Raw genomic sequence first — 56396 nt, 5'->3', positions numbered from 1 at the left:
CTTGACCGCCACCTCGGGGCGCGATCGGAACGCTCCACGCAGCCGGTCGCCGGTCGCGCGCGCCGCGGTCTCGGCGATCCGCGCCAGCTCCGCCGACTCGGGCACACCGATGCCCTTGCTGTTCATTCGTCTCCTTCGGCAGCGTTGGTGAGCAGGTCCAGCAGCCCGTGGCCGTCGTCCACGACGGCGTCGGGCCGGTAGCGGACCTCGTACGGGACGTCGTAGGTGCCCTTGGCGACCATCAGCACGTTGCCGCCGACGCCGGCGCGGTGCCCGCACACCACGTCCCGGTCGAAGTTGTCGCCGACGTACCAGGCGTCCTCGGCCTCGACGCCGAGCGCGCGCGTGGCGATCCAGATCATCTCCGGGTTGGGCTTACGGACGCCGGCCTCGTCGCTGTAGACCTCGATCGCCAGCTTCCCCGCCAGGCCCGTCGCCTCGGTGTAGTCGCGGTGCACCGCCCCGGACAGGGCGTTGCTGACGATCCCGCAGGGGATGCCGAGCGCGGCGGCGCCGTCCAGCAGCTCGGGGATGCCGGGACGGGTGCGCCGGTCCTGCCGCAGCTCCCCCATCCGCTTGCACAGCGGGGCGGCGTGCGCGACGACGAGCTGCCGCGCGGACGCGGGCCAGTCCGCGGCGACGTAGTCGCCCCAGAACCCGGTGTGCGTCATCTCCGGCGGCGCGAAGGGCCGCGACATCGCGTCCTTCCAGCACTTGTCGGCGGCGGCGCCCGCCTTGATGTCGGTCTCGACGGCGGCGGCGTCGAGCTCGTGGCAGCCGGCGCGGGACAGCAGCGCGTGCACCTCCTTGGCGAGCGCCGCCGACCAGCCCGGCCGCCGGGACGTCTCGACCAGCACGCCGCCGAAGTCCAGCAGCAGCGCCCGCGGCCTGCGCATCGCCCGTCCCGAGAGGCGGTGGTCCTCGCTCACGAGGCGGCCCCGCGGACCGGCGCGGCGGCCTCGTCCCAGGCGGCCATCCGGGTGCCGTCCTCGCCGAACAGGTGCAGGGACTCCGGGCGCGCCCAGCAGCGCACCGCGTCGCCCGGCCCCGCGCCCGGGTCCTCGTGCGTGATCGCGAACAGCCGGGCGTCGTGCGCGCGCAGCCCGACCGTCCAGCTCGGTCCCGTCGGCAGGACGGTCTCGATGACGGCGTCCTCCGACCAGGCGGTGTCGGGGACGGCGTCGCCCGGCGCGGCCAGCCGCAGCACCTCGGGACGGACGCCGAAGCAGCCGACCGCGCCGAAGTCGCCGCGCTTCTCGGCGAACCGCTGCAGTGACGAGGCGAGCCCCGCCTGCTCGCCGGGCACCATGTTCATCGGCGGGCTGCCGACGAACTCGGCGACGAACCGGTTCGCGGGCCGCTCGTACATCTCCATCGGCGGCGCGACCTGCTGCAGCTCGCCGTCGCACATCACCGCGATGTGGGTGGCCATCGTCATGGCCTCCATCTGGTCGTGGGTGACGAACACGACGGTCGCGCCGGTCTCGTCGTGGATGCGCTTCAGCTCGGTGCGCATCTCCAGCCGCAGCCGCGCGTCGAGGTTCGACAGCGGCTCGTCCAGCAGCAGGACGTCGGGGTCGACGGCGAGCATGCGGGCGAGCGCGACGCGCTGCTGCTGCCCGCCGGACAGCTGCGAGGGGTAGCGGTCCGCGCATTCGGCCACCTGGACCTTCTCCAGGGCCTCCATCGCGCGGGCCTTGCGCCGCTCCGCCGGGACCTTGCGCATCCGCAGCCCGAACTCGGTGTTCCCGCGCACGGTCAGGTGCGGCCAGAGCGCGTAGTTCTGGAAGACGAGCCCCATGTCGCGCTTCTCCGGCGGGACGTAGACGCCCTTCTCCACCGAGTCGAGCACCCGCTTCCCCACGGTGATCTCACCGAGCGTCGGCTGCTCCAGCCCGGCGATCATCCGCAGCGTGGTCGTCTTCCCGCACCCGGACGGCCCGAGCAGGCAGGTGAACGAGCCGTCGGGGATGGTGAGGTCGAGGTCCTTCACCGCCGCGTGCCCGCCGGCGTAGTTCTTGACCACTCCGCTGAGCGTGATGGTCGGCATTGATCAACCTCCGATGCCCGAGGCCAGGCTGCTCTTGGTGAGCCGCTGGGCCAGGTAGGTCATGGTGAACGAGACCAGCGCGATGACGAGCACGACGCCGTTCGCGAGCTGGGTGTAGCCGTAGTCGACCAGCCCGATCGAGAGCGTGGTCAGCAGCTGGGTGCCCGAGGTGGTCAGCATGATCACGATGCTGAGCTCCTTCAGGCCGGAGATGAACGGCAGCACCACGCCGGTGACGAGCGCGCCGCGCTGGATCGGGATGATGATCCGCAGCATCCGGGTCGGCCACCGCGCGCCGCTGATCTGCGCGGCCTCCTCCGGTTCCCGGCCGAGCTGCATCATCGCCGCGATCCCCGACCGGGACGAGTACGGCAGGTGCGTGATGACGAGGACGAGGACGAGCAGCGTGATCGTCCCGTAGAGGGCGGGGACGGGGCCGCGCCGCACCGCGAACAGCGACAGGCAGGCGGCGGCGAACGCGATGCCGGGCACGAGGTAGGGCAGGAACGACACCTGCCGCAGGAACATCGAGACGCGGCTGCCGTCCGAGCGCACCACCACGTATCCGATGAGCAGGCCGAGCAGCCCGCAGACCAGGGACGCCAGGCCGACGATGCGCAGGCTGTTCCAGGCGGCCTCCCACAGTTCACTGCCGCGCAGCACCCCGTGCGGGAATCCGACCGCGCCCGGGATGTCGCTGCCGAACCAGTACTTGAGCGTGAAGTTGTCCGCGCTGAACACGCCGGGCGTCTTGGTGATCGTGGACAGCAGCAGCGTCAGCACCGGGACGATGACGCTCGCCGCGAACACCGCCATGCCGACCGCGAAGGCCGGCCAGCGCCAGCCGCGCAGGTCGCCGCGCCGGTCCATCGCGCCCTTGCCGCCGACGGTGACGAACCGGCGCTGCTCCCGGACGAGCCGGGTGTCGATGAGCACCACCATCACGCCGACCAGCACGATCACGCCCGCGAGCGTGGACGCGACGCCCGTGCTGCGGTCCCGGATCGCGTGGTAGAGGCTGGTCGACAGCACGTTGTAGTCGCTGGGCAGCCCGAGGATGTACGGGGTGCCGAACGTGCCGAGGACGCGCCCGAGGACGAGCAGCACCGCCGACGACAGCGCCGGCATCATCAGCGGCAGCGTGATGCGGCGCATGACCGTCTTGCCGCCGGCGCCGAGGATGCGCGCCGAGTCCTCCAGCTGCGAGTCGATGCGGCGCAGCGCGTTACCGAACAGCAGAAGCACGAACGGGTAGTAGTGCAGCCCCAGCGTCACGATGATCGGCAGCGGACCGTACGCCAGCCAGTCGGGGGTGTGGATGCCGGCGCCCTGCAGGTAGCCGACCTGCCCGCCGGACCCCTCGTTCTTGAACAGCGCCAGCCACGCCAGCGCGAACGTCCAGGACGGCAGCATGTACGGCACGACGAGCGCGGCGGCCAGGAACTTGCGGCCGGGCACGTTCGTGCGCGTCACCAGCCACGCCATGGAACCGCCGACCACCAGCGCGAACGCGATGACGCCGACCGCGACGAACAGCGTGTGCCACAGCGGCTCCCAGAACAGCAGCTTGCTGACGGGCGAGCGGAACACCCGCCACAGGTAGTAGCTCGTCCACGAGCCGGGGGCCTGGCCCGAGCGCGCCTCGTCCCCGTACTGGACGCGGCCCGCGTCGGAGATCACCGACACCAGCGGCGCGATGACCAGATACAGCAGGACGAGGCTCATCAGGATGCCGAGCAGCACGGTGGGATCGCGCAGCAGCACGCGGGCCCGGTAGAGCGCGCGCCGGCCGCGTGACGCCGGCCGTGCGGGGGCGGCGACCGCCATGGAAGGTTCCTCCGGGGTGAGGGGCCCGGCGGGCCGCCGCTCGCGGCCCGCCGGACAGGGGGAATTAGTGGTGGTTCAGACGCCAGAAGTCCTTGATGTCCTGGCGCCCGCGGAAGTCGGCGATCAGCCGGCTCGCCGAGAACTGGTACAGCTGGGTGTTCCAGTCGCCCAGCCCGGGCGGGTTGTTCTTGCTGACGCCGACCTCGTCGTTACCGGACACCCCGCCGGCGTGGGCCTCCAGGTCGAAGCCCTCCTTCTCCATCGCGAAGTGCACGAAGAGCTTGGCGGCGTTCGGGTGCTTGGAGCCGGTCGCGATCGTGGCGAACTTGGGGTAGGCGAACCCGACCCACGGATTCAGGCCCTCGCAGACCTTCATCTGGTAGCCCTTCTCCTCCACGTCGCGGAACTTGGCGATGGAGAGCAGGCCGACGCGCTGCTGGGTCTGGTTGGGCGCGGCGACCCCGGCCGCGACGTCCTCGTCCTCGGTGGTCAGCACCGGCGAGTTCTGCGCGAACCGCTTCACCCACTCGTGCGCCGGGTCGTCCTCCGACAGCTTGAGCTTGCCCTTGCCGAGCTGCTCGTAGGCGGCGGTGAGCTTGTCGCCGCCCTGCTCGGACAGCTGCGTGAACCACTGGGTGAAGACCTCCTTGCCCAGCGGGTCCTGGAGCATCACCTTGCCCTTCCACTTGGGGTCGGTGAGATCCCAGATGTTCTTCACCGGGCAGCCCTGCGGGCTCAGCTTCGGGCTGTAGGCGAACACGTACGCCTTCGAGATCATCATCAGCGGGTTGCGGTTCGCCTCGCCGATGTGGGACGCGAGGTCCGGCGGGATCCACGTCTTGACGATCTGCTGCGGGAGGAGCTGGCCGACCAGCATCGGGCCGTCCTCGAACAGGCTGACGTCGATCGTGACGTTCTTGGCCTGCGCCTCGCGGGTCATCTTCTCGGCGGTGTCGGCGGCCTTGGACTTCATGCCCTCGGCCTTGATGCCGTACTTCTTGGTGAACGCCTCCGCCATGTCCTTGACGTCGCCGCTGCCGTCGTAGGCGAGCACGCTGCCCTCCTTCTTCGCGGCGGCGACGAGCGCGTCCAGGTCGAACGACGCGGCGTCCTCCACGGTCACCGACGGCAGCGGCGTCCCCTTGGCGCCGGCCTCCCCGCTGGTGGACGGCGCGCAGGCGCTGAGCAGCGCGGTGGCCACGGCGGCGGCCGCCGCGGCACCGGCCCGGGCGCGGCGCCCGGTGGGAATGGTGCGGATCATGTGAGCTCTCTCCTCGGTGTGCATCCGCGGGCCCCCGAGCCTGCGGCTCTCTCATGCGGTGACGCGGGGTCGTTCGTGAAGCGGGGTCAGTGACTGCGTTTCAACATCGCGTCCGACAGGGCGTCCGCCGCCTCGCCGAGGCGCCGGCCGACCGCGTCCAGCCGGGCGAGCAGCTCCCGCCCGCGCAGGACGTCGATGCCGAGCGGGCCGGCGAACAGGCGGGCCAGCTCGGCCTGCCTGGTCTCCCGGACCCGGTTGCGGGCCTTGCGCGCGCCCAGCGCCGCGATGGTGACGGCGGCGGGCTCGGCGAGGACCTTCCGGACGGCGCCGTCGAGGGCGGTCAGCCCGTCGAGCACCGCGTCCAGCGGAGCGAGGGTGAAGTCGAGTTCCGGCGGGCCGAACAGGTCGGCCTCCCGGACGAAGTCGCGCAGGTTGTCGAGGATGTCGTCGACGGACCGGGAGAGCCGGAACAGGTCCTCCCGGTCGATGGGGGTGGCCAGCACGTCGCCGAGCATCGCGGCGAGCGCGGCGCGCTCGGCGTCGCCCGCGTGCTCGATCTCGGCCATCCGGGCGCGGGCGCCGGCCGGTGCGATGCGTCCGGCGGCCATCTCCCGGGCCAGCTCGGCGCCGTCGCGGACGGCGCCGATCTGCCGCCCGACCTGGTCGATCACCCGGTTCCCGGACCGGCCGCGCAGGTCGTCCCAGACGAGCCGGAAGCGGCGCGCGGGCCGCACGGCGGCGCTCACAGCGCCCTCACCGCTAGGCCGCCGAGCCCGCCGGCGGCGAACGCCAGCGGCAGCGTGAACACCCACGCCGCGCCGATGCCGAGGACGTTCTGCCAGCGCACCCGGGACGCGCCCTCGCTGGCCGCGACGCCGACCACCCCGGCGGTCACCGACTGGGTCATGCTGACCGGCGCGCCGGCGAACGAGCTGGCCGTCACCGAAGCGGCCGCCGCCGCCTCCGTGGACACCACGTGCAGCGGCCGGGCCAGGACCAGGCCGCGGCCGAGCCGCTCGCCGACGCGGTGCACCGCGCTGAGCGCGCCGGCGCAGAACACCACGGCGATCAGCAGCAGCATCAGCGGCGCGGGTTGGACGGGCCCGACCGCGCCGAGCCGCCGCGTCGTCACGACCTGGCGGGCGACGCTGACGACGGCGAGCATCTTCTGCCCGTCGTTGGCGGCGTAGGCGGCGCATTGGGCGCCGTAGGCGAGGACGTGGGCGGTGCGCACGGCGCGCGGCATGCCGGTGAAGGACGGGACGCGCCGCGAGACGAGCCCGAGCCCGTAGCCGACGGCCGTCCCGACGAGCGGCGCCGCCGCGCCGATGAGCAGGACGGTCGCGAGGCCGCCCCAGGACACGTGCAGGCCCATGCCGAAGCAGGCGCCGCCGATGCCGCCGAGGATCGCCAGCGTCAGGCTGGTCGGCAGCCCCTTGCGGGACAGCAGCCCGACGACGGTGAGCGCGACGGTGATCCCGAGCAGGAACGCCACCGCGCCGCGGGGGTCGCCGAGGTCGGCGAGCCGCTCGGTGAAGGTGCGCGCGACGGCCGTCCCGACGAGCTGCGGGACCACGACGAGCGGCACCAGCACGAGCAGCATCAGCAGCGGCGCGGACGAGCGCGGGTAGCGGCCGCTCAGCCCGAGCAGCGCGGCGCCGTCGTTGACGCCGGTCACCCACACGAAGGCGAGGGCGACGGCGCCGAACGCGATGGCCCAGATCATCGCAGCTCCGCCGGCCGGACGCGGCGCTCCTCGTGCAGCGACAGCGTGGCGGCCTCGGCGATGAGCAGCGCCTCCAGGGCCTCGTCGACGGTGCACGGGCTGTCCGCGTGCCCCCGCGCCACGTCTAGGAACGTTCCAATCTCGGCCGCGTAGGCGGGCTCGAACCGGTCCCAGAAGTTGCCCCACGCGTCCCCGGACGGCCAGTCGACGCCCGGCTCGGCCGACCGCAGCGCGGCCCGCTCGTCCAGCCCGACCACCCACGTCCCGGCGGTGCCGGACAGCTCCATCCGGACGTCGTAGCCCGCGCCGTTGTAGCGCGAGCCCTGCATCGTCGCGACGGTGCCGTCGTCCATCACCATGACGGCCGCGCTGGTGTCGACGTCCCGCGCCGCCGCGAAGTAGTCGTCGCCCCGGTTGGCGCCGACCGCCGTGACCGACTCGACCTCGCGACCGGTGACCCAGCGCAGGATGTCGAAGTCGTGGATGTGGCAGTCCCGGAAGATCCCGCCGGACGAGCGGACGTACTCGGCGGGCGGCGGCGCCGGGTCGGCGGTGACCAGGTGCACGCGGTGCAGGTCGCCGAGCCGCCCGTCCAGCACCGCCTGGCGGGCGGCGGCGTACCCGGCGTCGAAGCGGCGCTGGAAGCCGATGTGCACCGGCACGCCGGTCTTGGCGACGCGGTCCCGGACCTCCAGCGTCGTGCGCAGGTCGGGCGCGACGGGCTTCTCGCAGAACGCCGGCACGCCCGCCTCGCAGGCCCGGACGAGCAGGTCGGCGTGGGTCGAGGTGGGCGTCGCGATGAGCACCGCGTCCGGACCGGCGGCGAGCACCGCGTCCGGGTCGGCGGCGCGGGCGCCGAGCGGGCCGGCGAGGGCCTCGGCCCGGCGCGCGTCGGCGTCGCCGATGACCAGCTCCTCCACCAGCGGGTGCCCGCTCAGGAACCGGGCGTGCCAGGCCCCGATCCGTCCCGCGCCCAGCAGTCCGACCCGCATGGTGTGCCTCCAATGGCCCGGTCGACGAAGGACGACGACGTCACGGTTCGTTCGGAGGGTGTTCACCCTCTGTTCACCTGTTCGTCATCCACGTGTGGCTTGGGGCACATTTGTATCCGCAGCGCGGGAGCCAGTCAATACTTTGTTCTTACATATGGACGTACTGACTTGAGGTCATGACCGCCGCCGGGGGCCGCTCCGGACGGTGCCGGGACGTCGCGCCCGGACCACGACCGGGATCTTGACTGCGGTTGCGGAGAGGGTTACCGTCCGCGACGGGTTCACACGCCGACCCAGGCGGTGCGGAGGCCACGCGATGAGGCATGCGATCCGGCCGACCGGCGGAAACGTGGTGGGCATCGTCCCACCGGCACGTCCTCCGGCAACAGACGGGCAGGGGCCCCGCCACGTCCGCGGCGGCGCGGCGCCGAGCCGCGCGGGCGTGCTGGGCGAGGTGCGCGGCCACCTCGCCGGGGGCGGCGGCGCGCTCCTGGTCGGCCCCACCGGGATCGGCAAGTCCACCCTGGTCTCCGCCCTCGCCGACGAGTACGCGGCGGCCGGGCACCGGGTGTTCGCCTGCTGCCCCGCCGAGACCGAGCGCCACCTGCCGTTCCTCGGGCTCATCGACCTGGTCGCGCAGGGCGCCGACGAGGTCGTCGAGCGGCTGCCCGAGCCGGAGCGCCGCGCCCTGCGGTCCGCGCTGCTGCTGCACGACGTCCCGATCGGCGAGCGCGACCTGCTGTGCCTGCGGCTGGCCGTGCTGCACGCGCTGCGGCTGCTGTGCGCCGACCGGCCCGGCCTCGTCCTGGTCGACGACGCGCAGTGGCTGGACAAGCCGACCGGTGAGCTGCTCGCCTTCGTCGCCCGGCGGGCCGGACGGCTCTCCCCGCCGCTGCGGATGGTCGCCTCCGTGCGGGCGTCGTTCGGCGACCCGCGCGGCACCGGCGGGCAGTGGCGGGAGGCGGCCGGGCTGTGCCCGGCTCCCGTGCTGACGGTGAAGGTGCCGCCGATGTCGGCGGCGGAACTCGCGGCCCTGCTCGCCGACCGGTTCGGCCGGTCCTGGCCACGCGCGCAGCTCGCGCGCATCCACCGGGTCAGCGACGGGAACCCGTTCTTCGCCGTGGAGCTCGCGCGCAGCGTCGTGGAGAGCGGCGCGTGGGAGGAGGGCGGCCCCCGGAGCGGCGGGTGGGAGGAGCGCGGGCGTCGGAGCGGCGGGTGGGAGGAGCACGGGCCCCGAGGCGGCGCGCTGCCGATCCCGCAGAGCCTGTCAGTGCTGATCCAGAAGCGGGTGGGCGCGCTGCCCCGCGGCACCCGCGAGACGCTGCTGATGGCGAGCGCGGCGAGCCGCCCGTCGGTCGAGCTGCTGCGCCGGGCGGGCGGCGCCGACCTCGCGGAGGCCGAGCGCCACGGCATCGTGGACGTGACCGCCGGCGGCCAGATCCGGTTCACCCACCCGCTGCTGTCGGCCGTCATCTACGCCGAGGCGGAGGCCGTCGAGCGGAAGGCCGCGCACGCGGCGCTGTCGCAGGCCGTCCGCGATCCGGTCGAGCGGGCCCTGCACCTGGCGAAGCTGACGTCCGGGCGGGACCGGCGGATCGCCGGGACGCTGGAGGACGCCGCCGCCGTGGCGCGCCGCCGCGGCGGGCTGTCCACCGCGGCCCACCTCGGCGAGCTGGCCGCCGAGCACACCCCCGAGTCCGAGCGGGACGCCGAGGTCGGCCGGCGGCTGCGCGCCGCCGAGGACGCCGTCGCGGCGGGCGACTACGCGCTGGCCAGGCGGCTGGCCCACCTCGTCCTGGAGACCACCGCGCGGCCGGCGGACCGGGTGCGCGCGTGGATGGTCGTGATGGACTCCTCCGGCCAGGCGCTCGCCGAGGTGGAGGAGGTCTTCCCCCGCGCGATGGAGGACGCGCAGGGCGAGCCGGCGCTGCTCGCGCCGCTGCACTACCGGCTGAGCTGGCGGGCCTGGATGGTGCTGGGCTCGGCGGAGGCCGCGCTGGAGCACGCCCGCCGCTCCGCCGAGCTGGCCGCCGTCGCCGGGGACCGGGTGACGGAGCTGCTCGCGCTGACCAAGCAGGCGAACATCGAGTTCTTCCTCGGCCGGCCGGACGCCGAGCAGACGCTGCGCCGCGCGCTCGCCGACCCGCAGGAGCCGCAGGTGATGTGGCACCACAACGGGCCCATCTACCTCAAGCACCGGCACCACCTGCTGCACGACCGGCTGGACGAGGCCCGCGCCGAGCTGCGCACGCTGATCTACGGCGTCCGCCAGCGCGGCGTCGTCGAGAGCCTGTGCCTCAGCCAGTTCTGCATGAGCCAGGTGGAGATCCACCGGGGCCGCTGCCGGCAGGCGCTCAGCCTGGCCCGGCAGAGCCTGGACCTGGCCGAGGACAGCGGGCTGAGCCAGGGCCCGTCCTGGTACGCGCTGGCGCTGGCGGAGGCCGCCGGCGGCGACCTCGACCGGGCGCTCGCCGCGGCCGAGCAGGCGCTCCAGCACAGCGAGAGCGACGGCGACCTGCTGTTCCTGCCGCGCGCGCTGCACGCCGAGGCGCAGGTGCGGCTCCAGTTCGGCGACGCCGCCGGCGCGGTGCGGATCCTGGACCGGGTCCGGCGGATGGAGAACGGGCAGGGGCTGGGCGATCCGGCCGTGCGGCGCTGGCACGCCGACCTCGCCGACGCCCTCGCCGGCGTCGGCCGCACGCGGGAGGCGGTGGACGTGCTGGCCGAGGCGCGCGCGCAGGCCTCCCGGCTGGGGCGGCGCGGTGTGCTGGCCGTGCTGGAACGGTCGTCCGCGCTGGTGCGCGCGGCCGAGGGCGACCTCGACGTGGCGCTGGACGGGCTCGTCCGCGCGGCCGAGCAGTTGCAGGCGCTCCCGTACCGGCTGGAAGAGGGGCGCGCCTGGCTGGAGCTGGGGACGCTGCGCGCCCGCATGGGCGAGGCGGGCGAGGCGCGCGCCGACCTGCTGCGCGCCCGCACGGTCTTCGCCCGGGCGCAGGCGCGACCCTGGCTGAACCGGGTCCAGGCCGACCTGCGGGCCCTGGACGACGGCGGGCCGGGCCGCGGCGAGCCCGGTGGACGGCTCGCCGGCGCCGACCCGCTCGCCGTCCTCACCGACATCGAGCGCAAGGTCGCCGTCCTGGTCGCCGAGGGCGCGACCAACCGGGAGATCGCGTCCCGGCTCTTCCTCAGCGTCAAGACCGTCGAGGCCGCCCTCACCCGGACGTTCCGCAAGCTGGGCGTCCGCTCCCGGGTGGACGTCGCGCGGGTCGCGGTCTCCGGCCGCTGACCTGCGGGTTCCGCTGCTCTTCCGGGTCCGCTCCGGCGCCGTGCCGGGGGCATAGGGATATCCCTACGCGTGCGCCGTGAGGCTTCTGCAAACCCCCATGTGTCCACAGACTCGCGCTTGTCCGTGATGCCCGGCTTATCGGAAATCGCACGGAAGGGAGCGCGCGGCCGACGGCGTCCGGACGTCCACCCCCGTCACCACGGGTTACCCGCTTCAGTGGTGAAAGGACAACGACCCCCATGTCCCAACGGACCATCGCGATCGTCTCATCGGCGGCCGCGCTGATCGCCCTCACCGGCGTCGCGGCCGCACCCGAGGCCGCCGCCGCCCCGCAGGCCAAGCCCGACCCCAAGGCCCAGCCCACCGGACCCGACGCCTTCTCCAAGGCCGGCTTCACGCTGAACCCCGCACCGCCCACGCGCGACAAGGCCGTCAAGAACGCGACGAAGGCCCTCGACGCCCACGGCAAGCGCGCGCACCGCGCGAGCGGGCAGAAGTTCAAGGTCAGGACCGTCGCCGTCAGCCGCGACGGCGCCGCCGACGTCCGCTTCGACCGGACCTACAAGGGACTCCCCGTCTACGGCGGGGACCTCATCGTCCACCTCAAACCGAACGGCTCCTACGAGGCGCTGGAGACCGCGTCCGCGACCTCCGGCGCGATCCGCACCACGCCCGCCGTCAGCTCCCGCAACGCCGCCGACCTCGCCCGCAGGCAGCTCAAGGGCACGGTGTCGGCGGTCTCCGCGCCCACGCTCGCGATCAGGATGGAAGGCCGCTCCGCCACGCTGGTCTGGGAGACCGTCGTGTCCGGCGTGAAGGCCGACCAGACGCCCAGCAGGCTGCACATCATGGTCGACGCGCGCAAGGGCAAGGTCGTCCAGAGCAGCGACGAGATCGACACCATCGCCCCCGCCGGCACCCGGGCCGCCGCTCCCGCCGCCCCGGCCACCGCGCTCACGACCGGCACCGGCCACGGCATCTACGTCGGAACGGTCAACATCGACCTGACGCAGTCCGGCAGCACGTGGCAGATGAAGGACCCGTCGCACGGCAACGGGTACACCACCAACCTGAACCACGCCACGTCCGGCACCGGCACCATCTTCAGCAACTCCACCGGCACGTTCGGCACCGGCTCCAACAGCGACCCCGCCTCCGCCGGCGTCGACGCCCACTACGGCGCCGCGATGACCTACGACTACTACAAGAACGTCCAGGGCCGCAGCGGCATCTTCGGCGACGGACGCGGCGTCCCGTCCCGCACCCACTACGGCAACGCCTACGTCAACGCGTTCTGGGACGGCACCCAGATGACCTACGGCGACGGCCAGGGCAACGCCCGGCCGCTCGTCGAGCTCGACGTCGCCGGCCACGAGATGAGCCACGGCGTCAGCGGCGCCCTCACCGGCTGGGAGGAGAACGGCGAGACCGGCGGGATGAACGAGGGCACCAGCGACATCTTCGGGACGATGGTGGAGTTCTACGCCAACAACCCGAACGACAAGCCCGACTACACCATGGGCGAGCTGATCAACATCAACGGCGACAACCAGCCGCTGCGCTGGATGTACCACCCGTCGCTGGACGGCAACTCGCCCGACTGCTACTCCAGCAGCAACGGCAGTCTGGACCCGCACTACTCGCTCGGCCCGCTCGCCCACTGGTTCTTCCTCGCCGCCGTCGGCAGCGGGGACCACGGCTACGGCAACAGCCCGACCTGCAACAACTCCACGGTCACCGGCATCGGCAACGACAAGGCCGGCAAGATCTGGTACAAGGCGCTGGCCTCGTACGCCAACAGCAACGAGAACTACGCGCGGGCCCGCACCGACTCGCTGAAGGCCGCGGCCGACCTGTACGGCACGCACTGCACCGAGTACAACACCGTCAATGCCGCGTGGGCGGCGGTCAGCGTCACCGGCACCGACCCCGTCCCGGGCACCTGCCCCGGCCAGGGCGGCGGCCCCGCGGTCACCAGCCCCGGCGACCAGACCAGCACCGTCGGCCAGCCGGTCAGCCTGCAGGTCAAGGCCAGCGACCCGGGCGGGCAGACGCTGTCCTACAGCGCGACCGGGCTGCCGGCCGGGCTGTCGATCAACGCGACCAGCGGCGTGATCTCCGGGACCCCGACCACGGCGGGCACCAGCACCGCCACGGTCACCGCCAAGAACACCTCCGGCCAGACCGGCACCGCCACCTTCAACTGGACGGTCAACCCGCCCGGTGGCGGAAGCTGCTCCGCTCCCGGTGACAAGGTGTCCAACGGCGGATTCGAGAGCGGCACCTCGCCCTGGACCACCACGTCCGGCGTCGTGTCCGCGAACGGCAACGGCGAGAGCGCCCACTCCGGAACGCACTTCGCCTGGCTCAACGGATACGGCCAGCCGCACACCGACTCGGCCACCCAGTCGGTGACGATCCCGGCCAACTGCAAGGCGACCCTCACCTTCTACCTGCACATCGACACCGACGAGTCGCCCGGCACCGCCTACGACACGCTCACCGTCAAGGCCGGCGGCACCACCGTCGCGACCTACTCCAACCTCGACGCCAACTCGGGCTACGCGCAGAAGAGCATCGACCTGTCCGCCTACGCGGGCAAGACCGTCACGCTCTCCTTCTCCGGCACGGAGGACGACTACCTCCAGACCAGCTTCGTCATCGACGACGTGGCCCTGAACGCCGGCTGACGTCGTAGTCCCCCTGCCTGTCGCCGGTCCCCACCGCTGGGGGGCCGGCGACAGCCATGAGCAAGGAGCACCATGAACACCAGACTCCTGGCCGCCGCCACCGCCGTGGCGACCGCGGCGGCCGGCCTCGTCGCGGCGGTCGCGCCCGCACAGGCCATCACGACCGACTGCTCCGCAGCGCAGGTCGTCTCGAACGGCGGGTTCGAGAGCGGCACCTCGCCGTGGACGACCTCGTCCGGCGTCGTGACCGCCAACGGCAACGGCGAAAGCGCCCACTCCGGGACGCACTTCGCCTGGCTGAACGGCTACGGCTCGTCCCACACCGACACCGCGTCCCAGTCGGTGACATTGCCCGCCGGCTGCAAGGCGACCCTGTCGTTCTACCTGCATGTCGACACCGACGAATCCCCGGGCACCGCCTACGACAAGCTCACCGCGAAGATGGGCGGCGACACCGTCGCCACCTACTCCAACCTCGACGCGAACTCCGGCTACGTGAAGAAGAGCTTCGACGCGTCCGCCTACGCGGGCAAGACCGTCACGCTCTCCTTCACCGGCGTCGAGGACTCCGGCGCCCAGACCAGCTTCGTGCTGGACGACGTCGCCCTCGACATCGCCGGCGGCGGCACGACCCCGCCGCCCACCGGCGACGGCACCCGCACACCCGACGCGCAGTCCTACACCGTCAACCTCACCAGCGACTCGTCCGGCGCGAACTGGCAGGGCCACGAGTCGGTCGCCTTCACCAACACCGACTCGGCCCCGCTCTCCGAGGTCTACCTGCGGCTGTGGGACAACGCCCACGGCACCTGCCCGTCCACCCCGATCACCGTCACCAACGTGACCGGCGGCACCGCCTCGTCCCTCACGGTCGCCTGCACCGCCATGAAGATCACCCTGCCGAACCCGCTGCCGCAGGGACAGAGCGCCACCGTCGCGTTCGACCTGGGCATCGCCGTCCCGTCCGGCGCCGACCGGTTCGGCCACGACGGGGCGTACAACTTCCTCGGCAACGCGCTGCCGGTCCTGGCCGTCCACGACGCCGACGGCTGGCACCTCGACCCGTACACCAACAACGGCGAGTCGTTCTACGGCCTGGCGAGCGACTACAAGGTGACGCTCGACCACCCCACCTCCCTCGCCGTCCCCGCCACCGGCACCTCCGTCGACACGCCCGGCTCGTCCGGCCGGACGGTCACCACCGCGACCGCGACCCACGTCCGCGAGTTCGCCTGGGGCGCCGGCCCGTTCTCCAAGATCTCCGCCACCTCGCCGAACGGCGTCAAGGTGAACATGTACTGGGTGAGCGGCATCAGCCAGTCCAGCGCCCAGCAGATGCTGTCGCTCGCCACCGACGCCATCGACGCCCACTCCGGCCGCTTCGGCGCCTACCCGTACGGCGAGGTCGACGCCGTCCTCGACAACAACTTCTGGTTCGGCGGCATGGAGTACCCGGGCTTCGTCCTCGACCTCGTCAGCGACGTCGCCCTCCCCCACGAACTCGCCCACCAATGGTGGTACGGCATCGTCGGCGACGACGAGTACGACCACCCCTGGCTGGACGAGGCGTTCGCCGACTACTCCACCGACCTCTACCGGGGCATCAGCGGCTCGGGCTGCTGGAACAGCGTCTCCTGGGCCTCCTCCGCAGAGAAGATCACCAACTCGATGGCCTACTGGGACGCGCACTCGTCCCGCTACTCCACCGTCGTCTACAACTACGGCAAGTGCGCCCTGCACGACCTGCGACGCCTGATCGGTGACTCCGCCATGGCGAACCTCCTCAAGACCTACGCCTCGAGCCACTGGTACGGCATCTCCACCACCGCCGAATTCAAGAAGGCCGCCCAGGCAGCCACCACCACCGACCTCACGTCCTTCTGGACCCAACACCGAATCGAAGGCTGACCCGGCGCGAGGCGCACGGGCGGCCAAGCCCCCCGTGCGCCTCCGCACCATCAGCCATACCGCCCAGTCCCGGACACCCGCCATCGCCGGCTTCATCGGCCCGGCTCGATAGCATGCGGCACATGGCCATCAAACTTGAGAACGTCGGCATCACCGTTGACGACCTCGAAGCAGCGATCTCCTTTTTCACGGACCTCGGTCTCACAGTCGTCGGCCGTGACACGGTCAGTGGTGAGTGGACCGACACTGCCGTCGGCCTTGATGGCAACCACGCCAACATTGCGATGCTCCGGACGCCGGACGGTCACGGGCACCTCGAACTCTTCGAGTACATCCACCCCCAAGCGATCGAGTCGGAGCCCACTCGTCCCAACGACATCGGCATGCACCGCGTCGCCTTCTCAGTCGACGACATCGACAAGGCCCTCGAGATAGCCGCGAAACACGGATGCCGTCCGCTTCGCGGCGTGGCCACCTATGAGGACATCTACAAGCTCACGTACGTCCGCGGTCCCAGCGGCATCATCGTGATGCTCGCCGAGGAACTGAAGAAGAACTGACGTCCAATCGGCACGATCAGGAGTGTTCTCAACCTCCTCGGGCCGTTAATCCGTCCAGCAGGGCAGAAGGCTCGCCGCGACCTCGGAGGCTCCGCCCACCTCTCCCGGACGCGCCAACCCAGCCAACAAGTGTCCGCAAAACAATTAACAAACCCGGCTGCGCCAACCCTGGACGCCGGAGGTATATCTAGCCACACCTATCCCCGGAGCCACAGAATACGACCCCTTCCAAGCCGCGAATGCCCCGCCCGCCTCACCGACGGCACCCCGATCCCCGCACCGCAGGCCCGCCGCATCGCCCTATCGGCAGGAGTCTCACCGCTGATCCTCGGGCGAGGGCACACACCGCTGTACCTCGGCTACCGGGAGCGGTTCGCCAGCGCCGCCAAACGACAGGTACTGGAGACCCTGTATCCGAGCTGCGCAGTCCGGGAATGCGAGATCCCGGGGACGTTGTGCGAGGTCGACCACGTCAACGGCTGGGCCCTCGGACACTCACCCACCGACATCGACCAGCTCGCCCTCACCTGCGGATGGCACAACCGCTTCAAACACGCCAGCCCGAACCAGATCGGGATCAGCAAAGACCCCGACGGGCGCTATGTGTACCGGCTGCTCCCACCACCGGGCGCCCGAACAAGATCCCGAACGGGTAGCGGGCCACCCGACACGATCGGCCCACCCGACACCGCCAACAACCGGGCCGCACAACCGCAGCCCTCCACCACCACGCCCCGCCTGATTCGAGCGACGAGCTTGGTGAACGGCGCTGACGCGAGGCCGATGAGGCCACCGTCGGGATCCTTGGAGTCCCGGATCCCGATGCCGGCCCCGGGCGCAAGTCGTCCCAGCTCAACGCGGTGCTCGTCGTTAACGGGCTCATCACGAACGAGGGTGTGGTTGCGGCCTGAAGCCTCCGGTCTCGAGCAGCGATCTGGCGATGTAGTTGGTCAGGTTCCTGAAGCCGAGTGCGGACCCGCGCAGGTGCTCGAGCCTCCCGTTGATGGCCTCGGTGGACCGTTGGATGTGCCGGGCCGGTCGAAGTAGGCCAGCACGTCGACGGCGCGCTTCTTCAGCGTCCGACCCAGGGTGATGACCTCGACGGGAGCATCGGTCGCGAACAAGTCGGCAAGCCGGTCCTTCTGCTTCTCGGTCAGCAGCCCGGCACCGGTGTGCAGTGTGCGCCGTGCCGAGTAGAGCGGGTCACCTTTTCATGCCGCGATGCCCGTGGATCGCGAGCTGGACTCGGCGCCTGCACTTGTCGAGCGCGTCGCCGGCCAGGCGGACGACGTGGAAGGGATCCATCACCGCGGTCGCCTCCGGCCCTCGACCATGTCGAGCAACCGGGCCGGCCCGGTGCCGGCACGAACCGCGGTGAGGTCGACCCGCTTGCCCTCGGCCAGGACGGCGTCGTTGGCGGTGTTCCACGCGACGCCGAGGCCCTCGGCGACACGGGCGACGGTCAGGTGTCGGCACACGATCGCTTCCAGAGCCCACCGCAGCCCGCGGCGCGACAGCTTGGCCCGCGGGTCACGGTGTCGCGTGGCGCGCCTTCGCAGCCGCAGCGACGGCACCACTGGTCCGGCTCGACCACCCGGCACGCGGGAACAGCGCGGTCGGGCTCGAGGCGCTGGCCGGTGACGACGAGCCCAAGCTCGTCGAGGCGGCAGAAGGTTGTCAGATCGGGGTGGGCGAACGCATCTATGCGCTCACCGACGGTGGCGTCGGGCACGTGGCGGTTCTTTCAGGATGAGCGTGTAGGAGCCTTTCCCTCTGGAGACCTCGACATCCATCTGTGACCGCCGCGCCGGCTACACCCTCATCAGGCGAAGAGCCGGTCTAGCCGCGACTACCCCCAGTCCCTGGGAGTAGGTCATCTGTCGAGGGATCCGCGATCACGGCCGATGGCGGAAAGCTGATGCGCATCAGCCGGCTGTCGGCCCAGTCTTCGAGCCGAGTCGGCCGGATGGTGCCGGGGTCGTGGGGCTGATTGAGATCCGCGACGATCTCCGCCAGCACGGCCTGACGTTCAGCCGGGTCGGTGACAGGCGTGGCCCGTGCAGGCAGATCTGCGCGGATCCCGTTCTTGAGGTGGAAGGTGAAGTGGGGATTGGCGAGAAGGTTCGCATGCCAGTCGGTCGCGGCACCGCCGGCGCCGCTACACAGGTAGGTGGTGCCCGCAGCTCGGTAGAAGAAGATCTCGATGCGGCGTGGCCGGCCGGTGCGGCGCCCCAGCGTCGTGATGTCGATGATCCGTTCTCTGGTGCCTGCGGCGGGTGTGATCTCGATGGCTCGCCGGATGTGATCGGGCAGGTGCGACAGAGACGCGTCCCGTGCGGAGTCGTTCCATCCGGTCGTGTCCGCACTGCTCATACGGTCTCGGCCTGAAGGGCGGGGCCGAGGAGGAGCCCACCGTCGATGACGTACTCCGACCCCGTGATGAACGACGCGTCTGATGATGTGAGGAACAAGAGAAGCCTGGTGACGTCGGTCGGCTCTCCAAGCCGGGGGATGGCGAACGGCTCGGGCGAGTAGAAGTCGGCGATCGCCGCGGTGGCGCCGGCCGCTGGTTCTTGGATGAAGGGAGTCGCGATCACACCGGGGTGGATGGTGTTCACGCGAATGTGGTCGCGGCCGAGCTCGAGCGCTGCCGTTTGGGTGAGGCCTCGCACGGCCCACTTGCTGGCGACGTACGGCGCGTAGTGAGCCGTGCCGCCCAGGCCCATCGTCGAGGCGATGTTGACGATGGCTCCCCCCGCTGCGCGGCGCAGAGCGGGGGCGGCGACCTTGATGCCGAGGAAGGTCCCTGTGAGGTTGATGTCGAGGATGCGCGACCACGTGGCCTGGTCCGTGTTCTCGATCGGCGCCGGCGGGTTCTGGACGCCGGCGTTGTTGACGAGCACGTTCAGGGCGCCGAAGGCGCTCTCGGCGGCTAGCACAGCGGCGGACCACGAGCTCTCGTCGGTAACGTCAAGGCGGGTGAAGCGAGCGCGGGTCCCGAGCTCGTCGGCGAGAGCGGCGCCGCGTTCGGCGTCGATGTCGCCGATCACCACGTTCGCTCCCTCCGCGTGAAAGGCGCGTACGTGGCTCGAGCCCTGGCCGCCGGTCCCACCGGTCACGAGCACGGTCTGGTCGTCGAAGCGGGGCATCAGATGTTCCTTCGGTACGTGGGTGAATGACCGGGATCACCAGTGATGAACGGCGGCCAGTGGTGAGCCGGGCGACTCACCATCCCCTCGACACTAGGTCGGCGGCAGTGGCGAGTCAAGCCACTCACCTCCTATGCTTGCCCCATGAGCAGGGTCGTGACGACGTATCACCAGCGCGTCGCCCAGGAGAAGCGCGCGCTGATCATGACGGCCGCGACCGCACTGTTTCTCGAGCTGGGCTACGACCGGACGTCGCTGGCGCGGATCGCAGCGTGCTCGGGTGTTTCGCGGGCCACCTTGTTCAAGCAGTTTCCGAGCAAAGCCGCCCTGTTCGACGCCATCGTGACCGAGTCCTGGTCGACCGCTGACGAGGAGGATCCTCCGCCGGCAGGCAACGTCGTTGACGGGCTCAGCATCATCGGTCGCCGTTACGCCGAGCTGCTGAGCCGACCCCAGATGACCGACCTGTTCAGGATCGTCATCGCCGAGCTGCCGCGGTTCCCCGAGCTGGCCCATGCGCAGTTCTCGCGCGGGAAGATGCCCTACTTCGAGTCCGTACGCAGCTACCTCCTGGCCGAGCACGAGGCGGGAACGGTGCGGATCGAGGACGTGGACCTCGCAGCCACCCAGTTCCTGGGCATGATCTCCAACTACGTCTTCTGGCCGACACTCCTGGTGCCGGGCTGGGAGGTGAGCGCCGAACGCGTCGCTCAGGTAGTCGACGAGGCCGTCCGCACCATCGCCGCCCGGTACGCCGCGACCGGACCAGGGGCGTCCACCAACGGCTGAGGCCCGCCGACCGCGACAGAGTCCCGCGGCCGCCAAAGGAGCTGATGCCCAAGCAATCGAGGCCGTCGGTACCAAGGGCGTTCGCGGGGCATCCCGGGGCGGACATCGAAGGAGGGAGTGTCGATGTGTTGACCCACCTCGATCAGCCTGGCATCAGCACGGCCCGACAAGAAGTCTCAGCAGCGAGCCCGAACGTGCAAGGCCGCCCCCTCGGGGAAACTCCCAACGACAGCAAGAGAGGGTGACCCAAGACCCGCAAGCCCAGCCGCCCCCGCAGCTACACCCCCATCTGTGAAGATGCCCGTTAACGCCGCTGCTGTGCCCTGAAGCGATCAGCTATGGCACGGGCAGACGTCCCTCTCACGTCCCGGCGAGGGCGGCTCGCAGTTCGTCGGTCACCGTGTGCAGGCAGCTGCCGAAACTCGCACGCCCTTCGGCCTCGATCCAGTGCCGGAAGGCGTTCTGGAAGGCCACCGTGGCGAGCTGCGCGACCAGTTCGGCCCTCTCGGCGTTCACCTGGCGTTGCCTCAGGGCGTCGCGGATCGCAGCGGTGATCGCAGCGGTCTTGGTCCGTTCGCGTTCCTGCAACTCGGGGCTGGCGTCGATCACCGCCCGGCGCTCCGGCGCGCCGTCCACCTGCTCGACGAGCTCGGCACCCACTCGCGCCAGCGCGTCGAGGACGGCGGCGAGCGGAGCCGCGTCCGGGTCCGCCGCCAGGACCGCCTCCGCCAGCACCGGGGGCAGGCGCTCCGAGCCGGCGAACAGGACCTCGCGCTTGTCCGGAAAGTAGCGGAAGTAGGAGCGCCGGGTGAGTCCGGCCCGCTCGGCGATATGGGTCACCGTCACGTTGTCGTAGCCGCGCTCCAGGTACAGCTCCAGAGCCGCCCGCTTCAGGCGCTCCTCCGCACCCGGATCCCATCTCGCCACAGGCCGACGGTAACAGGTGATGGCGCACTGTGCCATCGATGCTAGCCTGAACCAATGACACACTGTGTCATCACTGGGGATGCCCGTCCCCGGTGCGGCCCGGAAGAGGCAGGGTGACATTCACATGACCGAGACCAGCGAGACCGGCGAGACCGGCGAGGTCAGGACGAACGACGAGGTGTGGGTCGTCGGGGCCACCGGCCGTGTCGGCCGAGGTGTGACCGCGCGGCTGGCTGCGCGGGGGCTGACGGTCGTGCCGGTCGGGCGCAGCCGGGAGCGGCTGGTCGCCGCCGGGGCCGAGGCCGGTCTGCCCGGGGATGCGAAGGTGGTCGTCGCCGACTCGGCCGAGCGGATCGCGGAGGAGATCGTGCGGGAGCGCCCGCGGGTGGTGGTGAACACGATGGGCGCCTTCGCCGCCACGGCACCGGTGATCGCCCGTGCCTGCATGCCCGGCGGCCACTACGTCGACCTGGCCAGCGACCTGGTCGCCGTGGAGGGGCTGCTCGCCCTGCACGACGAAGCGGTGCGGGCGGGCAGCACCCTGGTCACCGGCGCCGGATTCGGCGTGCTGGCGACGGAGGCGGTGGTGGCGAAGCTGTGCGAAGGGCGGCCCGCGCCGCAGCAGGTGCTGGTCGACGCCGTGGGCTCGGTGGCCGTCGAGGCGGGAGTGCTCGGTGCCGCCTTGGCGGCCAGCATGGTGGACGTGCTCACCGCCGGTGGGCGGCGGTACGAGAATGGGCGGCTGGTGACGTCGCGCCTCGGCGCGGACCCGCGGCGACTCGCTTTTCCGGACGGGGAGTCGGCGAAGTCGGCAGGTGTCGCATCCGGCGAGCTCGTCGCGGCGCATGCGGTGAGCGGAGCACCGTTCGTCACCGCCACTTCCGGTCTCGTGCCGACCGCTCCGCTGATACGTGCCCTGCTCCCGCTGCTGGGCCGCTTGTTGTCCGTGCCGGCGCTGCGACGCCTCGCCGTCGACCGGCTCGGCCGGGCACGGATCAAGGCCGCGCCCCGCCCGCGCAAGCACTCCTGGGGGCACGCCGTCGTCGAGTGGGCGGACGGCACCCGGCACGAGGGATGGCTCCGCGCCGGCGACGGTATGGACTTCACGGCCGACGTCACCGCCACCGTCACCGAACTGCTGGCCCGCGGCGTCGGCAGGCCCGGGTCCTGGACGCCGGCGGCCGCCCTCGGGGCCGACCTGGCGACGTCCGCGGGCGGCGCCTTCGTACTGGACTGAGGAGCGCCGATGCCCGCCGTCCGGCGGTTGCCGGGGCCTCGGCGAGCGCCCGCGACAACCGCCGGGGCGCACACGGCGGCGGACTCCGGCAAGGCGCTCCGGGCGCCGGTCCTTTGGGTGGGGGTTGACGGGCGTTCGGGAGCGTGAGATAACGCTGTTACTGCAAAAAAACGGTGTTATTGAGGACGGCATGGCTTCGAGCGCGTACGAGTTGGCCCAGCGGCAGGGGGACGCGGCGATCCGCACGTCGCTGCTGGACGCCGCCAGCCGGCTGCTGGCGGCGGAGGGGCCGGGGGCGCTGGCGCTGCGGCGGATCGCGGCCGAGGTCGGCTGCTCCACGACCGTCCTGTACCGGATGTTCGAGGGCAAGGCCGGGCTGGTCGAGGCGCTGTACGTGGAGGCCTTCGAGCGGTTCCGGCGGCGGCTGGCCGCGGTGCCGGAGCGGTCCGATCCGCTGGAGCACCTCGTCGGCCTCGGGCGCGCCTACCGCGAATACGCCCTGGCCGAACGCAACTACTACCGGCTGATGTTCGGCGAACCCGTCCCGGGGTTCCGGCCGAGCGACGAGGCGCTGGTGCAGGCGGCGGCGACCTTCACGATCCTGGAGGACGCCGTGGCCGCCTGCGCCGCCGCCGGGCTGCTGTCCGGCGGCGAGCCGCGCCACGTCGCCGCGTCGCTGTGGGCCGCCATCCACGGCGTTGTCAGCCTCGAACTTGCCGGCCATCTCCCCGCCGACGCGAGCGAGGTCTTCGAGTCCACTCTCGCCGCCATGGGAGCCGGTCTGTTCCGTGCTCCGTCCGTCCCAGAGAAACGAGGCTCCTGATGCCCAACACGTTCCTGGAAGGTCTCCACGCCCCCGTCACCGAGGAGACCACCGCGCACGACGTGCCCGTCACCGGACGCGTCCCCGCCGAGCTCAACGGCCGCTACCTGCGGATCGGCCCGAATCCGCTCGGGCTGGAGGACCCGGAGTCCTACCACTGGTTCATGGGCGACGGCATGGTCCACGGCGTGCGGCTGCGCGGCGGCCGCGCCGAGTGGTACCGCAACCGCTGGGTGCGGTCCCGGCGGGTGGCCGCCGAACTCGGCGAACCGTGGCCGGAGGGCCCAGCCGTCGACGGCTTCGACATCGCCCCGAACACCAACGTGATCGGCCACGCCGGCCGCACGTTCGCGCTGATCGAGGGCGGGTTCCGGCCGTACGAGCTGAGCCGCGACCTCGGCACCCTCGGCCCCTGCGACTTCGGCGGCACCCTCAAGGGCGGCTACACCGCGCACACCAAGAAGGACCCGGCCACCGGCGAGCTGCACGCCATCGCCTACTACTTCGGCTGGGAGCATCTCCAGTACACGGTGCTGAGCGCCGCCGGGCTCGTCACCCGCTCGGTGGAGATCCCGGTCTCCGACGGGCCGATGGTGCACGACCTGGCCCTCACGGAGAAGTACGTCATCGTCTACGACCTGCCCGTCACCTTCTCCATGCCGCTGCTCGCGGCCGGCGCCGGCCTCCCGTATGCGTGGGACGACGCGCACCCGGCGCGGATCGGCCTGCTGCCCCGCACCGGTGACGCGTCCGACGTGCAGTGGATCGACATCGAGCCGTGCTGGGTCTTCCACACGATGAACGCCTACGACGACGGCGACCGGATCGTGCTGGACCTGGCGAAGTTCCCCAGCTTCCTGCGGGACGGCCGCCTGGAGGGCAACCCGCCGCCGGTCCTGGACCGCTGGACCATCGACCCGGCCGCCGGGACCATAGCGCAGCAGACCCTCGACGACCGCGCCCAGGAGTTCCCGCGCGTGGACGAGCGGCTGACGTCCCTGCCGCACCGCTACGGCTACACCGTCAGCTCGGAGTCGTCGCCCGGCGACCTGGTGGGCGAGGGCCTTCTCAAGCGCGACTACCGGACGGGCCGCACCGACACCCGCCGCTTCCCCGCGGGCTCGGCGGTCGGCGAGGCCGTCTTCGTCCCGTCCGCGCCCGGCGCCGCCGAGGACGACGGCTACCTGATGACCCTCGCCTACGACACCGAACGCGCCGCCACCGACCTCGTCATCATCTCGGCGCAGGACTTCACCGGCGACCCGGTCGCCGTCGTCCACCTGCCCGTCCGCGTTCCCCCCGGCTTCCACGGCAACTGGCTCCCCGACGACTGACCCCCCGTCCGGCGCCCGGTCACCCGAGCTTCTCGGCCAGCGCGACGATGACGTCCTGGGGGCCGCGAACGTAGCAGAGCAGGTAGACGTCCTCGTACCGCACGATCTCGCCAACGAGTTCGGCGCCGTGGGGGCGCAGGCGGGCGACGGTGTCCTCGATGTCGTCGACCTCGAACATGATGCTGCGGATGCCCAGCGTGTTCGACGGTGCGGGGTCCGGCTCGGCGCTGATCGCGGCCGGGGAGTGGAACTTCGTCAGTTCGAGCTTGCCGCCGCCGTCCGGGGTCCGCATCATCGCGATCTCGGCGCGGAGGCCGTCGAACCCGTTGACCCGCTCCGCCTCGCGGCCCTCGATCGGGGCCCTGCCCTCCAGCTCCATGCCGAGTTCGGTGAAGAAGGCGACGGCGGCTTCGAGGTCGGCGACGACGATGCTGACGTGGTCCATGCGAAGTGTCATGTTTCCTGCCCTCACGAGTTGGATGCCTGGCGTTCGGCCTGCTGCCGGAACAGTTCCTCGACGGCGCTCGGGAGGGTCGTCTCGAAGTCGATCAGCTTCGCCCAGGTCGGGGTGACGACGATGCGGACCATGCCCTCGTGGTAGAGCGAACGCACCCCGGCCTCCCACTCGACCCGCTGCTCGGGGGTCATCTGGTAGGTGGTGTTCATCTCGAGGTACTCGTCCGGGATGCCGTCGGTGACGTCGAGCTCGGCCCGGCCGCGGACGAGCAGGATCGTGGGCGGGTGCACCTCGGTGTCGATCGTCAGGGCGACCGCCGGGTTCCGGCGCAGGTGGGCGAGCTTCGGGGCGTTCCTCGCGGTGCACATGACGATCTCGGTGCCGTTCCAGCTGAACCCGATGGGAACGTTCCGCGGCGTGCCGTCCTCGGCGACGTAGGCCAGGCGGGCGATGTCGCGGGCCAGCATCTCCCGGCTCAGCGGGCGGTTCAGGATCTCGGTGGTCTCGTTCGGCGTGGTCATGGGGTGTCTCCTGTCAGCTCTGGACCGGAAGGTCGTAGAAGCGGCGGGCGCTGGAGCCGATGCGGCTCAGGTCGGTGCCGTAGATGTGCAGCGAGACGGCGGTCTCGTCGCCGATGTTGCGGATGCGGTGGATGTCGCCGGGCGGGGCGAAGGCGCTGACCTCGCCGGTCGTGTTCGGGTTGTGGCCGGCCTCGATCAGGGCCGTGCCGTCGTCGGAGAGCGTATAGAGATCCTCGTGCTCCACGCCGGTCAGGACGCCGAACACGCACCAGGTCACGTGGTCGTGGACGCGGGTCAGCGCGCCGGGCCGCCAGGCGATCGCCACCATCGAGAACGAGCCGTCCGGCTCCACGTGCAGGAGGTGGCTGCGGGACGTGCCGCGCTCGCCGTCGAGCAGGTCCGCGGGAAGCAGGCCGGGCGAGGGCAGGTGGTCGCGGAGCGCGTCCCCCACGTGCGCCGCGGTCTCGCGCCAGCCGGCGTTGCGGGCGACCGCACCGCGTACGGCGGTGACGAGTTCGTCCAGATCTGCGGCGGGGCGCGCGGTTAGGGTGTTCATGGTGTCCTCCCCTGTCGGGTGCCTCCAGCGTCGTCCCGGCGGGCAGGCGCGGGCATCCGTGCCGACCGCAGAACACCACGGACGCTGCCACGGAAAGGGGCCCTAGGGGTGGCGGAGCGGATCTCCGAGCGGGAGGCCGAGGTGCTGGCCGCGCTGGGCGCGCGGCTGTCCAACGCGCAGATCGCGAACCGGCTGCACATCTCCGTGCGGACGGTGGAGAGCCACGTGTCGTCGCTGCTGCGCAAGTACGGCATGGCCGACCGGTGGGCGCTGGCGGAGCTGGCCCGCTCCGGGGAGCGGGAGCCGGGCCGGATCGCCGGCCTGCCCGCGTCCGGCACGACGTTCGTGGGCCGCGAGACCGAGCGCGCCGCCGTGCTGGCCGCGATCGAGGAGGCCCGGCTGGTGACGCTGCTGGGCCCGGGCGGCGTGGGCAAGACCCGGCTGGCGGCGGTGGCGGCCGAGGACGCCGTGGCGCTGTTCCCGTCCGGTGGGGCGTTCGTGGATCTGGTGCCGGTGCGCGACGGTTTCGTGGCCCGCGCGGTCGCGACAGCGCTGGGGGTGACCGAGGGCTCGCACCAGCCGCTGGAGGAGGCGGTCGCGGCGCGGCTGGGCACCGGGCGGTGGCTGCTCGTCCTGGACAACTGCGAGCACGTGATCGACGAGGCGACCGCGTTCGCCGAACGGATCCTGGCCGCCTGCCCCGGCACCTGCGCGCTGGTGACCAGCCGGGAGCGGCTGGGCATCCCGTGCGAGCGCAGTGTGCCGATCGCGCCGCTGCCGCTCGGCTCGGACGCCGAGCGGCTGTTCCGCGACCGGGCGCTGGCCGCGGACCCCCAGTTCACGGCCGAGCCGGCGGTGGTCGCGGAACTGTGCGCGCGGCTGGACGGCATGCCGCTGGCGATCGAGCTGGCCGCGGCCCGGGGCGCGTCGCTGGGTCCGGCGGGACTGCTCGCGGCGCTCGACGACGCGCTGCGGCTGCTGTCCGGCGTGCGCGGCGGCGACGAGCGGCACCGGTCGCTGCGCGCGGTCCTGTCGTGGAGCCACGACCTGCTCGACGAGGAGGAGCAGGCGCTGTTCCGGCGGCTCGGGGTGTTCGTCGGGGCCTTCGACATGGACGCCGCGGCCGCCGTCGGCGGGGACCGCGCGGGCGTCGCGGACCTGCTCGGCCGGCTGGTCGACAAGAGCCTCGTGGTGCACGTGCGCGGGCGGGTCAGCCGCTGGCGCCTGCTGGAGACCGTGCGCGCGTTCGCGCTGGCGCAGATGTCGGCCGCGGGCGAGGAGGACAAGACCCGGGCGCACCACCTTCGGTGGGCCGCCGACGCGGCGTCCGCCACCGAGGGCAGGATCGGCGATCCCGCCTGGCGCGAGGACTTCGACGCCATGGCCGCGGACCTGCGCGTCGCGCTGGCCGCGGCCGGCGGCCCGGGCGAGGTGACGCACCGGCTGGCGAGCGCGCTGGCGCACCTGACCTACGCCCGCCGCCACCTGCTGGAGTCCTACGCCCACCACCGGACCGCCGCCGCGGTCGCGCCGGACGCGGCGTCGGCGGCCCGCGACCTGCGCGCGGGAGCCGGGTGCGCGCACGTCAGCACCACGTCCAACCAGCACGTGTACGAGCTGCTCCTGGAGGCCGCCGAACAGGCGGAACGGGCCGGCGACGACCGCGGCCGGGCGATCGACCTGGCCTGGGCGGTCGAGACCGCCTACCGGTTCCCCGAGGCGTTCGAGACCAGCGTCCCGGACGACCGCCTGCGCGGCCTCCTCGACGAGGCGGCCGCGGCCGGCCCCGGCGGCGACCCGGAGGTCGCGGCGCGCCTGGCCCTGGCCCGCGCGTGGCTGGCCGGTCCGGACAGGGGCGCGCCCGACCCCGTCCTCGCCGCCGCCGCGCTCGCCGCCGCCCGGGCGACCGCGGACCCCGTCCTGGTCAGCTCCGGCCTGTGCGCCGCCGGGACCGCGGCCCTGCACGCCGGACGGCTGCGCGAGGCCGACCGCGTCACCCGCGAACGCCTGGCGCTGCTGCCGTCCATGGACCGCGACGACCCGTACTGCGCGCCGGAGATCTGCAACACCTACGGCCGCGCCTGCGTCTACGCGATCATGACCGGCGACCTGCCGGGCGCGATGGCCGCCGCCCGCGCCGGGATCGCCGACGACCTGCTGCGCGACACCCACATCACGGAGAGCCGCCTCGTCCAGCCCCTCGCGCTGACCGGCCGCTTCCACGACGCGATCGAGCACGCGGAACGAATGCTGGACCAGTGGGAACGCGCCGGCCGTCCCGCCCCGCTCTGGATGCTTCCGGCCGTGAGCATGACGGTGCTGGCCAGCGCGATGATCGACGGGCCGGGGCCGGTGGCGCGGTGGCGGGCGCACGCCGCGGAGATGGCCGGCGGCACGCTCGGCACGGCACCGGTCGCGGCGTTCGTCGACGCCCGCCTCGCCCTCCACGACGAGCGGTACGACACCGCCGAACCCCTCGTGCGCACGGCGTTCGCGGTCGACGCCCCGCTGGACAAGTACCTCGCGTACGCGCGGGCGGCGGGCGCGGAACTGGCCGTGGCCGCGCGACTGCCCGACGCGGCGGACCTGCTGGCGGCGGCCGCCCCGCTCGCCGAAGAGAACGCCTGGGCGGCGGCCTGCCTCGCCCGTGCCCGCGGGCGCCTCCACGACGACCGCGCCGAACTCGTCCGCGCCCTCGCGGCGTTCGAACGGCTGGACGCGCGGGCCGAACGCGACCACACCCGAGCCTTGCTGGCGCGGCCCTAGCGGCCGTCGATCAGCGTGCTGATCTCCTGGGCGAGGGGCCCGGCCAGGGGCTGGGCGGTGTAGCCGGCGGCGGCCCAGTCGCGGATGCCGTCGGCGACGAGCATCTGGGCGATGCGCGCGGTCCGCGCGACGTCGGTCTCCGCCGAGAGCCTGCCGTCGCGGTGCGCCTGCTGGAACGGCTCGAGGAAGAGGAAGGCGAGGTCGGCGTCGGTCGCGCCGCCGGCGAGGGCGCGCCGTTCGGAGCGGTAGGTCTCGAGGACGGCTTCGAAGACGAGCTCCGGCGGGTAGCGGCGCATGTTGCGCTCCAGGACGTCGATGACGGCCTTGATCAGGTCGGCGAGCGTGTAGGGGCGGGACGCGACGGCCTGGGCGGCGAGGTGCGCGTCGCGCATGGTGAACACCTCGATCTCCGTGAGCACGTCTTCCTTGCGGGCGAAGTACACGTAGAACAGCGCCTTGGAGACGCCGGCGGCCTTGCAGATGTCGGTGACGGTGGTCTCGGCGAAGCCCTTGGTGCGCCACAGGGCCAGCGCCCCCTGGACGATCGCGTCCCGGCTGGCGTGGGAACGCGCGCGCACCGGGACGGCCCGTCCCTGACCGTGGTCATCTTTCGGGTCGTGGGGAACGTGCGCCATGGCAGGGGATCTTATCGCATCGGGATTATTGACTACCGTCAGGAAGCCGGGCATGCTCCAGCTACGGCAGGCTGCTTTCCCTAACAGGAGAACCTGCTTTCCGGTCTGGAGAGGGAGAGGAAGCGTATGCAGGTCCTCACCGAGAAAGAGGAGTCGGCCTTCTCGGCCCTGCGGGCCCAGCAGGTGATCCTGTGGTCCGCGCCCGTGCTGGCGCTCGTCCTGCTGGTGCTGTTCGCCGCCTTCCCCGGCTTCTTCCCGCCCATGTCGCCGGACATGAGCGCGGCCGAGGTCGGGGCGTTCTACCGGGACAACACCGCGCTCATCCAGCTCAGCATGGTGGGCTTCAACCTGTTCGGCATCCTGATCGTCCCGTTCTTCGTGCTGATCATGGTGCAGATGCAGCGGATGCGCAGCGAGAGCCACATCTACGCCTTCTCCTACCTCACCGCCGTCGTGGCCGGGGCGACCCTGTTCGCGCTGTCGAACGTCCTCTTCGCCGTGGCCGCCTTCCGGCCCGACCGGGGAGACGAACTGATCCAGGTCCTGAACGACCTGGCTTGGATCTTCTTCATCGCCCCGATCGGCATGCTGGTCGCCCAGTTCGTGCTGCTGGCCCTGGCCGTCTATGCCGACGACCGCGGGGCGCCGGTCTTCCCGCGATGGGTGGGGCACTACGCGCTGCTGACCGCGCTGGCCATGGCGCCCTCGGCGGGTGCGGCGGTGTACCGCGACGGTCCGCTGGCCTGGGACGGGCTGGTGTCGTTCTGGCTGCGCAACGGCGCCTTCGCGCTCTTCGCGGTGGTGATGTTCTTCGTCCTGCGCGCCGCCCTGCGGCACCAGGCCGAGCAGGACGGGGTGCCGTCGTGACGGACACCGATGCCGCTCCCACCGAAGAGGGGGCAGACGAGCCCGCGTCACCGAAGCGCGCCGGCAAGCGGGAGGTCTGGCTCGTCTACTGGGCGTTCACCGTCTTCTACACCGCCCTGTCGGTCGGGATATGTCTGCTGGGACGGGCCACCCCGCCGCCCCGTCCCGACGTCACCGGGCTGCAGGCCGCGGCCTGGTTCGACAAGCACCACCTCGGCATCCAGGTCGGCTTCGTGTTCCTCCTGGTGATCGCCGGCGGCGCCGCGATCTCCAACGGGATCATCGGCTACTTCATGAAGCGGATGTCGTCCGGCAAGATGCTCGCCTACGCCTACATCGCCACCATGGGCGTCGGCGCCGTCCCGGGCTTCCAGGTGCTGCTGGTCTGCTGGCTCACCGCGACGTTCCGCCCCGACCGCTCTCCCGACATCCTGTACCTGCTCTACGACCTGGGCATGCTGTCGTACAACGGGTCTCTCGGCTGCTTCACGGCCGCGTACACCGTCCTGGCCATCGCCGTCTTCTACGACAGGAACCGCATCTTCCCCAAGTGGTTCGCCTACGTCACCGTCTGGCAGATCGTCACCGAGATCCTGGCCAGCCAGATGTGGCTCCACCATTCCGGCGCCTTCGCCTGGAACGGCATGATCACCCTCTACATCGCCATCGTCATCTTCGGCCTGTGGATCGTCTGCCTGCTGGCCCTCCTCCGCAAGGCCGCCGAGCGCGAGACCGCGCACACCCCCGCCCTCTACGAGCCGGAGGGCACCCGATGACCGCCCCGGGCACCACGACGCGAACCCGCCCGCCGACCCGTGAACGACGCCTGCCCGGCGATGTCGACATGTGGGTCATGATCCTGGGCGACCTGTTCTTCTTCGGCTGCTACTTCGTCACCTACATGGTCTTCCGCGCCATGTCCACCGACGAGTTCACCGCCTCCCAGCGGCACCTGAACGTCGACATCGGCGTCGCCAACACCATCGTCCTGCTCACCAGTTCGCTGTTCGCCGCCCTCGCCGTGCTCGCCGTCCGGGAAGGGGCGCTGCGGAAAGCGCAGCGGCTGCTCCTGGCCACCGGCGCGTGCGGCGTGCTGTTCGCCCTGATCAAGGCCTACGAGTGGCACGCCGAGATCAGCCACGGCCGCACGATCCATGACGAGTTCTTCGGCTTCTACTTCGTCCTCACCGGCGTCCACCTCGTCCACCTGGCCCTCGGCCTGCTCGTCCTGGGCGTCGCGGTCCGCGAGCTGCGCGACCCCCGCAGGCGGCGGCAGGCGATCGTCGAGCAGAGCGTCCTGTTCTGGCACATGGTCGACCTGCTGTGGGTCGTCATCTTCGCCCTCCTCTACCTGATGAGGTGACCCGCGTGAGCGCACCCGACGACCGGCTCCTGAGGAAGGACAAGCGCACCGTCTTCGCCGCCTGGGCCGCCCTGACGGCCGCGACCGTCCTCGCCTGGCTCCTCACCCCCGGCGAATCCCAGACCGCGACGACGCTGGGCAACGAGCTCGTCGCCGCCATCGTCGTGATCGGCCTCGTCAAGTGCCGCCTGATCATCCGCTACTTCATGGAGGTCCGCCATGCCCCCCGCTGGCTCCGGCATGCCACGGACGGGTGGCTCGCCGTCCTCTGGCTGACCCTGCTGGTCATCTACCTCGTCTGACCCGGCCGGACACCCCGCTCGCCGCCGCGGGTCAGTCGTGCTCGTCGCGGTAGGCGGCGATGACGTCCGCGGCGGGGCCGTCCATGCGGACGCGGCCGTGGTCGAGCCAGATCGCCCGGTCGCAGGTCTTTTCGACGGTGCCGAGGCTGTGGCTGACCAGGACGACCGTGGCGGCCTGGTCGCGCATCTCCTTCAGCCGGTCCTCGCTGCGCCGCCGGAACCGGGCGTCGCCGGTGGCGAGCGCCTCGTCGATCATCAGGATCTCGCTGGCCTGCGCGGTGGCGATGGCGAACCGGAGCCGCTGCGCCATGCCGGTCGAGTACGTCTTCATCGGCATGTCGACGAACTTGCCGAGCCCGGAGAACTCCACGACGTCGTCGTACTTCTCGCGGACCTCGCGCAGCGGCATGCCCATCGCCAGGCAGCCGAGGACGATGTTGCGCTCGCCGGTGAGGTCGTTCATCAGCGCCGCGTTCACGCCGAGCAGGACGGGCTGCCCGCAGGTGAACACCTGGCCCCGGTCGCTCGGCAGCAGCCCGGCGATGCTGCGCAGCAGGGTCGTCTTGCCGGAGCCGTTGGAGCCGACCACGCCGACCGACTCGCCGCGGCGCAGGACGAACGAGACGCCGCGCAGGGCGTGCACCTCGCGCGGCCGCGGCCGGGCGCGGCGCAGCAGCCGGCGGGCGCCCCCGGAGCCGGTCTCGGCCCCGAGCACCCGGTAGCTGACGTGCAGCCGGTCGACGACGACCATGGGCTCGGTGTCCGGCCGCGCCGCGCCGCCGCCCGTCACCGGGACGTCCCGGGGCGGCGGGTCGGGATCTGACGGCATGGCGGGTCCCTTCCCCTCGCTCGGCACGGAACCGTCAGCGGCGGACCTCGGCCGGGGCCCGCCCGCGCAGGTCCTTCCCGCAGGCCGCCCGGGTACTCACCGCAGGGCGTTCCGGCCGCGCAGGACGGCGAGCAGGACGAGCGCGGCGGCCTGGATCGCGGCGACCACGGCGACCAGCAGGGTGACCGACCGGTCGTAGAGGGCGCCGGTGAGCGCGCCGCCCGCCAGCGCCGCGACGCCGAGGACCCCGGCGAAGATCCCGTAGGCGGTGGCCCTGCGCCGGGACGGGACGAGGTCGGCGACGACCGCGCGCAGCGTGGACTCCTGGATCCCGACGGCCATGCCCCAGAGCAGGGCGCCCGCGACCGCCAGTGCCACCGAGTCCGTGAACGCCAGAGCGGGGACGGCCGCGGAGAGCACGGGCAGGACGGCGAGCACGCGGGGGCCGACGCGGTCGTAGAGCCAGCCGGTGGCGAGCGCGGAGACGGCGTCGGCGGCCATCGCCCCGGCGTACAGGACCGGCACGAGGTCGGCGGCCAGCAGATGGCGGCGGACGAGGTGGAACGACAGGACCCCGAAGGTCGCGAACCCCGTCATGGTGACGGCGGTGAAAGCCGCGTACACGAAGTAGGAGCGCGGCAGCGCCGGCACGGCTTCCCCGCCGCGCGGCGCGGCGTCCTCAGCCGGTGGTGCGGGCGCGGGCTCGTACTCGGCCGGATCCGGCACGCGCGCGCGGAGCCAGAACAGCAGGGCCAGGGCGGCGGCGCCGGGGACGGCCAGCACGCCGAGCGCCGGCCCGTAGCCCCCCGCGGTGGCGGCGAGCACGCCCGCCACCGTCAGCGGGCCGATCAGGGCGCCGATCTGGTCCATCGCCTCGTGCACGGCGAACCCGCGCCCCCGTCCGGTGGTGGCGGTGGCATGGGAGAGCAGCGTGTCCTTGGCCGGGGACCGGACGGCCTTGCCGACCCGTTCGGCGACCACCAGCGCGCACGCGACCCACAGCACCCCGGTCAGCCCGAGCACGGGCACGGACACGGCGGTCAGGGCGTACCCGGCGATGGTCAGCGCCCAGAACCGGCGGGTGCGGTCGGCGAGGGGGCCGGACACCAGCCGCAGGCCGAGCGCGGCGGCCTCGCCCGCCCCGGTGACGAGGCCCACGACCGTCGCCGACGCGCCGAGCGAGGCCAGCAGCGGCCCGGTGATCGACCGCGCCCCCTCGTAGACGAAGTCCATGAGCAGGGACACCACGCCGAACACGACGATGAACCGCCACGGCGACAGCGCGGCGCCGCGGTCCCGGATGGTCATCGGCGCCCGCAGGCTGCTCGCATCACGGTCCTTCCGTCGCGCCCGTGTGGACGTCCAGTGTGCGCGACGGCCCCGTCTCAGACGCGGAAGGCCCGCATCTGGAGGGCGAGGGTGGCGTAGTAGCCGACGAGGGTGGTGAGTTCGAAGACGGTCTCGCGGTCGAGCGGCGGGACGCAGGCGGCCCACGTCGCGTCGTCCACGTCGCCCGCGGCGAGGGCCCGGGCGAGGCGCAGGACGGCCGCCTCGACGGGGTCGCCGAGGTCCAGCGGGGCGCCGGCGGCGATCGCGTCCAGCTCCGCGTCGGTGAGCCCGGCGGCCCGTCCGACGGCCTCGTGGGCGGTGCGCTCGAAGGCGCTGTCCCAGTGGGCGGCGACCACGAGGATCGCCATCTCGCGGGACCGTCCGCTGAGGGCGCCCTCGTAGCGGACGGCCGCGCCGAGCCGCTGCAGGGCGTCGCCGAGGGCTGGGCGCAGCAGGAACTCGTTGAACGGCCCTTGCAGGACGCCGTCGTCCGAGACGAGGGCGAACAGGCGCGGACCCTTGGCGCGCGGGCCCTCGGTGATGGAGCGGTACAGCGCGAGGCGGTCGCCGCCGAGTTCGGCGGGCGTGAAGGCGTGCTGGCGGGTCATTGCGTCCTCAATCTGGTGGTGATGTCGGCGGCCGTGGCGCGGAGCCGGTCGAGGATGTCCCCGCGCAGGTCGTCCAGGGGACGGCGCAGCGCGGACACGGCGACGTTCACCGCGGCCACCGGCGTGTCGCCGGAGCCGAACACGGGGGCCGACACCGACCGCAGGCCCTGCGCGAGCTCCTGGTCCTGGACGGCGTACCCGTCGCGGCGGATCTCCTCCAGCTGGGCGCGGAGGTCCGCCATGCCGGTGACGGCGTTGGGGCCGGCGCCGGGCGCGAAGGACGGCGCGGTGATGCGGCGGTCCAGCTCGTCCGGCGGCAGATGGGCGAGCAGGAGCTTGCCCATGGACGTGTAGGTGGCGGGCAGCGTCGAGCCGACGTGCACGTTGGCGGTGACGAGGTCGGCGTTGCGGAGCCGCGCGAGGTACAGGACGCGGTCCTCGACCAGGACGCCGAGGTTGACGGTCTCGCCGGTGGCGTCGGCGAGCAGCCGCAGCGGCCGGTCGCTGAGCTGCACCAGGCCGGAGCCGCGCATCGCCGCGGAGCCGAGCGTCAGGACCTTGACGCCGGGCTGCACGGTCCCGTCGTGCCGGCGTTCGAGGTAGCCGAGGTCTTCGAGGGTGCAGACGATCCGGAACGCGGTCGGCATCGGGATGCCGGTGAGTGCGCAGATGTCGCTGGTGCGCAGCGACAGCGTCGTGCCGTCGAACAGGCTCAGCACTTGCAGGCCCTTGGCCAGCGCGGCGATGTGGTAGCGCGACCGGTCCGGCTCGGCGCCCGCACCCTCGGGGCTCGCGCCTTCGGGGCTCACGGGCCGCCGCCGGGGGCCCGCCTTGACGCCATGACCGGCGTCACACCATACTCGTGCTTAGTGAAAGTAGCTTTCATACAGTGAAAGCTAGCTCGGGAAGGCGAGGAACCGCAAGTGGCAGACGGGACGATTCGACCGGCGCCGGACACCGGCACCGCGTGGCTGGGCCTGCAGGGCGCCCGGGTGCTGGTGCTCGGCGTGGGCGGGATCGGCGCGGAGTGCGCCCGCGGCTACCTCGGCGCCGGCGCGGTCGTCACGGCGGTCGACCGGGACGAGGACCGGCTGGACGCGCTGGAGCCCGGCCCGGACGGGACCAAGGCGCACACCCTCGCCGCCGACCTCACCGCGAAGGGCGCGGGCCGGGCGGTCGTCGAGCAGGCCGTCGAGACGATGGGCGGCCTCGACGTCCTGCTGCACTGCGTCGGCATCAACGACCGGCGCCCGGTGCTGGAGTTCACCGAGGACGACTGGGACCGGATCCTGCGCACCAACCTGTCCACCGCGTTCGGCGCGGCGCAGGCCGCCGGGCGGCACATGGTGGACGCGGGCGGCGGCCGCATCGTCTTCCTGTCGTCGGTGTCGGGGCTCCTGGCGCACCAGAAGCACGGGCCGTACGCCGCGTCCAAGGGCGGCATGAACCAGATGATGCGGGTCATGGCCGCCGAATGGGCGCGGCACGGCGTCACCGTGAACGCGATCGCGCCCGGCTACGTCGAGACGCCGCTGACGGCCGAGTACCTGGCGCGGCCGGGCGTCCGCGAGGATCTCGTACGGCTCGTGCCGGCGGGCCGGCTCGGCACGCCCGCCGAGGTCGTCGGCCCGATCCTGTTCCTGTCCTCACCGCACGCGGCGTTCATGACGGGGCACGTCATGTACGTCGACGGCGGACGCACGCTCGTCTAAAGGCAGTTGCCGGGGGTGTGGGGGTCGTCCCCCACGAATGACACGACAAGGAGAACCACATGGCTCAGAAGATCTTCCCGCGGTTCGAGGGGAAGACGGTGCTGGTCACGGGGGCCGGCACCGGCTTCGGCGCCGAGATCGCCGTGCGCGCCGCGCAGGAGGGCGCCCGCGTCGGGGTGCACTACAACTCCTCCAAGCAGGGCGCCGAGCGCACCGCGGAGCGGGTCCGCGAGGCGGGCGCCGAGGCGTTCGTCGTGCAGGCCGACATCGGCTCGTGGGACGCGATCCGCGCCCTGGCCGACGAGGTGTTCCAGCTCGCCGGCGAGCTGGACGTGCTGGTCAACAACGTCGGGGACGTCGCGACCGAGCAGATGTCGTGGCGGGAGCTGACTCAGGAGTCCCTGGACCGCGTCATCGACGTGGACGTCAAGGGCACGCTGCTGATGACGCACGAGTTCGGCGCGCGGATGCTGGAGCAGGGCCACGGCTCGATCGTGAACATCGGCTCGACCGTGGTGGTGCGCGGCAGCGCCCGCGCCCCGCAGTACGCCGCCGCCAAGTACGGGCTGCTCGGCATCACCAAGTCGTACGCCGCGGCGTTCGCGCCGGCCGTCCGCGTCAACACGTTCGCGCCCGGGTTCATGGAGACCGGCGCGACGCTGGAGCGCGAGGACTGGAAGTCGGGCCGCCGCGAGAAGCTGATCTCGCAGACCCCGCTGGGCCAGATCCCGCCGCCCGAGGTCGTCGCGGGCACCGCGCTGTTCCTGGCGACCGAGGACGCCTCGCACATCACCGGCGCCTACATGCTCGCCGACGGCGGGTTCAACATGGTCGGGGCCTAAGGCCATGGCGGGGCAGCGCGAGGAGAACGCCGTGGCGGGGAGCGTCCGCGAGGCGGAGCGGCCGAGGGTCGCCGCCCGCGACCTCACCCTGGCCTACGGCGACACGACGGCGGCGACGGACCTGACGTTCGACGTGCGGCCGGGCGAGTTCGTCAGCCTGATCGGGCCGTCCGGGTGCGGCAAGAGCTCGGCGCTGCGCGCGGTGGGCGGCCTGCTCGCGCCGGTGTCCGGGGAGCTGCTGGTGGACGGCACGCCGGTCGACGGCCCCCGTCCGCGTGACGTGGCGTTCGTCTTCCAGGACCTCGCGCTGTACCCGTGGCGCAGCGCCGTCCGCAACGTGGAGATCGCGCTCCAGTTCGCCGGGGTCGGCCGCGCGGAGCGGCGGGCGCGGGCGATGGACGCGCTGCGCGCGGTCGGGCTCGGCGACGTCCCGCACCGGTTCCCGCACCAGCTGTCGGGCGGGATGCGGCAGCGGGTCGCGATCGCGCGGGCGCTGGTGTCGGACGCGTCGATCCTGCTGCTGGACGAGCCGTTCGCGGCGCTGGACGAGCTGTCCCGGCTGAAGATCGGCGAGCAGCTCGTCACGCTCCTGGAGGAGCACGGCAAGACGGTGCTGTTCGTGACGCACAGCCTGTCGGAGGCGGCGTACCTGTCGGACCGGATCATCGTGATGACGCCGCGCCCGGCGACCATCAAGGAGGTCATCGAGGTCCCGCTGCCGCGGCCGCGCGAGCCGCAGGTGCTGCGGACGCCGGAGTTCCACGCGCTCACCGACCGGCTGTCGGCGCTGCTGCTGGAGGACGACGCCGGGGACGTCCGGTGATCGCGCCGCGCCGCGTCCTCGTCTACGCGGGGACGGTCGCGTCCGTCCTCGCGGTGTGGGCGCTGCTCGCCGGCACCGGAGCGGTCGCGCCGCTGCTGCTGCCGCCGATCGGCGACGTGTGGCAGGCGCTCTCCGACCTGGCCTCGGAGCCGTCGAAGCTGCTGGAGCCGGTCGACACCACGCTGGAGGAGACCGCGATCGCGTTCGGGATCGCGGCGGTGCTGGCCCTGCCGATCGGCGTGCTCGTCGGCTCGTCGCGGCTGCTGCGCCGCGCCTACGAACCCGTCCTGACCGGCCTGAACGCCCTCCCGCTGGTGATCCTCTACCCGGTGCTGGCGGCGACGCTCGGGGTCGGCTCGCACTCCAAGATCGCGCTCGGCGCGCTGTACGCGTTCTTCCCCATCGCGATCGCGGCGGCCCGCGCTACCGCGACCGTCGACGGCCGGCTCATCACCGCCGCGCGGACCATGGGCGCCACCCGCGCGCAGTGGCTGACCGGCGTCGTCCTGCCGGCGGTGCTCGGCCCGGTGCTCGCCGCGATGCGGGTGTCGCTGGGCCTGGCGCTCGTCACCGTCATCGCGTCCGAGTTCATCGCCGGCGCCGCCGGCATCGGCTACCAGCTCGGCACCGCCAGCCAGAGCCTCGACAGCCCCGGCCTGTTCGCCTGGATCGTCGTCGCCTGCCTGGTCACGGTCGCCGTCAACCTCCTGTTCTCGCTCACCACCCACGTGCTGCAGAAAGGCGTCACCCGATGAAGGTCACCGCAAGGATCGCCGCGGTCGCGGCGCTGTGCGCCGCCGCGCTCACCGCGTGCGGCGGTGGCGGCTCGTCCGGTCCGTCCACCTCGATCAAGCTGGGGCTCGTCCAGGCGCAGGACTTCGTGCACGCGATGCCCGCGCGGGTCGCCGTCCAGCAGGGCTTCTTCAAGGACGCCGGGCTGGACGTCAAGGTCATCGACTTCAGCGCCGGCTCCGACCTCACCAAGGCGATGACCGGCGGGTCCGTCGACGTGGGCGCCGCGACCGGGCTGGACGCGGTGTCGGGCGCCGCGAAGAAGCTGGACACCCAGGCGTTCTACGGGGTCATGGGGCAGAGCCCGATGGCGCTGATCGTCCCGGAGAAGTCCAGCATCACCGGCTTCTCCGGCATCGCGGGCAAGAAGCTCGGCATCTCCAAGGCCGGCTCGCTCACCGACTACATCACCCGCGCGACCGCCGAGGCCTCCAGCGTGGACTTCGAGAAGGTCAAGGAGGTCCCGCTCGGCGACCCGGCCGCGACGATGTCGGCGATGAAGCGCGGCGACGTCGACGGGTTCGTCCTGCCGGTCAACTTCGGGTTCCTGCTCCAGGCCAAGCACGAGGGCAAGATCGCGCAGAAGGCGTCGGACGTCCTCGGCCCGAACTCGCAGTTCGCGGTGCTGATGGCCAAGAAGTCGACCATCTCCGGCAACAAGGCGAACCTGAAGAAGCTCGCCGGCGCCTACACCAAGGCGCTGACCTGGATGAAGGCCAACAAGCAGCCGACCGTTGACCTCGCGGTGTCCAAGCTCGGCATGCCGAAGCCGATCGCCGAGCAGACCTACGACGCGCTGATCGGCGGCTTCACCCCCGACGGCGGCATCAGCGCCGCGGGCATGGCCGGCTACGCCAAGGCGCTGCCGAAGCTCGGCATCGCGACGTCGTCGCCGGCGCAGGACGCCTACCTCAGCACCGAGATCGTCTCGGCGAAGTGACATGACGGCCATCACCGGAGCCTCCCCCGCGGCCGCGCGGCGCACCGCGCGGCCGCGGGAGGCGGCGGCGGTCCAGCTCGTCCGCTGGGGCACCGTCGCAGCGCTGGTCGCGGTGTGGGAGGCGCTGACCCGGCTGACGGACGCGGGCGGCGACTACCTCACCTCGCCCAGCCGGATCGTCGCCGACGGCCTGCCGAAGGTGCTGGAGAGCGACTCCCTGACCCTCGTCGGATACACCACCTACCGGTTCCTGATCGCGTTCGCGATCACCGCCGTCGCGGGGCCCGCGATCGGGCTGCTGCTCGGACGCCTCAACAAGCACGTCTACCTCGGCGGACGCGACGTCGTGTCGGTGCTGTACGCGCTGCCGATGGCGCCGCTGTACCCGCTGTTCGTGCTCTGGCTCGGCCTCGGCGACGGCTCGGAGATCGCGTTCGGCGTCATCCACGGGATCATCCCGGTGATCCTCATGACGATGACGGCGGGCGCGGCGGTCGAGCCCGCCGTGCTCGACTCCGGCCGCGCGATGGGCGCCGGGCGGCTGCGCCGGCTGCTGTTCCTGGTGGTGCCCGCCTGCCTGCCCGACATCATCGGCGCGCTGAAGATCGGCGCGGCGCTGTCGCTGCTCGGCGTGCTGCTGGCCGAGCTGATGATCTCGGTGGACGGCGTCGGCACGTTCATCTCCACCCAGATCACCAACCACGGCGCCGCCGCGCTGGACGCCATGGTCCTGGTCGTCTGCGTCGGCGCCCTCGCGGTCAACGCGGCGCTGTCGGCGATCGAGAAGCGCGCCTCCCGCGGCCGTCCGGACCGTCCCTGACCTGCTGACTCCCCCATTCACCGAGGAAACTGGACGACATGAAACTGATCACCTTTGACGAGGGCCGGGTCGGGCGGCTCGACGGCGACGACGTCATCGAGCTCGACGTCCCGTCCACCCGCGCGTACTTCGAGCGCGACGGGAAGGTCGGCGAGACCGGCGAGCGGCTGAAGCTGGCGGACGTGCGGCTGCGCGCGCCGATCCGGCCGAAGAAGTTCTTCCACACCGCCGGCAACTTCGCCGACCACCACGAGGAGCTCCAGGCCGTCAACTGGTCGCACCCGGTGCACAAGGGCATCGTGTTCTTCCAGAACGTCGACGCGATCATCGGCCCGGACGACCCGATCGTGTACCCCGAGCACCTCACCAAAGAGCTGGACTACGAGCTGGAGCTGGCCGTCATCATCGGCAAGCCCGGCAAGTTCTTCGGCCCGGACGAGGCCGTCGAGCACATCGCCGGGTTCACCGTCTTCAACGACATCACCGCGCGCGACATCCAGCGCCGCGAGATGGAGTCGGGCGTCTTCTCCTTCAGCAAGGCGATCGACACGTTCTGCCCGATCGGGCCGTACATCGTCACCGCCGACGAGATCGACGACATGCAGAACCTGGCGATGCAGCTGCGGGTGAACGGCGACGTCCGGCAGACCGGGCACACCAAGCAGATGCGCGTGTCGATCCCGCACCTGGTGGCGTACCACTCGCCGCAGATCTTCAGCGCCGGGGACATCATCACCACCGGCACCGTCTCGGGGGTCGCGGCCGTCCAGCCGAACCCGTTCGACTTCTACCTGCGTCCCGGCGACGTGGTCGAGGCCGAGATCGAGGGCGTCGGGACGCTGCGCAACCACGTCGTGTCCTGGCAGGACGCCCACGGCGAGCCCGCTCCGGAGAAGGTCGACTGGTGAGGGTCGCCAACCTCAAGGGCCGCCTGGTCGTCGTGGCCGGCGACGCTGCGATCGACGTCGCGGAGGCGAGCGGCGGCCGGTTCACCGCCGACCCGCAGGCCGTCTTCGCCGAATGGGACGCCTTCCGCGACTGGGCCGGCGGGCTCGACGCCGCGCAGGGCACGCCGTTCGCCGTCGAGGACCTCGGGGCGCCCGTCCCGCGCCCGGCGCAGGTGTTCGCGATCGGCATCAACTACGCCGAGCACGCCGCCGAGGCCGGATACCCGCCGGACTCCGCGCCGGTGACGTTCACGAAGTTCCCGAGCTGCCTCGCCGGGCCCGTCTGCGACGTCGAACTGCCGTCCGAGACGGTGGACTGGGAGGTCGAGGCCGTCGTCGCGATCTCCCGCGAGACCCACCGGATCGGCCGCGAGGACGCCTGGGACCACGTCGCCGGGATCACCCTCGGGCAGGACCTGTCCGAGCGGACCGCGCAGCTCGCGGGCGCGAAGCCGCAGTTCAGCCTGGCCAAGTCGCACGCGAACTTCGGGCCGACCGGCCCCTGGCTGGTCACCCCGGACGCGTTCGGCGACCCCTCCGACCTGGCGATCTCGTGCAGCCTGTCGGGCGAGACGGTGCAGAGCGCGCGCACCTCGTCGATGATCTACGACATTCCGGAGCTGCTCGTCCGGCTGTCGCGGGTCTGCCGGCTGCTCCCCGGCGACCTGATCTTCACCGGGACGCCGCCGGGCGTCGGCAACGCGCGCACCCCGAAGCGGTTCGTCCGGCCGGGCGAGGTCCTGGTCAGCGAGCTGGAGGGGGTCGGGAGCATCACGCAGCGGTTCGTCGCCGCCGAGGGCGCGCGGTGAGCGTCCGGGTCCGGGAAGGCGTCGAGTACGCCGCCGAGGTCGGGTACCGGCCGCTGCTCCTCGACCTCTACCTGCCTCCCGCGGACGGCGCGCCGGTCGTGCTGTTCCTCCACGGCGGCGGCTGGCAGCGCGGGACGCGGCGCGACTTCGGGCGCGAGTTCGCCGGCTGGCGGCCGTCCCCCTTCGAGCGGATCGCCGAGGCGGGGTTCGCGGTCGCGTCCGTCGACTACCGGCTGTCGGGCGAGGCGCGGTATCCGGCGCAGTTGGAGGACGTGCGGGCGGCGGTCGGGTGGCTGCGCGAGCACGGCGGCGAGCACGGGTTCGACGGGTCGCGGATCGTGGCGTGGGGCGAGTCGGCCGGGGCGCATCTGGCCGCGCTCGCCGCGCTCACCGGTCCCGGGATCGCGGCCGTGGTCGGCTGGTATGGCGTGTACGACCTGGCCGCGATGCCCGAGCCCGGCGACGCGTCGTCGCGGGAGGCGCGGCTGCTCGGCGCGCCGGCCGGCGACGTCCCGGCCCTGGCCGCCGAGGCCAGCCCGATCGCGCACGTCCACGCGGGCGCGCCGCCGTTCCAGCTCTGGCACGGGACGGCCGACCGGTTCGTGCCGATGGCGCAGAGCGAGCGGATGGCGGAGGCGCTGCGCGCGGCCGGCGTCCCGGTCGAGTTCCGGCAGGTCGAGGGCGCGGACCACATCTGGCGGGACGCGCCGGACGTCGGCGCCGTCTTCCGGGAATCGCTGGAGTTCGCCCGTGGCGTCCGGACGTGACCTGGATTACGCTGATGCTACCACACTGAGAAAGTTACTTTCATTCACTGAAAGTTGAGGGAGGCCCGCGATGGGCGAGATCGTGTTCACCGGCGGATCGGTGTTCGACGGGACCGGCCGGGAGCCGTTCCCCGGCGAGGTCGTCGTGCGGGGCGACCGGATCGCCGCCGTCCGTCCGGGCCACTCCCCCGCGCCCGAGGGCGCGACCGTGATCGACTGCGCGGGCGCGACCGTCATGCCGGGCCTGGTCGAGGGGCACGCGCACCTGACGTTCCCCTCGGCGGTCGGGCACCTGGAGCCCCGCTTCAACCCGCCGGTCGACGTGTCGTTCTTCGGCGCCCCGCCCACGGCCGAGGAGCACCTCGCGCTCGCCGAGCGCAACGCCCGGATCCTCCTCGACGCGGGCTTCACCAGCGCCTACTCGGCCGGCTCGCTGACCCCCGGGAACGTGGAGGTCCAGCTCCGCGACCGGATCGCGGCCGGCGAGGTGCCCGGGCCGCGGCTGCGCGCCGCCAGCTTCGAACGCGACAACAACCCCGTCCGGCACGGCGCCGAGAACACCACCCCGACCGGCCTGGCCCGCTTCATCGCCGACCAGGCCGCGCTCGGCTTCGACTCGGTGAAGCTCCTGCTCAGCAACGACGACGTGTTCGTCCCCGGCGGCTCGATGCAGACCCAGTACACCGCCGAGGAGGCCGCGGCGGCCGGCGCGGCGGCGCGCGAGGCGGGCGTCTGGCTGAACTGCCACGCGCAGAACCCCGAGTCGATCAAACTCGCCGTCCGCAACGGGTTCCGGTCGGTGTACCACTGCTCGTACGCCGACGAGGAAGCCCTCGACCTGCTCGAAGAGCACAAGGACGAGCTGTTCACCGCCCCCGCCGTCGGGATCATGTGGGCGAACGTCCACGAGGCCGAGGAGTTCGGCATCGACCGGGCAATGGCCGAGCGCATGGGCTCGGTCGCGCAACTGGAGGCGCAGACCGCGCTCTACCCGGAGATGCGGCGGCGCGGCATCCGCGTCCTGCCCGGCGGCGACTACGGCTTCCCGCAGACCCCCATCGGCCGCAACGCCCGCGACCTGCAGCTCTTCGTGGACCTGTTCGGCTACACCCCCGCCGAGGCGCTCATCGCCGCGACGAAGTGGGGTGGCGAGGTCATGGACATGGCCGACGAGCTGGGCGTCCTCGCGGACGGCTACCTCGCCGACCTGCTCGTCGTCCACGGCGACCCGACGCGGGACGTCGCGCTGCTCCAGGACCCGGCCAACCTGAGCGTCATCATGCAGGGCGGCCGCCTCCACAAGGGCGGCCCCGCCTGACCGTCCGGGGCCGTCAGCGGCCGCCGAGCAGCATCGTGATCTCCGCGCACGTGCCCTCGACGAGCGGCCGGATCTCCTCCAGCAGCCGCGCCGTGGACACCTCGGTCGCGGGCACCGCCACGTTCACCGCGGCGACCACCTTCCCGGCCGCGTCCCGGACCGGCCCGGCCACCGACCGCAGCCCGTAGGCCAGTTCCTCGTCCTGCACCGCCCAGCCGCGCTCCCGGGCCTCCGCCAGCGCGGGGCGCAGCTCGTCCAGCGACGCCACCGCGTTCGGACCGGCCGGCCCGGCGAACGACCCGCCGGTCAGCACCCGCTCCAGCTCCCCGCCGTCCAGGTGCGCGAGGAGCATCTTGCCCATCGACGTCCGGACCGCCGGCAGCCGCGACCCCACCTGGATGTTGGCCGTCACCAGGTCGTTGTTGCGCAGCCTGACCAGGTACAGCACGTGGTCGCCGGACAGCACGCCGAGGTTCACCGTCTGCCCGGTCGCCTCGACGAGGCGGCGCAGCGGGCCGTCCGCGAGCTGCACCATGTCGAGGCTGCGCAGCGCGGAGAACCCGAGCGTGAGCACCTTCGGCGCGGGCCGGTACGCGCCGTCCGGCAGCTGCTCCAGGAACCCCTCGCTCACCAGCGTCGACGCCATCCGGAACGCCGTCGGCATCGGCAGGCCGGTCGCGGCGACGACGTCGGTCAGCTTCATGGCCGGGCGCTGCTCGGAGAACAGCCCGAGGATGCGCAGCCCCTTCGCGAGCGCCTCCACGTGGTAGGCGCCCTTCGGACGGGCCGCGCCGCCCGCCTGGCGGGACGTGGGCTGGTTACGCGGCGGCACTCGGACTCGCTTCCTGCGCACGGACACTGGCCGCCTCATGGTAGTCAGCCCCGCGCGGACGGCGCGCGGCTCAGCCGCCGCCGGCGATCCTGAACCGCCCCATCATCCCCATCGCCGAATGGTCGATGATGTGGCAGTGGTAGAGGTAGTCGCCGCCGAACGCGGGATCGAACGCCACCCGGACGCCGACGGACTCGCCCGGCCGCACCATCACGGTGTCCTTCAGCCCGTCCTCGGTCGGCATCGGCGGCCCGCCGCCGCGGTCCAGCACCCGGAAATCGGCCAGATGGACATGGAAATTGTGCTGGACCACCTGGTTCTCGTTGACGATCCGCCACGTCTCGGCGGCGCCGCGCTCGACGGTGAAATCGATCCGGCCGGCGTCGAACGCCCTGCCGTTGATGAATCCCATGCCCGTCCTCTTGTCCATGGAGAGCCGGAATTCGCGGGCGACAGTGGCCGGGCGCAGGGCGGGCAGGGCCGCGAGTCGCTCCGGGACGCGGCTGTCGTCCCGGACGCCTTCGCACACGTCGAAGCGGAGAATGCCGTCGGTGGACGGCCGGATGGAGAACCCGTCGCGGAGCACGACCTGCGCGCCGGGCACGTACCTGGAGAAGTCCACGACGATGTCGGCGCGCTCGCCGGGTGACAGCGGAACCGAGGTCGTGGTCAGCGGCGCCTCCATAAGCCCGCGGTCGGTGGCGATCTGCTGGAAGGCGTCGCCGGTCGACAACTCCACCTTGAAGAAACGCATGTTCGCCGCGTTCAGCAACCGCAACCGGTACTTGCGCGCCGCCACGCGGAAATACGGCTGAGGGCGCCCGTTGACGAGAATCGTGTTGCGGCCCTCGAAGTCCTCGGGAATGTAGATCAGGGAGCCGTCACCACCGAAACGGGCGTCCTTGAGGACGATCGGCACGTCGAAGCATCCGCTCGGCAGCCCAAGCCCCGCTTCGCATTCGTCATGCAGCAGATAGGTCCCGGCCAACCCCCGGTACACGTGCTCCGATTCCAGATGGTGCGCGTGGTCGTGATACCAGAGCGTCGCCGCCCGCTGCCCGTTCGGATAGCGGTACCGCCTGGCCCTCCCGGGCTCGACGAGGTCCATCGGGCCGCCGTCGTCCTCCGGCCGGACCTCGCCTCCATGCAGGTGCACCGTCGTCGGCTCGTCCAGGCGGTTCACGTGCTCGACCACCACGCGCCGTCCGGCCCGCGCCCGGATGGTGGGGCCGGGGAACGCCCCGTTATAGGCCAGTACCGGCGTCCGCACCCCGGGCAGGATCTCGGCCAGCGCCGGTGCCGCGACGAGCCGGTAGTGGTCGGCCTCGCGCGTCGACCGCACCGGCCGCGCCTCGACCGGCACGCGCATCGGCACGGAGAACGCCGGCGGAACGGGCCCCGTCCGCCGCCGGACGAACGCGGGGCCGCCGGCCGCACGCACGGCGAGCCCGCCTGCGGACAGCTTGAGCAGCGCCCGCCGATCCAGAGTTCCCACGCCCCCCGCCGTCACCCCGCCGCACCGCGCTCCGCCCACCCACTGCCCTCCCCGCGCCCTCCCCGCCGAAACGGTGCCCGCCGCCCTGGGTCAGTTGGGGGCTGCGCCGGGTTGGAGCGCGGTGGTGGAGATGTGGCCGTTGTTGCAGACCATGCCCTGGTTCCAGTTGACGGCGAGGTGGGAGCGCTCGTCCGGCGGGGTGATCCAGGCGAGGCCCGGGGTGGGGGCGCAGGCTCCGTGCGCCGGTTCGCGGGCGCCGGGGACGACCGTCCACTGCAGGCGCGCGTGGGCGCTCCCGCCGGGCTGGAGCCTGACCGTCTGCGGACCCGGCGGGGAGAGCCGCTCGACGCGGGTGGGGATCGGGTGGTCGGACGCGGTGAGCAGCAGCATCCCGACGTAGCCGTAGACGTGGCAGGCCGAGCCGGAGGTGTTCGTGAGGGTGAGGAAGGCGTAGCGCTGCCCGGCCGCGGGTCCGGCGGTGCCGATGCGCGCCTTCAGGTCGTCAGAGCGGCAGCGTCCCGAGCCATGGGACGCGGTGCCCGACGGCGCGCTCGGGGTCGGGGCGAAGTCCCTCGTGATCGTCGGGGACGGCGTGCCGGGGGCGGCGGTCGTCCTGCTCGGGGTGGGCGAGGCGCCCGAATCGCCACCGCCGCCACAGGCGCACAGCACGGCGGCAGCGGCGGCGAGGACGATCGCGAACGGCGGCTTGCTGATCCCTGGCGGTCGCACGCGCCCCTCCTCACGCCGGCTGAGCCGTATATGCCCGATGCCGGTCCGCTCAAGGGGCCCGGCATCGGCCATATGAGGCCCGGAGCGGGCTAGCGGGAGGTGATGGTCTCGTCCGCCGGGCTCGCCGCCGTGGTCACGTCGAACTGGAGGCCGCCGGGCGCCGCCGACACCTCCACGTGCCGGCCGTGCTCGAGGTCGCCGGCCAGCAGCAGGTCCGACAGCTGGTCGTCCACCTCGCGCTGGATGGTGCGGCGCAGCGGGCGCGCGCCGAACTCCGGCTGGTGGCCGCGCTCGGCGATCCAGTCGACGGCCTCCGGCGTGAACGACACGGTGACGTGCTGGGCGCGGAGCCGGCGGCGCGTCTCGTCCAGCAGCAGGTCGGTGATCTGCCGGAGCTGGCCCGCCTCCAGCCGCTGGAACACGATGATCTCGTCGATCCGGTTGAGGAACTCGGGCCGGAACGACTCGCGCAGCCGCCGCATGATCCGGTCGCGCAGCGCGGTGTCCTCGCCCTCCCGGCCGCCGAACCCGATCTCGGTCCGGCCGGTGATCAGGTCGGAGCCGAGGTTGCTCGTCATGATCACCACGGTGTTGCGGAAGTCGACGGTGCGGCCCTGCGCGTCGGTGAGGCGCCCGTCGTCCAGCAGCTGGAGCAGGACGTTGAACACGTCCTGGTGCGCCTTCTCGATCTCGTCCAGCAGGATCACCGAGTACGGCTGCCGCCGCACCGCGTCGGTGAGCTGCCCGGCCTCCTCGTAGCCGACGTATCCGGGCGGCGCGCCCATCAGCCGGCTGACGGTGTGCCGCTCCTGGAACTCGCTCATGTCGAACCGGATCATCCGGTCCCGGCTGCCGAACAGCGCCTCCGCGAGCGCCTTGGCCAGCTCGGTCTTGCCGACGCCGGTCGGGCCGAGGAACAGGAACCCGCCGATCGGGCGGTCCGGGTCGCCCATCCCCGCGCGCGACCGCCGGACGGCCCGCGCGACCGCCGCGACCGCGTCCTCCTGGCCGATGACGTGCTGGTGGAGGTGCTCCTCCAGCCGGGACAGCCGCTCCCGCTCGGCCTGCGTCAGCTGCGTCACCGGGACGCCGGAGATCCGCGACACCACCTCGGCGATGTCCTCGGCGGTCACCTCGGGGACGCCGACCGGCTCGTGGTCGTCGCGCATCCCCGCCAGGTCGTCCTGCAGCCGGCCGATCTCGTCGCGCAGCTCCTTGGCCTTCTCGTAGTCCTCGTCCGCGACGGCCTGGTCCTTCTCGCGGCGCCGCCGGTCGAGCCGGTCCTCCAGCTCGCGGCGCCCGCCGTCGCGCGTCCCGGACCGCAGCCGCACCCGCGCCCCCGCCTGGTCGATCAGGTCGATCGCCTTGTCCGGCAGGAACCGGTCGGTGAGGTAGCGGGTGGACAGGTCGACGGCCGCGACCAGCGACTCGTCGGTGTAGCGGACCTGGTGGTGCGCCTCGTACCGGTCCCGCAGCCCGCGCAGGATCTCGATGCTGTCGTCGGCGGACGGCTCCGGCACCATGATCGGCTGGAAGCGGCGCTCCAGCGCGGCGTCCTTCTCGATGTTGCGGCGGTACTCGTCCACGGTCGTCGCGCCGACCACGTGCAGCTCGCCGCGCGCCAGCGCCGGCTTCAGCATGTTCCCGGCGGTCATCGCGCCCTCCGCGCCGCCCGCCCCGACGAGGGTGTGGATCTCGTCGATGAACACCACCAGCTCGTCGGCGTGCGCGCGGATCTCGTCCACGACCTTCTTCAGCCGCTCCTCGAAGTCGCCCCGGTACCGGGTGCCCGCGACGACGCCGGACAGGTCCAGCTGGACGATCCGCTTCCCGCGCAGCGTCTCCGGGATGTCGTCGTCCACGATCCGCTGCGCGAGGCCCTCCGCGATCGCGGTCTTGCCGACGCCGGGGTCGCCGATCAGCACCGGGTTGTTCTTCGTGCGCCGCGACAGGACCTCGACGGTCTCCTCGATCTCCTCGTCCCGGCCGATCACCGGGTCGATCCGGCCCTCCCGGGCCAGCGCCGTCAGGTCGCGGCCGAACTCGTCCAGCGTCGGCGTCTCGGAGTGGCCGTTCCCGCCGTTCCCCGGCGGCTGCCCGCCGCCGCCCGCGGCCGCCGACTGCAGCGTGTCCGGGGTGACGTGCGCCGCGTCGAGGATGCGTCCCGCGCTGGAACCGCGGTCCAGCGCCAGCGCGAACAGCAGGTGCTCGGGACCGATATAGGACGACCCGAGCGCGCGCGAGACCTGGTGCGAGTCGAGCAGCGCGCGCTTGGCGGCCGGGGTCAGCTCGGGCTGGGCCTCGCGCGGCTCCCCCCGGTACGCGTGGTTCTCGATCTCGTGCTGGATCGCGTCGGGGTCGGCGCCGGCGCGCTCCAGCCAGTGCCGGGTGCCCTGCTGCCGCGTCGCCGCCCACAGCAGGTGGTCGGCGTCCAGGTCGCGGCTGCCCCACTCCGCCGCCCGCGTCGCCGCGTCCCGGACGAGCTCGCGGGCGGGCTCGCTCATCAGCCGGGCGAGGTTGATCCGCTCGGTCGGCCGCCGATGCGCCCGGGTCCCGAAGAACCGGGCGAGCATCTCCTCGAACGGGTCCATCCCGCCGGATCCGTACCACGCCGTCATTGAGAACCTCCCGTCCCCCTGCTTCGGTCCCACGATGGCAACGGTCTGGACCGTGCCCACGCGGGTGCGCCGGAAACACCAGGTGAGCGCCCTGCCGGGGGCGCGCGGTCAGAGGCGGGTACCGGGATGGATCAGGTTGACCGACAGCAGCAGGCCGCGGTCGGCGAGGATCTCCTCCGGAGCCCCCTCCGCGACGATCCGGTGCTCCTCGGAGAAGACCACGCAGCGGTCGGCGATGCGGGGCAGCGCGTCCAGGTCGTGGGTCGCGTGCACGATCGTCTTCCCGGCGGCGCCGAGCTGCTCGATCAGGTCGGTCAGCCAGTACTGCGAGCGGGGGTCGAGCGCCGCCGTCGGCTCGTCGAACAGCAGCACCTCGGGGTTCGTGGCCAGCACGGACGCGATCGCGACCCGCTTCTTCTGGCCGCCCGACAGCTGGAACGGCGCCCGGTCGGCGAGCGCCTCGATGCCGAGCATCGCGAGCACCTCGTCGACCCGCGCGGACGCCGCGTCCGCGTTCAGGCCGAGCTGGAGCGGCCCGAACGCGATCTCCTCGCGGACGTTCGGCGAGAACACCTGCGCGTCGGAGTTCTGGAACACGAACCCGACCCGGGACCGGAACGCCTGCGAGAACTGCTCGTCCTCCAGGGTGTCCTCGGTGACCGGCTGGCCGAACGCGGTGAACTCGCCCGAGCTCGGGAAGACCAGCCCGTCCAGCAGCTTGAGCAGGGTCGACTTGCCGCAGCCGTTCGCGCCGAGCAGCGCGACCCGCTCCCCGGGGCGGACCGTCAGCGACACCCCGTCCAGCGCGGGATAGCGGTCGAGATAGGAGTAGCTGACCTCGCGGCACTCGAACGTGACGCCGGCCGCGCCGGTCACGGGCGCGACCGTCTCCGGGTTAGTTGCCAAGGAAGTGATCCCCGATGAGTATCGCCGCGGCCAGCGCGGCGCAGCAGAGGGCCGCGGCGATGTCGAAGCCGGTCAGCCGGAACGCCTGGAGCGTCCGGGCGTCACCGCGGTAACCGCGCGCCGTCATCGCCTGGTGCACCTCTTCCGACAGCTGGTTGGCCTTGCCGAACAGCGCGCCGCCGCTGGCGCCGAGGAAGGCGCGGGCGCCGCCGTCGTGCTTGGCCGCCCCGATCGTACGGGACGTGCGGGCCTGGTACATGTCGGTGACGGTGTTGAGCAGCAGGAAGATGTACCGGTACGCCATCCCGATGATCAGGATGAAGATCCGCGGGACGCCGACCGAGCGCAGCGCCGCCAGCAGCCGCACCCACGGCGTCGTCAGGGTCAGCAGCACCACCAGCGAGATCGACACCGCGACCCGGCTGACGACGAGGCCCGCGGACGTCAGCCCCTGGCTGGTGAACCCCTCCGCCCGGCCGTGCCAGTGCCACAGTGTCAGCACCACGTCCCCGTGCGTGACCACGGACAGCGTCGCGGGCAGCACGACGATCCCCGTGAAGATCGGCACGAACAGCCAGACCCGCTTGATGAAGAACCCGACCGGCAGCCTGGACGCGGCGGCCAGCGCCAGCGTCACCGCGTAGACGGCGACGAGCGTCGGGATGTTGCGGGCCAGCCCCGCGGCGACCAGCAGCACGATCATCGAGACGAACTTCACCCGCGGGTCGACGCGCTGCAGCAGGCCGCGCCGCCGCGCCGTGTCGTCGCTGAACATCACCTGCCGGAGCAGTCCCGCGCCGCCGTTCAGCGTCTTGCGCAGGTAGCCGCCCTTCCTGCGCTTGCCGATGCACCCGCACGGGCACATCGCCAGTTCCTTCTGGAGCAGCCACTGCGGCACCTGGACCCGCTCACCAACGGCCTGCTCGCTCACGACTGTTCCTCCCGTGGACGCGCTCACGACTGCACCTCCCGAGGGGGGACGACCCCCCGCGCCCCCCGGTTCGCTTCGCTCACGACTGTTCCGCCGTCTCCTGACGGGCCGCGCCGCGCCGGGCCGCCGCCCAGCGGACGGCCGCGGTGATCAGGAAGATCGCGGCGCCCACGATCGCGATGCCGACGACCGCGGAGACGATATAGCCGATCGTGGGATGCGCGTCCGAGGTGAAGTCGTAGCCCTCGAACAGCGCGTGGTGCCAGAAGCCGTTGTACTTGTTCAGCCCGCTCGGCACCGCCGACAGGCCGTACTTGTGCAGGTCGAGGTCCTCCGGGGCGTCCTCGCCGAACGCGCCGCCGGGCGCCAGCAGGCCGAGCGGCGTGAGGACGGCCATCACCGCCACCGCGCCCAGCGCGACGCGCAGCGGGCGGCCCCGGCGCGGCGGCGCCGCCTTCTCTCCGTCCGCCGCGACGCCCGCGTGGTTGACGCGCAGCAGCGGAAGGTTGGCGCGCTGCAGGTAGGCCACGACGCCGCCGGTGAGGATCCCCTCGGCGATCCCCGCGATGGTCAGGTGCGCCAGCATCATCGCCGGGATCGTCTGGTCCAGGTGGTACGGCGCGTACAGCGGCGCGCCCGCCGCGTTGTGGAACAGGTCGGGCTGGACGCCGAACTCGATCGCCGCCGCGAACGCCGCCGCGTTGATCCCCGCGTACCCGCCGACGGCCGCCGCGAGCGCCCGGCGCGGGGCGGTCAGCGCGGACCGTCCGGCGATCAGCTTGTACACCCCGTACCCGACGAAGGGGGCGAGGACGGCCATGTTCGCGCAGTTGAAGCCGAACGCCAGCACGCCGCCGTCCCCGAACAGCAGGGCCTGGAAGCCGAGCGCCACGCTGACCGCGAGCACCGCCGCCCACGGTCCCAGCAGGATCGCGATGATCGTCGCGCCGATCGCGTGCGCGGTGGTGCCGTCCGGGATCGGGATGTTGAACATCATCACCAGGAAGCTGACGGCGGCCAGCACGGCCAGCGTCGGCACGTGCCGGTTGCGGACCACGCGCTGCACGCGGCGGACCGCGACCGCCCAGGCCGGCACGGTGATGGCGTACCCCACCGCGCAGGTCTGCGGACTCAGGTATCCGTCCGGAATGTGCATGCCCACCCACTCACGCTCAACGACGCACAGATGCCGCAGTTGCGACCTTCTCGCAATAAGTTAGTCGAACTCGGCACACCCGACCACAACCGCCCCGCCAGGTAAGGCCACTGCGACCCTCCGGCCACTCACGGCCCCGGACGCTCACGCGGGCTGGCAGTGCCCGCACCACACCGTCATCCGCCCGGAGACGCGGCGGCGGGACAGCCGCGTGCCGCAGCGCGGGCAGACGCCCTCCGGGTCGTCACGCGCCCCGGTCAGCCAGGTGCGGCGGGGCGGCACCCGCTCCGCCTCGACCGACCGGCGCAGGACGTCCCGCATCGCCCTGTGCAGGGCCTTCATCTCGTCGCCGTCCAGGTCCCGGGCCCGGCGGAGCGGGTTGATGCGGGCGCGCCAGCAGATCTCGTCGGCCAGCAGGTTGCCGAGACCGGCGATCACCGACTGGTCCGTCAGCGCGCTCTTGAGCCGGCCCCGCCGGCCTCCCAGCCGTTCGGCGAGGCCGTCCCGCGAGAGGTCGAGCGCGTCGGGTCCGAGGTCGGCGAGCCGCCGCTCCGCCTCGTCGCCGTCCTCGGCGAGCCGAACGCCCTGCAGCTTGCGCATGTCGCGATAGCGCAGCTCGCCGTCCCCGAAGCGCCAGATCACCCGGTCGTGCGGGTGGGCCGGCTCGCCGCCGGCATGCCACGACAGCGACCCGGTCATCCCGAAATGCAGCATCAGCACCGGCCCCTGCACCGGCGCGACCAGCCATTTCCCGCGCCTGCGCGGCTCCTCGAACCGGTGCCCGCGCAGCGCGCGGCCCAGCCGCCCGGCGCTCACCCCGCGCAGGACGCCGGCGTCGCGCACCTCGACCGACCGGATGCGGTCGCCGGTGTGCGCGGCGAGCACGCGGCGGAAACCCTCGACGTCGGGAAGCTCCGGCATGCCCTCCCCCTACCCGCTGTGCGGTTTCCGCGCCCCGGTTTGTCACCGTTGGCCATGGTGCGGACGCGGCCCGTGGAGTTACCTTCCGGTAGGCCGAATCGGAAACGCTCGCTATTCGATTCGGTGTCGCATGCCCGACCAGCCCACCCCGGGAGCCCCCATGCGCCGCAGACCCGCCGCGTTCGCCCTGGCCACCGCCCTCACCCTCGGCCTCACCGCCGCACCCGCCTCCGCCACGCCCGGCTCGCCCGGCCCGCCGGTCGCGCCGTCCACCGCGTCCGCCCTCGCGGCGGCGCAACTGCCGAACTTCGACCCGCTCACGCCGTCCGCGAACCCGGTCGAACTGACCAGCGACCCGCACGACCTCGGCAAGGTCACCTACACCTACAACGGCCAGACGCACACCGTGCAGGACTACCTGAACCGCGCCGCGCAGGGCTTCGTCGTCCTGGACGGCAGCACGATCCTGGACGAGTGGTACGCGCCCGGCTACTCCAAGGACACGCTGTTCCAGTCCTGGTCGATGGCCAAGTCCTACACCGCCGACGCGATCGGCGTCGCCCTCGGCGAGGGGAAGATCCACTCCATCGACGACACGGCCGGCGCCTACGTCCCCGAACTCGCGAACACCGCCTACGGGGCCGTGACGATCCGGAACCTCCTCCGCATGGCGTCCGGAATCGGGTGGAACGAGACCGTCGACGACGTCCCGCTGCATGTCGGTGTCAGCCTCGGCCTCTACAGCACCCTGCAGTTCGCCGCCACCCGCACCAAGGCCGTCGACCAGGGCACCCAGTTCAACTACACGAGCCTCAACACCGCCGTGCTCGCCCTCGTCCTGCAGAAGGCCACCGGCCAGCCCTACTACCGGTACCTCCAGGAGAAGATCTGGGGCCCCGGCGGCATGGCCGCCACCGCCTACGTCGGCAACGACTCCCACGGCGACGCCCTCGGCTACTGCTGCATCTACGCAACCGACCGCGACTTCGCCCGCTTCGGCAAACTGATGCTGGACGGCGGACGCGGCGTCGTCCCCGCCTCATGGGTCTCCCAGGTCGGCACGCCCTCCGGCGTCAGCCCGTCCTACGGGCTCGGCTGGTGGGTCGACGGCGACAACGGCTACTACGCCAGCGGCCTCGGCGGACAGCTCATCTACGTCTCGACGAAGTACCACGTCGTGATCGTCAAGAGCACGTTCCTCAACCCCGACGAAGGCGAGACGCTCCCGGCCTTCCGCGCCGTCGCCGCCGAGGTCGCCCGCAGCCGCTGAGCCCGGAGTGACCCGCGCCCTCGCGCGCGGGTCACTCCTCCAGGTGCGGGTTGACGAACACGTCCTTGACCTCCGCGGCCGTCAGGTCGGTACGCCCCGTCAGGTCGTTGCGGGGATCGGCGAACCGGAACCGGTAACCGCCGGGCGGCAGATGCCCGATCTCCCACCAGTTCCCGTCGAGGTCCTTCAGGTAGAACGAGTACACGCCGTGCTGCCGCACCGGCTTGTTCAGCTCCTTGACGCCGTACTCGTCCTGGACCGCACTGATGGCCCGGAACGCCTCGTCCACTTCCTCATCGCTGCCCACGTCCAGCCCATTGTGATAGAGCAGCGGCATATCCGGCCGATCCGGCTTCGATTCCACGCAGACATACGTGTGATCGCCACCGAGACGAATGTAGAGCGCCGCCTTCATCGGCTGGACGACCTCCAGGCCGAGGACCTCCTCGTAGAACCGCCGGGTGGCCGCGACATCGGTGATCTTGAGCGTCCCGTGGGACAGGAACCGCGTCTTCACCACGGGTTCCTTCGTCGACCGCTGCGTGATCCCCGGCATGGCGCTTCCCTTCACCTCGACGGCGATGGCCACCATTCCATAAGCACCATTTGCCCACAATGCCGGAAGAGTGACTATCTGCACGACCACCGCGTCAACCGACACCGCCCGAGCCCCGTTCCCATTCGCGCCGCGCCCCCGCGACCTGCCCCAGCGCGGCCTTGAAGCCAAGAAACACCTCATCGCCCAGCAGCCGCCGATGCCGCCGCCCAACGCTGACCGCGACCAGACCAAAGCCGACAGCAGCTCCCTCCTCGACGGCCTCACCCACCGACGCACGCCGTCATGGACGAGAAGGGTGTTCGGGACGAGGGGTGAGGGGTCGGCCGTGCGGTGGGGTGGCGCTGGCGTACGGGGCCGCCCCTCCAAAGTCAAGGGCGCCTTCGGCGTCGCTTCGCGATGGACTTCGTCCACCCTTGA

Annotated in this window: 54 protein-coding genes and 1 pseudogene (1 of these 55 running past the window's edge); 24 read left to right on the top strand and 31 right to left on the bottom strand. The window is 72.2% G+C overall.

The window, feature by feature from the left end:
- From ACA514_RS44350 to ACA514_RS44315, 8 genes are all read right to left on the bottom strand, one after another.
- Nucleotides 1-126: the beginning of an inositol monophosphatase family protein gene (locus tag ACA514_RS44350; protein ID WP_375047499.1), read on the bottom strand. Its footprint begins 714 nt before the window's first position; the window shows 126 of its 840 coding nt (coding positions 1-126); its start codon is at nucleotides 124-126; its stop codon lies beyond the left edge, outside the window.
- Nucleotides 123-929 (bottom strand): HAD family hydrolase, encoded by an 807-nt coding sequence (locus ACA514_RS44345; protein ID WP_375047498.1) that lies wholly within the window; start codon nucleotides 927-929, stop codon nucleotides 123-125. Before ACA514_RS44345 ends, ACA514_RS44350 begins: the two co-directional genes overlap by 4 nt.
- A complete protein-coding gene (locus ACA514_RS44340) occupies nucleotides 926-2050 on the bottom strand; it encodes an ABC transporter ATP-binding protein (RefSeq protein ID WP_375047497.1) in 1125 nt (374 codons plus the stop codon). The genes ACA514_RS44345 and ACA514_RS44340 overlap by 4 nt, the downstream gene beginning before the upstream one ends.
- Nucleotides 2051-2053: 3 nt before the next feature.
- Nucleotides 2054-3877: an ABC transporter permease gene (locus ACA514_RS44335; RefSeq protein ID WP_375047496.1), complete on the bottom strand. Its 1824-nt coding sequence runs from the start codon at nucleotides 3875-3877 to the stop codon at nucleotides 2054-2056.
- Nucleotides 3878-3941: 64 nt separating this feature from the next.
- Nucleotides 3942-5138, bottom strand: coding sequence for an ABC transporter substrate-binding protein (locus tag ACA514_RS44330; protein ID WP_375047495.1), 1197 nt, complete (start codon nucleotides 5136-5138; stop codon nucleotides 3942-3944).
- Between the two features lie 86 nt (nucleotides 5139-5224).
- Entirely contained in the window at nucleotides 5225-5884 is a 660-nt protein-coding gene (locus tag ACA514_RS44325; protein WP_375047494.1) for a DUF47 domain-containing protein, read from the bottom strand.
- Nucleotides 5881-6864 (bottom strand): anion permease, encoded by a 984-nt coding sequence (locus ACA514_RS44320; RefSeq protein ID WP_375047493.1) that lies wholly within the window; start codon nucleotides 6862-6864, stop codon nucleotides 5881-5883. The genes ACA514_RS44325 and ACA514_RS44320 overlap by 4 nt, the downstream gene beginning before the upstream one ends.
- Nucleotides 6861-7856, bottom strand: coding sequence for a Gfo/Idh/MocA family oxidoreductase (locus ACA514_RS44315; RefSeq protein WP_375047492.1), 996 nt, complete (start codon nucleotides 7854-7856; stop codon nucleotides 6861-6863). The genes ACA514_RS44320 and ACA514_RS44315 overlap by 4 nt, the downstream gene beginning before the upstream one ends.
- 316 nt (nucleotides 7857-8172) lie before the next feature.
- On the opposite strand from ACA514_RS44315, the gene ACA514_RS44310 reads away from it, so the two are divergent.
- The 4 genes from ACA514_RS44310 to ACA514_RS44295 all read left to right on the top strand — a co-directional run bounded on the left by ACA514_RS44310 (nucleotide 8173) and on the right by ACA514_RS44295 (nucleotide 16300).
- Complete coding sequence (locus ACA514_RS44310) at nucleotides 8173-11142, top strand: AAA family ATPase (protein WP_375047491.1); 2970 nt, start codon at nucleotides 8173-8175, stop codon at nucleotides 11140-11142.
- 239 nt (nucleotides 11143-11381) lie between these two features.
- On the top strand, nucleotides 11382-13832 hold the full coding sequence (locus ACA514_RS44305; protein ID WP_375047490.1) for a M4 family metallopeptidase: 2451 nt from the start codon (nucleotides 11382-11384) through the stop codon (nucleotides 13830-13832).
- 72 nt (nucleotides 13833-13904) lie between these two features.
- On the top strand, nucleotides 13905-15740 hold the full coding sequence (locus ACA514_RS44300; RefSeq protein ID WP_375047489.1) for a M1 family aminopeptidase: 1836 nt from the start codon (nucleotides 13905-13907) through the stop codon (nucleotides 15738-15740).
- Nucleotides 15741-15862: 122 nt separating this feature from the next.
- Nucleotides 15863-16300, top strand: a complete 438-nt coding sequence (locus tag ACA514_RS44295; protein WP_375047488.1) for a VOC family protein — start codon at nucleotides 15863-15865, stop codon at nucleotides 16298-16300.
- Between the two features lie 599 nt (nucleotides 16301-16899).
- On the opposite strand, the gene ACA514_RS44290 is transcribed toward ACA514_RS44295, so the two are convergent.
- The 4 genes and pseudogenes from ACA514_RS44290 to ACA514_RS44275 all read right to left on the bottom strand — a co-directional run bounded on the left by ACA514_RS44290 (nucleotide 16900) and on the right by ACA514_RS44275 (nucleotide 19449).
- Nucleotides 16900-17151 carry a DUF397 domain-containing protein gene (locus ACA514_RS44290; protein WP_375047512.1) on the bottom strand — a complete coding sequence of 84 codons (252 nt, stop codon included), beginning with the start codon at nucleotides 17149-17151 and terminating at the stop codon, nucleotides 16900-16902.
- Between the two features lie 31 nt (nucleotides 17152-17182).
- Nucleotides 17183-17888, bottom strand: a pseudogene (locus ACA514_RS44285) (transposase); the annotation flags it as partial.
- Between the two features lie 251 nt (nucleotides 17889-18139).
- Complete coding sequence (locus ACA514_RS44280) at nucleotides 18140-18673, bottom strand: nitroreductase/quinone reductase family protein (protein ID WP_375047487.1); 534 nt, start codon at nucleotides 18671-18673, stop codon at nucleotides 18140-18142.
- On the bottom strand, nucleotides 18670-19449 hold the full coding sequence (locus ACA514_RS44275; RefSeq protein WP_375047486.1) for a glucose 1-dehydrogenase: 780 nt from the start codon (nucleotides 19447-19449) through the stop codon (nucleotides 18670-18672). Before ACA514_RS44275 ends, ACA514_RS44280 begins: the two co-directional genes overlap by 4 nt.
- 144 nt (nucleotides 19450-19593) lie before the next feature.
- Here ACA514_RS44275 and ACA514_RS44270 point away from each other — a divergent pair, with 144 nt between their 5' ends.
- Entirely contained in the window at nucleotides 19594-20238 is a 645-nt protein-coding gene (locus tag ACA514_RS44270; protein ID WP_375047485.1) for a TetR/AcrR family transcriptional regulator, read from the top strand.
- A gap of 360 nt (nucleotides 20239-20598) precedes the next feature.
- Here ACA514_RS44270 and ACA514_RS44265 read toward each other — a convergent pair whose 3' ends face one another.
- Nucleotides 20599-21165 (bottom strand): TetR/AcrR family transcriptional regulator, encoded by a 567-nt coding sequence (locus ACA514_RS44265; RefSeq protein WP_375047484.1) that lies wholly within the window; start codon nucleotides 21163-21165, stop codon nucleotides 20599-20601.
- A gap of 124 nt (nucleotides 21166-21289) precedes the next feature.
- Between ACA514_RS44265 and ACA514_RS44260 the strand changes: the two genes are divergently transcribed.
- The 3 genes from ACA514_RS44260 to ACA514_RS44250 all read left to right on the top strand — a co-directional run bounded on the left by ACA514_RS44260 (nucleotide 21290) and on the right by ACA514_RS44250 (nucleotide 24559).
- The gene (locus tag ACA514_RS44260) at nucleotides 21290-22402 is read left to right on the top strand and encodes a saccharopine dehydrogenase NADP-binding domain-containing protein (RefSeq protein WP_375047483.1); all 1113 of its coding nucleotides are present in this window, start codon (nucleotides 21290-21292) and stop codon (nucleotides 22400-22402) included.
- Nucleotides 22403-22592: 190 nt separating this feature from the next.
- Nucleotides 22593-23225 carry a WHG domain-containing protein gene (locus ACA514_RS44255; RefSeq protein WP_375047482.1) on the top strand — a complete coding sequence of 211 codons (633 nt, stop codon included), beginning with the start codon at nucleotides 22593-22595 and terminating at the stop codon, nucleotides 23223-23225.
- Nucleotides 23225-24559 carry a carotenoid oxygenase family protein gene (locus ACA514_RS44250; protein ID WP_375047481.1) on the top strand — a complete coding sequence of 445 codons (1335 nt, stop codon included), beginning with the start codon at nucleotides 23225-23227 and terminating at the stop codon, nucleotides 24557-24559. Before ACA514_RS44255 ends, ACA514_RS44250 begins: the two co-directional genes overlap by 1 nt.
- Before the next feature lie 19 nt (nucleotides 24560-24578).
- On the opposite strand, the gene ACA514_RS44245 is transcribed toward ACA514_RS44250, so the two are convergent.
- The 3 genes from ACA514_RS44245 to ACA514_RS44235 are packed head-to-tail and all read right to left on the bottom strand — an operon-like array spanning nucleotide 24579 to nucleotide 26093.
- On the bottom strand, nucleotides 24579-25004 hold the full coding sequence (locus ACA514_RS44245; RefSeq protein WP_375047511.1) for a VOC family protein: 426 nt from the start codon (nucleotides 25002-25004) through the stop codon (nucleotides 24579-24581).
- 23 nt (nucleotides 25005-25027) lie between these two features.
- A complete protein-coding gene (locus tag ACA514_RS44240) occupies nucleotides 25028-25537 on the bottom strand; it encodes a pyridoxamine 5'-phosphate oxidase family protein (RefSeq protein ID WP_375047480.1) in 510 nt (169 codons plus the stop codon).
- 13 nt (nucleotides 25538-25550) lie between these two features.
- On the bottom strand, nucleotides 25551-26093 hold the full coding sequence (locus tag ACA514_RS44235; RefSeq protein ID WP_375047479.1) for a cysteine dioxygenase: 543 nt from the start codon (nucleotides 26091-26093) through the stop codon (nucleotides 25551-25553).
- A gap of 108 nt (nucleotides 26094-26201) precedes the next feature.
- Here ACA514_RS44235 and ACA514_RS44230 point away from each other — a divergent pair, with 108 nt between their 5' ends.
- The gene (locus tag ACA514_RS44230; RefSeq protein ID WP_375047478.1) at nucleotides 26202-28859 is read left to right on the top strand and encodes a LuxR C-terminal-related transcriptional regulator; all 2658 of its coding nucleotides are present in this window, start codon (nucleotides 26202-26204) and stop codon (nucleotides 28857-28859) included.
- Here ACA514_RS44230 and ACA514_RS44225 read toward each other — a convergent pair.
- Nucleotides 28856-29494, bottom strand: a complete 639-nt coding sequence (locus tag ACA514_RS44225; protein WP_375047477.1) for a TetR/AcrR family transcriptional regulator — start codon at nucleotides 29492-29494, stop codon at nucleotides 28856-28858. The two genes, ACA514_RS44230 and ACA514_RS44225, sit on opposite strands and share 4 nt — an antisense overlap.
- Before the next feature lie 126 nt (nucleotides 29495-29620).
- On the opposite strand from ACA514_RS44225, the gene ACA514_RS44220 reads away from it, so the two are divergent.
- The 4 genes from ACA514_RS44220 to ACA514_RS44205 are packed head-to-tail and all read left to right on the top strand — an operon-like array spanning nucleotide 29621 to nucleotide 32026.
- Nucleotides 29621-30361: a hypothetical protein gene (locus tag ACA514_RS44220; RefSeq protein WP_375047476.1), complete on the top strand. Its 741-nt coding sequence runs from the start codon at nucleotides 29621-29623 to the stop codon at nucleotides 30359-30361.
- A complete protein-coding gene (locus tag ACA514_RS44215; RefSeq protein ID WP_375047475.1) occupies nucleotides 30358-31137 on the top strand; it encodes a hypothetical protein in 780 nt (259 codons plus the stop codon). Before ACA514_RS44220 ends, ACA514_RS44215 begins: the two co-directional genes overlap by 4 nt.
- A complete protein-coding gene (locus tag ACA514_RS44210) occupies nucleotides 31134-31724 on the top strand; it encodes a cytochrome c oxidase subunit 3 (RefSeq protein ID WP_375047474.1) in 591 nt (196 codons plus the stop codon). The genes ACA514_RS44215 and ACA514_RS44210 overlap by 4 nt, the downstream gene beginning before the upstream one ends.
- 5 nt (nucleotides 31725-31729) lie before the next feature.
- Nucleotides 31730-32026 (top strand): cytochrome C oxidase subunit IV family protein, encoded by a 297-nt coding sequence (locus tag ACA514_RS44205; protein WP_375047473.1) that lies wholly within the window; start codon nucleotides 31730-31732, stop codon nucleotides 32024-32026.
- A 31-nt stretch (nucleotides 32027-32057) separates the two neighbouring features.
- Here ACA514_RS44205 and ACA514_RS44200 read toward each other — a convergent pair whose 3' ends face one another.
- The 4 genes from ACA514_RS44200 to ACA514_RS44185 all read right to left on the bottom strand — a co-directional run bounded on the left by ACA514_RS44200 (nucleotide 32058) and on the right by ACA514_RS44185 (nucleotide 35601).
- Nucleotides 32058-32855, bottom strand: a complete 798-nt coding sequence (locus tag ACA514_RS44200; RefSeq protein WP_375047472.1) for an ABC transporter ATP-binding protein — start codon at nucleotides 32853-32855, stop codon at nucleotides 32058-32060.
- 96 nt (nucleotides 32856-32951) lie between these two features.
- Nucleotides 32952-34163 carry an MFS transporter gene (locus ACA514_RS44195; RefSeq protein ID WP_375047471.1) on the bottom strand — a complete coding sequence of 404 codons (1212 nt, stop codon included), beginning with the start codon at nucleotides 34161-34163 and terminating at the stop codon, nucleotides 32952-32954.
- A 77-nt stretch (nucleotides 34164-34240) separates the two neighbouring features.
- Nucleotides 34241-34792, bottom strand: coding sequence for a carboxymuconolactone decarboxylase family protein (locus tag ACA514_RS44190; protein ID WP_375047470.1), 552 nt, complete (start codon nucleotides 34790-34792; stop codon nucleotides 34241-34243).
- On the bottom strand, nucleotides 34789-35601 hold the full coding sequence (locus ACA514_RS44185) for an IclR family transcriptional regulator (RefSeq protein ID WP_375047469.1): 813 nt from the start codon (nucleotides 35599-35601) through the stop codon (nucleotides 34789-34791). Before ACA514_RS44185 ends, ACA514_RS44190 begins: the two co-directional genes overlap by 4 nt.
- Nucleotides 35602-35715: 114 nt before the next feature.
- On the opposite strand from ACA514_RS44185, the gene ACA514_RS44180 reads away from it, so the two are divergent.
- From ACA514_RS44180 to ACA514_RS44135, 10 genes are all read left to right on the top strand, one after another.
- The gene (locus ACA514_RS44180; protein WP_375047468.1) at nucleotides 35716-36504 is read left to right on the top strand and encodes an SDR family NAD(P)-dependent oxidoreductase; all 789 of its coding nucleotides are present in this window, start codon (nucleotides 35716-35718) and stop codon (nucleotides 36502-36504) included.
- Nucleotides 36505-36563: 59 nt separating this feature from the next.
- Nucleotides 36564-37346, top strand: a complete 783-nt coding sequence (locus ACA514_RS44175; RefSeq protein WP_375047467.1) for an SDR family NAD(P)-dependent oxidoreductase — start codon at nucleotides 36564-36566, stop codon at nucleotides 37344-37346.
- Between the two features lie 4 nt (nucleotides 37347-37350).
- The gene (locus tag ACA514_RS44170; RefSeq protein WP_375047466.1) at nucleotides 37351-38169 is read left to right on the top strand and encodes an ABC transporter ATP-binding protein; all 819 of its coding nucleotides are present in this window, start codon (nucleotides 37351-37353) and stop codon (nucleotides 38167-38169) included.
- Nucleotides 38166-38924 carry an ABC transporter permease gene (locus tag ACA514_RS44165; protein WP_375047465.1) on the top strand — a complete coding sequence of 253 codons (759 nt, stop codon included), beginning with the start codon at nucleotides 38166-38168 and terminating at the stop codon, nucleotides 38922-38924. The genes ACA514_RS44170 and ACA514_RS44165 overlap by 4 nt, the downstream gene beginning before the upstream one ends.
- Entirely contained in the window at nucleotides 38921-39901 is a 981-nt protein-coding gene (locus ACA514_RS44160) for an ABC transporter substrate-binding protein (protein WP_375047464.1), read from the top strand. Before ACA514_RS44165 ends, ACA514_RS44160 begins: the two co-directional genes overlap by 4 nt.
- Nucleotide 39902: 1 nt before the next feature.
- Complete coding sequence (locus ACA514_RS44155) at nucleotides 39903-40721, top strand: ABC transporter permease (protein WP_375047463.1); 819 nt, start codon at nucleotides 39903-39905, stop codon at nucleotides 40719-40721.
- A 38-nt stretch (nucleotides 40722-40759) separates the two neighbouring features.
- Nucleotides 40760-41629, top strand: a complete 870-nt coding sequence (locus ACA514_RS44150) for a fumarylacetoacetate hydrolase family protein (RefSeq protein WP_285910137.1) — start codon at nucleotides 40760-40762, stop codon at nucleotides 41627-41629.
- Nucleotides 41626-42477 carry a fumarylacetoacetate hydrolase family protein gene (locus tag ACA514_RS44145; protein WP_375047462.1) on the top strand — a complete coding sequence of 284 codons (852 nt, stop codon included), beginning with the start codon at nucleotides 41626-41628 and terminating at the stop codon, nucleotides 42475-42477. The genes ACA514_RS44150 and ACA514_RS44145 overlap by 4 nt, the downstream gene beginning before the upstream one ends.
- Complete coding sequence (locus tag ACA514_RS44140) at nucleotides 42474-43244, top strand: alpha/beta hydrolase fold domain-containing protein (protein WP_375047461.1); 771 nt, start codon at nucleotides 42474-42476, stop codon at nucleotides 43242-43244. The genes ACA514_RS44145 and ACA514_RS44140 overlap by 4 nt, the downstream gene beginning before the upstream one ends.
- Before the next feature lie 70 nt (nucleotides 43245-43314).
- On the top strand, nucleotides 43315-44562 hold the full coding sequence (locus ACA514_RS44135; protein ID WP_375047460.1) for an amidohydrolase family protein: 1248 nt from the start codon (nucleotides 43315-43317) through the stop codon (nucleotides 44560-44562).
- Nucleotides 44563-44575: 13 nt separating this feature from the next.
- Here the strand turns inward: ACA514_RS44135 and ACA514_RS44130 are convergent, their stop codons facing one another.
- From ACA514_RS44130 to ACA514_RS44095, 8 genes are all read right to left on the bottom strand, one after another.
- Nucleotides 44576-45394, bottom strand: a complete 819-nt coding sequence (locus tag ACA514_RS44130; RefSeq protein ID WP_375047459.1) for an IclR family transcriptional regulator — start codon at nucleotides 45392-45394, stop codon at nucleotides 44576-44578.
- Between the two features lie 70 nt (nucleotides 45395-45464).
- Complete coding sequence (locus tag ACA514_RS44125; RefSeq protein WP_375047458.1) at nucleotides 45465-46889, bottom strand: multicopper oxidase family protein; 1425 nt, start codon at nucleotides 46887-46889, stop codon at nucleotides 45465-45467.
- 90 nt (nucleotides 46890-46979) lie between these two features.
- Nucleotides 46980-47618, bottom strand: coding sequence for a DUF4232 domain-containing protein (locus ACA514_RS44120; protein ID WP_375047457.1), 639 nt, complete (start codon nucleotides 47616-47618; stop codon nucleotides 46980-46982).
- An 89-nt stretch (nucleotides 47619-47707) separates the two neighbouring features.
- Nucleotides 47708-50236, bottom strand: coding sequence for an ATP-dependent Clp protease ATP-binding subunit (locus ACA514_RS44115; RefSeq protein WP_375047456.1), 2529 nt, complete (start codon nucleotides 50234-50236; stop codon nucleotides 47708-47710).
- 108 nt (nucleotides 50237-50344) lie between these two features.
- On the bottom strand, nucleotides 50345-51142 hold the full coding sequence (locus ACA514_RS44110) for an energy-coupling factor ABC transporter ATP-binding protein (protein ID WP_375047455.1): 798 nt from the start codon (nucleotides 51140-51142) through the stop codon (nucleotides 50345-50347).
- Entirely contained in the window at nucleotides 51132-52073 is a 942-nt protein-coding gene (cbiQ, locus tag ACA514_RS44105; protein WP_375047454.1) for a cobalt ECF transporter T component CbiQ, read from the bottom strand. Before cbiQ ends, ACA514_RS44110 begins: the two co-directional genes overlap by 11 nt.
- Before the next feature lie 79 nt (nucleotides 52074-52152).
- The gene (gene cbiM / locus ACA514_RS44100) at nucleotides 52153-53229 is read right to left on the bottom strand and encodes a cobalt transporter CbiM (RefSeq protein ID WP_375047510.1); all 1077 of its coding nucleotides are present in this window, start codon (nucleotides 53227-53229) and stop codon (nucleotides 52153-52155) included.
- A gap of 144 nt (nucleotides 53230-53373) precedes the next feature.
- The gene (locus ACA514_RS44095) at nucleotides 53374-54150 is read right to left on the bottom strand and encodes an Fpg/Nei family DNA glycosylase (RefSeq protein ID WP_375047453.1); all 777 of its coding nucleotides are present in this window, start codon (nucleotides 54148-54150) and stop codon (nucleotides 53374-53376) included.
- 160 nt (nucleotides 54151-54310) lie between these two features.
- Here ACA514_RS44095 and ACA514_RS44090 point away from each other — a divergent pair, with 160 nt between their 5' ends.
- Complete coding sequence (locus ACA514_RS44090; protein ID WP_375047452.1) at nucleotides 54311-55420, top strand: serine hydrolase domain-containing protein; 1110 nt, start codon at nucleotides 54311-54313, stop codon at nucleotides 55418-55420.
- 31 nt (nucleotides 55421-55451) lie between these two features.
- On the opposite strand, the gene ACA514_RS44085 is transcribed toward ACA514_RS44090, so the two are convergent.
- A complete protein-coding gene (locus ACA514_RS44085) occupies nucleotides 55452-56081 on the bottom strand; it encodes a VOC family protein (RefSeq protein ID WP_375047451.1) in 630 nt (209 codons plus the stop codon).
- The gene (locus ACA514_RS44080; RefSeq protein WP_375047450.1) at nucleotides 56071-56247 is read right to left on the bottom strand and encodes a hypothetical protein; all 177 of its coding nucleotides are present in this window, start codon (nucleotides 56245-56247) and stop codon (nucleotides 56071-56073) included. The genes ACA514_RS44085 and ACA514_RS44080 overlap by 11 nt, the downstream gene beginning before the upstream one ends.
- Between the last annotated feature and the right edge of the window lie 149 nt (nucleotides 56248-56396).

The organism is Actinomadura sp. NTSP31 (assembly GCF_041951385.1).
GTDB classification, from domain to species: domain Bacteria; phylum Actinomycetota; class Actinomycetes; order Streptosporangiales; family Streptosporangiaceae; genus Spirillospora; species Spirillospora napierensis.
Note: the sequence above shows the minus strand (reverse complement) of the source record. Positions and strands in the feature narration are given on the sequence as shown.

Bases quoted from the DNA above. Each gene is read 5' to 3' on its own strand.
- ACA514_RS44340 (WP_375047497.1), bottom strand. From the start codon at position 2,050: ATGCCGACCATCACGCTCAGCGGAGTGGTCAAGAACTACGCCGGCGGG.
- ACA514_RS44335 (WP_375047496.1), bottom strand. From the start codon at position 3,877: ATGGCGGTCGCCGCCCCCGCACGGCCGGCGTCACGCGGCCGGCGCGCG.
- ACA514_RS44330 (WP_375047495.1), bottom strand. From the start codon at position 5,138: ATGATCCGCACCATTCCCACCGGGCGCCGCGCCCGGGCCGGTGCCGCG.
- ACA514_RS44320 (WP_375047493.1), bottom strand. From the start codon at position 6,864: ATGATCTGGGCCATCGCGTTCGGCGCCGTCGCCCTCGCCTTCGTGTGG.
- ACA514_RS44315 (WP_375047492.1), bottom strand. From the start codon at position 7,856: ATGCGGGTCGGACTGCTGGGCGCGGGACGGATCGGGGCCTGGCACGCC.
- ACA514_RS44310 (WP_375047491.1), top strand. From the start codon at position 8,173: ATGAGGCATGCGATCCGGCCGACCGGCGGAAACGTGGTGGGCATCGTC.
- ACA514_RS44305 (WP_375047490.1), top strand. From the start codon at position 11,382: ATGTCCCAACGGACCATCGCGATCGTCTCATCGGCGGCCGCGCTGATC.
- ACA514_RS44300 (WP_375047489.1), top strand. From the start codon at position 13,905: ATGAACACCAGACTCCTGGCCGCCGCCACCGCCGTGGCGACCGCGGCG.
- ACA514_RS44295 (WP_375047488.1), top strand. From the start codon at position 15,863: ATGGCCATCAAACTTGAGAACGTCGGCATCACCGTTGACGACCTCGAA.
- ACA514_RS44280 (WP_375047487.1), bottom strand. From the start codon at position 18,673: ATGAGCAGTGCGGACACGACCGGATGGAACGACTCCGCACGGGACGCG.
- ACA514_RS44275 (WP_375047486.1), bottom strand. From the start codon at position 19,449: ATGCCCCGCTTCGACGACCAGACCGTGCTCGTGACCGGTGGGACCGGC.
- ACA514_RS44270 (WP_375047485.1), top strand. From the start codon at position 19,594: ATGAGCAGGGTCGTGACGACGTATCACCAGCGCGTCGCCCAGGAGAAG.
- ACA514_RS44260 (WP_375047483.1), top strand. From the start codon at position 21,290: ATGACCGAGACCAGCGAGACCGGCGAGACCGGCGAGGTCAGGACGAAC.
- ACA514_RS44255 (WP_375047482.1), top strand. From the start codon at position 22,593: ATGGCTTCGAGCGCGTACGAGTTGGCCCAGCGGCAGGGGGACGCGGCG.
- ACA514_RS44250 (WP_375047481.1), top strand. From the start codon at position 23,225: ATGCCCAACACGTTCCTGGAAGGTCTCCACGCCCCCGTCACCGAGGAG.
- ACA514_RS44245 (WP_375047511.1), bottom strand. From the start codon at position 25,004: ATGGACCACGTCAGCATCGTCGTCGCCGACCTCGAAGCCGCCGTCGCC.
- ACA514_RS44240 (WP_375047480.1), bottom strand. From the start codon at position 25,537: ATGACCACGCCGAACGAGACCACCGAGATCCTGAACCGCCCGCTGAGC.
- ACA514_RS44235 (WP_375047479.1), bottom strand. From the start codon at position 26,093: ATGAACACCCTAACCGCGCGCCCCGCCGCAGATCTGGACGAACTCGTC.
- ACA514_RS44225 (WP_375047477.1), bottom strand. From the start codon at position 29,494: ATGGCGCACGTTCCCCACGACCCGAAAGATGACCACGGTCAGGGACGG.
- ACA514_RS44220 (WP_375047476.1), top strand. From the start codon at position 29,621: ATGCAGGTCCTCACCGAGAAAGAGGAGTCGGCCTTCTCGGCCCTGCGG.
- ACA514_RS44210 (WP_375047474.1), top strand. From the start codon at position 31,134: ATGACCGCCCCGGGCACCACGACGCGAACCCGCCCGCCGACCCGTGAA.
- ACA514_RS44200 (WP_375047472.1), bottom strand. From the start codon at position 32,855: ATGCCGTCAGATCCCGACCCGCCGCCCCGGGACGTCCCGGTGACGGGC.
- ACA514_RS44195 (WP_375047471.1), bottom strand. From the start codon at position 34,163: ATGACCATCCGGGACCGCGGCGCCGCGCTGTCGCCGTGGCGGTTCATC.
- ACA514_RS44190 (WP_375047470.1), bottom strand. From the start codon at position 34,792: ATGACCCGCCAGCACGCCTTCACGCCCGCCGAACTCGGCGGCGACCGC.
- ACA514_RS44175 (WP_375047467.1), top strand. From the start codon at position 36,564: ATGGCTCAGAAGATCTTCCCGCGGTTCGAGGGGAAGACGGTGCTGGTC.
- ACA514_RS44170 (WP_375047466.1), top strand. From the start codon at position 37,351: ATGGCGGGGCAGCGCGAGGAGAACGCCGTGGCGGGGAGCGTCCGCGAG.
- ACA514_RS44160 (WP_375047464.1), top strand. From the start codon at position 38,921: ATGAAGGTCACCGCAAGGATCGCCGCGGTCGCGGCGCTGTGCGCCGCC.
- ACA514_RS44155 (WP_375047463.1), top strand. From the start codon at position 39,903: ATGACGGCCATCACCGGAGCCTCCCCCGCGGCCGCGCGGCGCACCGCG.
- ACA514_RS44150 (WP_285910137.1), top strand. From the start codon at position 40,760: ATGAAACTGATCACCTTTGACGAGGGCCGGGTCGGGCGGCTCGACGGC.
- ACA514_RS44135 (WP_375047460.1), top strand. From the start codon at position 43,315: ATGGGCGAGATCGTGTTCACCGGCGGATCGGTGTTCGACGGGACCGGC.
- ACA514_RS44115 (WP_375047456.1), bottom strand. From the start codon at position 50,236: ATGACGGCGTGGTACGGATCCGGCGGGATGGACCCGTTCGAGGAGATG.
- cbiM (WP_375047510.1), bottom strand. From the start codon at position 53,229: ATGCACATTCCGGACGGATACCTGAGTCCGCAGACCTGCGCGGTGGGG.
- ACA514_RS44095 (WP_375047453.1), bottom strand. From the start codon at position 54,150: ATGCCGGAGCTTCCCGACGTCGAGGGTTTCCGCCGCGTGCTCGCCGCG.
- ACA514_RS44090 (WP_375047452.1), top strand. From the start codon at position 54,311: ATGCGCCGCAGACCCGCCGCGTTCGCCCTGGCCACCGCCCTCACCCTC.